Raw genomic sequence first — 55,194 nt, 5'->3', positions numbered from 1 at the left:
ACATATCGCGTCGCCTGGTTTCGCAGCCTTCGGCAGCGGCTACAAAGAGCCGGCCTGCGCACCTTGGCTTTGGCTTTGGCTTTTGATCTTGATCTTCCGGCCCCTTCCCTGCCGGCAGAGCGTAGGCGTTGCGTAGGGGGCAGCTCGGCAAGGATGCCGAGCCAGCCGCTCTGACCGCAGCAACGGATATGTACACAAAAAGATCCCGGTTTTACGACTAGCTTCCCCACCGCTCAAGACCAAACCCTCCCCCCTTCCCCTCAAACCGCGATCACCGAAAATTCCTACAACTCGCGTCCAATTGCATCACCTTGTCCCTCCAAGGCGATGCCCTTAAGGTCTGGGGGTCATTGCAAATTCAGTGACAGGGGTGTGGAAGCCCCTATATCGTTAGGCGCGCAAAGCACCAGCAACCGTCAGGCATGTTTGTAGCCTGCACTTTATGGTGGCTGTGCGCGGGGCACTCTTGAGTGCGCCGGGTGCCTAACGTCCCGGTCTTCCACACCTGCGTACAGCCGCCACCTAATTACGTGGAAGTGATTTTTGGCGACTCCGACTCATACGTTAGGAAGCAGACCAATGAAGAAAATCACACCCGATCCACCCATCGATACAGTGGATAAAAACGTGGAGCACTACATGCCCCTCACCAGCAACGACTACAACATCCCCGCCCTGCTGGTGGACACCCAGGCCCCGCTGGACGCCCTCCACGAAGCCGCCGCCCACCGCATCCGCGCGGCCACCCAGTTGCTGGAAAACATCGCCAGCCACGACAACCTGCAGAGCAACCCGGCCCTGCTCCAGGACTTCGCCCAGCTGTGCGTCATCCCCCTGCGCGACGGCTGCGACCTGCTCGACGTACTGGGCCGGCGCCTGCAGGAACAACTGCTCACCTGACCCCTGATCCGGGCCCGGCGCGCCCCGCCGGGCCCATCAAGCCGCCCTGATCTCCGCCCCCCTGCGCCCCGTAATTGCAAAGCGACATTAGCCCATTTGTGCTAATCGACCCTCCCCCAGCCCGGGGCTATAGTGCCGAGCAACCACCCGCTCTCCTCCAACACCGCCGTTCTGCGGTGTCGGGAGCGGCTGCGCCGTTGAAAACACAACAACACCAAGGAAGATTCATCATGAAACTCCAGTCCAGCCTCCGCCCCTTCGCCCTGATCAGCGCCCTGGCCCTCACCCTGGGCGGTTGCGCCATTGCAAAACCGAGCAACGACGACCTCAAGAACCGCGCCCAGACCACCCTCGGCAAGCCCGTGAGCACGGTCTCGAACGTACGCAGCGACGCGTCCCAGACCTACTTCACCGCCAGCACCAGCAACGGCGAATATGACTGCGTATTGCCCAGCGGCGGCATGGTCGCCTTCGCCACCATGGGCGGCGCAGTAGCGCTCCCCGCCCAGTGCACCAAGCAATAAGCCGGCAGTCCCTGACTACCCAGGTTCGCGGCGACCACCGGCCACTGCGCCATGGCAGGGCTGTGTCGCGCGAACACTGCAACTTCTTCAAAGGTTCTGAACCCATGAACTCCCGCTTATTCATAGTGGCAGGCACAGTCCTGCTCGCCTGCGCCTTGAGTGCCTGCGCGCCGCGCCAGGGACGAACCCTGGACGAATACCCGCCGGTAAAGATCCCCACCGTGCAGTACCCCACCGTCCCCTTCGATATCCAGGCCGCGCGCGCCGCCCTGCAACCCGGCAACGCAACGCTCACCGGCAAGTTCTGCATCGTCGGCAACGACGGCATCGAGAACAGCGGCAATGTGGAGATCTATCTCTACCCGGTCACCCCGCACTTGCAGGCCTGGCATGACTTGCGCAGGTCCCAGCCCGAGGGCGCGCCGGTGAGCATGGCCCCCGAGGCCGTGGCCGTGCACCGGGTGACCCGGACCAACGGCAACGGCATCTTCCAGTTCACGGGGCTGCAACCGGGCCGCTACTTCGTCCAGGGCCAAGACATGGTGTACGGCACCAGCCGCTGGAATGAGTACGTGGGCACCGGCCAGAGCAACACCAACTACGGGCCGGTGACCACCCACTACTACACCGAGCGCAGTTCGATCTCTTCGTACTCAGGCATGCTGGATGACTTCGTCGAACTCGCCAGTGGCGAGAACAAGAAGCTGACCATGACCAACTATCCCCTGCTTATCCCGTGCCGGACCTGGTAGCAGCCCCTTGCGTCACGGCCCTGTGACTGGACGCCAGCGGCGTCTCGCGCAGGGCCCGCAAGGTGCCCCGCAGTTCCACCGGACGCACCGGCTTGGAGAGGATGGCGATGTTGCGGTCGTGCAGGGCGGCGTGGATTCTCTCGAGGTCGTGTCCGGTGATGATCAGCGCCGGCACTTCCCAGCCCCGCTGCTGGCGGATGCTGTCGATGCATTCGATACCCGAGGCACGGGTGCCCAGGTCGTAGTCGGCGACGATAATGTCGCAATCGGTCAGTAGATCCTCCCCGCTCGATTCGGCCTGGACCACACAGCCCCAGCGCTCCAGCAACGCCGAGGTGGCCAGCAGGACGTTACGGTCATCTTCCACCAGACAGACTCGCAACCCGGTCAGCAAGCCGCTCTGCACCGCTTCGTCACGGCTGTGCAAACGCTGCGGCGCGGCCAATACCAAGCCATGCAGGCTGACGGTAGTACCGTGATCGACCCGCGAACGGATCGTCACCTGCAGGTCGGTCATCTGCCCCAGGCGCTTGACGATGGACAGGCCCAGGCCAACGCCTTCGACGTCCTTGTCGCGCACCTGGCGGACCCGGTAGAACTCATCGAAGATCTTTGGCAGATGCTCCTCGGCGATGCCCCGGCCCTGGTCATAAATGACAATGGCCAGGCCCTGGCCACGACGGCGCACACCGATCAGCACCGGCCGTTCTGCGGCGTACTTGAAGCAGTTGGACAGCACGTTCTGCACCATCGTCGCCAACAACCCCGGATCAACCCGCACCCAGTAACTGCAGGGGCGCAAGCGCAGTTCGACCCGCGCCCAGCGCGCCGCTTCGGCGTTCTGGCGCACCAGATCCCGCAGTAACTCCCCCAGGTGCACGGTTTCGTACTTGGGCTGCACGCGTCCGTTGTCCAGGGTGTAAAGGTCGAGGATCGAACGGAACAACTGCGACACGTTGAGCAGCGAACGATCGATATTGTCCACCAGCCGCCGCTCTTCGCCCCCCAGGTTGGCCTCGCGCAGGCAAGCAGTGAACAGGCCGATGGAATGGATCGGCTGGCGCAGGTCGTGGCTGGCCTGGGCCAGGAATCGGGACTTTTCCAGGTTGGCGGCAATCGCCTCTTCCGAAGCCAGACGGGTGCGCTTGAGCAGGATGTGGGCGTACACCGGAATCACCGTGCTGGTGATCATCAGCATCAGCACCATGTAGGGCTGGGCCTGCCAATACGGGGTCAGCAGATAGACCATGAACAGCGCAAACAGCGCCAGCACGGTGGCAATGGCCAGGTAGCGCGAGCCGAAACGCATGCCATTGCCCAGGTTCACCCAGACCATCACCGCATAAATCGGTAGCGCCCCCTCGCCGCCTACCACCAAGCCGTAACAGGTGCCGGTGTAGTCGTAGACCATGCCCAGGATGCGCCGCGCCGGGTAATGCCCGGGCCAGCGGGCAATGGCCATGCGCAGCAGGATCGAACCCAACATGAACAGGGCAATGTAGATCATCACCGGCACATAAGGGTCGACCTGCTGCCCCGGGAGAAAGCCGATCACGGTAAACCAGACCAGGGCGCACCCGGCCACGATAATCCGCAGGGTGGCCTGGTCGAGTTCGCTGTCCTTCTCAACGTTCATGCAATCACCTCCTTGTGCAATCTGTGTTGCCGTGGTCTTTTGCCGCTCGGCAATACCGCGTATCGAACACGACCAGCGGCCAGTTACAACGCCGCGCGTCAAGTTAGCATGCGCGCAGGACTGGATGTTTCAAGGAGTTTCACGACATGACATGCCGGATTATCGTCGCCGACGACCACCCGCTATTCCGCGAGGGCATGCTGCGCACCCTCCAGCGCCTGCTGCCCGACGCCCTGCTCGAAGAGGCTGGCGACCTGGCGGCGGTACTGGCCCTGGCCCTGACCGGCGAGGAGCCGGACTCGCTGATTCTGGACCTGCGTTTCCCCGGATTGACCTCGGTCAGCCTGATTGCCGACCTGCGCCGACAGCTGCCCCGAACCTCGCTCATCGTGGTATCGATGGTGGACAACCAGGACCTGATCGGCGAAGTCATGGCCGCTGGTGCCGACGGTTTTATCGGCAAGAGCATCAGCCCGGAGGAGATCGGCCAGGCTATCCAGGCCATTCGCCAGGGCGAAGTGGTGGTCAAGTACGCACCTTCCGGCTTGCTGCTGCCCCTGGATGCCGGCGCCGAGATCAGCCAGCTAACCACCCGCCAGCAAGAAGTGCTGCGCCTGATCGCCCAGGGCAAGACCAACAAGGAAATTGCCCGGGAGCTGGATATCTCGCCGTTCACCGTTCGCATCCATGTCTCGTCCCTGCTGCACACCCTGAAGGTGCCCTCACGGGCAGCGGCTGCGGTGAAGTTCGCCGGGGCCTGGTAACCCGGGACAGGCTCGCGCACCCATGCCAGAGAGTCGTCTCCGGCGCTGCACCGGCTGTTTGCCCCGGTTGCACCTTTAACGCTGGGAAGCTTGGCGCAAATGAGGCAGCATCGGTCCTGGCACGCCTGTATAAACGCCATGGCATTGGGCGGCACGCCAGGAACAGCGTGCTGGCGCGGCCGCCCCACGCAGGAGAAAAACATCATGAATACGGATGAACGTGATGAACTATTTGATCGGTTGCACCACTGGTTCGGTGACTCGGAAGCCACCAACTGGAACGAATACACCACCGAACAGGTGGCCAAGGGCGTGCTTCACGCCTTTACCCCGGCGCAATGGCAACGGCTCGGCGAGACACTGCTGTCCCGGCCCGAGTACTGGCAGCACCGCTGCGCCGTCTCCCTGGGCGAGTTGCGAACGGCACCGGCCATCGCCTTGTTGAAACGCCTGCTGGCAGACTCGCCTTACCTGGATGTACGGGTCATGGCGGTCTATGAGCTGGACTGGGCGCAAGCTGCCATCGAGCAGCGCTATGCGCCCTGTATCCTGGAAATCATGGACAACCTCAGTGAAGAAGGCATCGAGCCGGAGCTGCACAGCCTGCTGACCAAGGCCGAGTCGGCCACCCTCTGAAAGCCCCAACCCTGGATGCCGGCTCCCCGCCGGCCATCCAGCCCCTTCAGCTGGACACCCGAGACTTCAACATCCAATGCTCGAAGGCCTCGGCGGGCAACGGCCGGCTGATCAGGTAACCCTGGACCGTGTCGCAGCCCCAGCTTTCCAGCAGTTTCAGGCAATGCTCGTACTCCACCCCTTCGGCCACCACCTTGAGCCCCAGCTTGTGACTCATTTCGATGGTTGAGCGCACGATCACCGCATCACCGCTGGTTTCGTCCAGGTTGCGGATAAAGGACTGGTCGATCTTCAACTCCTGCACCGGTAGACGCTGCAACTGGGCCAGGGATGAATAGCCGGTGCCAAAATCATCCACCGACAGACTGATGCCGCAGCCACGCAAGCGCTGCAGCACCGCCAGCGACTGTTCCGGATGGCGCATGATGGCGCTCTCGGTGATCTCGAACACCAGTTGCTCAGCGGCCACCTGATAGCGCTCCAGGCACTGGCTGACCCGGACTTCCAGGCCGTCGTCCTCCAGGTCGCTGGCGGAGATGTTCAGCGACAGGCGCACGGGCAAAGCCCGGCGGTTCCACTCCGCCAACTGCCGAATGCAAGCCTCGATGACCCAGGAGGTCAGGCTGTGCATGCTGCCGGTGCGCTCGGCCAGGGGAATGAACTCCGCTGGCGACACCACGCCAAATACCGGATGCCGCCAGCGCAGCAGGGCTTCGGCCTGGTGCAGGTAATCCCGGCGCAGATCCAGCTTGGGCTGATACAGCAGGAACAGCTCGCCATCGGCGGCGGCGCGACGCAGGTCACGGATCAGGCTGATCTGGCGCTGATGAGCCAGGTCGCGGTCTTGCTGGTAGACCTGCAGGTAACCGGGGTTGAGCGCTGCATCGTGGCGGGCGATCGCGGCACGGCTGATCAGCTCTTCGGCGGACTTGCCGTCGGCGGGATACACCGCCATGCCCATGCAGATCTGGCGCCGTACCTCATCCCCCTGAATCAGCTGGGGTCGGCTCAACAGGTCATGGAGGCGGTCGGCCATGGCAATGGCGCCATCGAGCTCGGTGTTTTCCAGCAGCAGAAGGAACTCGCTGGCGGTGATCCGCGCCGCGGTATCGCCCTGGGACAGCACATCACGCAGCCGCCGGCTCAGTTCACCCATCATCTGCTCCAGCCCTTCATTGCCAAAGCCTTCGTTGATCGCCCGATAGTTGTCGATCCCCAGGTACAGCAACACCACGTTGCGCCGGGCAGCGATGGCCTGGCTCAGGCGCTCGATGGCCAGGGCCCGATTGGGCAGCCCGGTCAGGGGATCATGCAGGGCGTTGTGGGCCAGTTGCCGCTCACGGGTGGCAATGGCGCTCTGCATGGCGTTGAAGGCATCCGCCAGCACACCGAACTCGTCGCTGCGCTTGATGGCCACCGTGGCCTGATAGTTGCCGGCACCGATACGTCGGGCAGCCTGGGCCAGGTCTTCCAGGGGCCGCGAAACCCGCCGAGCCATCAGCAGGGCGAAGACCAGGGAAATCACCAGCGCCACCATGGCGATCCACAGGAACTCCCGGTCCAGTGGCGCAAAGGCTTGCAGTGCCTGTTCCAGGGGGCTCTGCAACAAGACCATGACCCGTGGATCGTGGGCATCCCCGGTATTGGCCAGTTGCAGTGCCTGGTTGAGAAAGCGTTGGCCATGGGTTTCGCTCATCTGCGGCAGGGACTGCCACAACGAGTCACGCAGGACATTGATGATCGGCGACCAGAAGAACTCCGGCTGGGTGCTGAACAACTCTCCGGGGTGCTCGCCGTCAACGGTCAGGAATGAGACTTCCAGGTTGCTCATGGAACGCAGTTCCCGGGCGAACAACTCATCCATGGGAAAGCCCATCACCACCCGGGCAACGGGCAGCGAATCCAGCACTTCACCTTGCACCAACAGATAGGGGCGGCCTTTGATCGCAACGAACAGCATGTGAGTGTCGTGCCGCTGCGCTCGGCGCAACGCCCGGTCATAGGGAAACGGCTGCCCCCTGGCAATGTCCGCCAGCGTACTGGCGATTACCCGTCCCTCGGGACTGAGCACGAACATCTCGCTGGAACGAATACCCCCACGGTACTGCGCCAGGGACGCGAGGATGTCCACCGGCTTGCCGCTGACCACAGCGCGGTGAAACTCCGAATCCACCACCAGCCAGTCGATACCGTATTGCAGATTGCGGCCCCGCAGGTCGAGCAGGCGCTCGAACACGCGAGTGCCGACCTTCAATTGCAATTGCGCCTGCTTCTCCACTGCGTGAGTAGTGGCGGTCTTCACCGCAAAGTACACCGCGCCAATCAGCACCAACAGCAACAGCGCCAGCACCCCGACAATCCTTGCCTGAAAGGTTCGGCGCCACTTCATAGGGCTGCTCTCATCCACTCCGATCGCCCGCCGGGCCGGAAAAGCACCTGCGCGGGTGACGGCCGCCGGGAGCTGAAAAATCCGTTCTTCATACCCATCCCTCTAAGAAGCTGAATGCGCGCGTCAAATAAATGCCGATTTCACTCCGACATTCCGGACACTCAGATTAATCCTCAAACTGTAGAAGATCACGCAATAAAACAGGTGACATCCAAGTCATTTTATTGACATTTGATGTCCGTCAACGCCGTCCAATACGTCCACAGCGTCCACGCCACACGTCTGGACAGAGCCTCAACGGACAGTTGAGGGCCGCTCGGAAAAAAGCTGAAACCAGTTTCCCATTGAAACCCGTCTCGACCTGCCCCATCTAACCTGCATAGCCCATCGCGCAGGAGCCTTCATGAGCGACCAGCAAGCATTTCCCGAAGATCCACGTGAGTACCTCGATCCGGAAAATACCGAACAGCCCAGTGCCCATGGCACCGGCCTGGCCCTGCCCGGGCAGAATCTGCCGGACAAGGTCTACATCATGCCGATTCACAATCGTCCCTTCTTCCCGGCGCAGGTGCTGCCGGTGATTGTCAACGAAGAACCCTGGGCCGAAACCCTGGAGCTGGTAAGCCAATCCGACCACCACTCCCTGGCCCTGTTTTTCATGGATACCCCCCAGGAAGATCCGCGCCACTTCGATACATCCGCGTTGCCGGAGTACGGCACCCTGGTCAAGGTCCACCACGCCAGCCGCGAGAACGGCAAGCTGCAATTCGTCGCCCAGGGCTTGACCCGGGTACGCATCCGCACCTGGCTCAAACACCACCGGCCGCCCTACCTGGTGGAAGTCGAATACCCGCACCAGCCCAGCGAACCCACCGATGAGGTCAAGGCCTACGGCATGGCGCTGATCAACGCGATCAAGGAACTGCTGCCCCTCAATCCGCTGTACAGCGAAGAACTGAAGAACTACCTCAACCGCTTCAGCCCCAACGACCCTTCGCCCCTGACCGACTTCGCCGCCGCCCTCACTTCCGCCACCGGCAACGAGTTGCAGGAGGTGCTGGACTGCGTGCCGATGCTCAAGCGCATGGAGAAAGTCCTGCCGATGCTGCGCAAGGAAGTCGAGGTCGCGCGCCTGCAGAAAGAGATCTCCGCCGAGGTCAACCGCAAGATCGGCGAGCACCAGCGCGAATTCTTCCTCAAGGAACAGCTCAAGGTGATCCAGCAGGAGCTGGGACTGACCAAGGATGACCGCAGCGCCGACCTGGAACAGTTCGAGCAGCGACTGAGCGGCAAGGTCCTGCCGGCCCAGGCGCAGAAACGCATCACCGAGGAAATGAACAAGCTGTCGATCCTCGAAACCGGCTCGCCGGAATACGCCGTGACCCGCAACTACCTGGAATGGGCTACCGCTGTGCCCTGGGGCGTCTACGGCGAGGACAAGCTCGACCTCAAGCACGCGCGCAAAGTGCTCGACCAGCACCACGCCGGGCTCGATGACATCAAGACCCGCATCCTCGAATTCCTCGCGGTGGGCGCCTACAAGGGCGAGATCAGCGGCTCCATCGTACTGCTGGTAGGCCCGCCGGGCGTGGGCAAGACCAGTGTCGGCAAGTCCATTGCCGAATCCCTGGGGCGGCCGTTCTATCGCTTCAGTGTCGGCGGCATGCGCGACGAAGCCGAGATCAAGGGGCACCGCCGTACCTACATCGGCGCCCAGCCGGGCAAGCTGGTGCAGGCCCTCAAGGAAGTGGAGGTGATGAACCCGGTGATCATGCTCGACGAGATCGACAAGATGGGCCAGAGCTACCAGGGCGACCCGGCCTCAGCCCTGCTGGAGACCCTCGATCCGGAGCAGAACGTCGACTTCCTCGACCATTACCTGGACCTGCGCATGGACCTGTCCAAGGTGTTGTTCGTGTGCACCGCCAACACCCTGGACTCGATCCCCGGGCCGCTGCTCGACCGCATGGAAGTGATTCGCCTGTCGGGTTACATCACCGAGGAAAAACTCGCCATCGCCAAGCGCCACCTGTGGCCCAAGCAGTTGACGAAAGCCGGTGTGGCCAAGAGCAGCCTGAGCATCAGCGACAGTGCCCTGCGCGCCGTGATCGACAGTTACGCCCGGGAAGCCGGGGTGCGCCAACTGGAGAAACAACTGGGCAAACTGGTGCGCAAAGCGGTGGTCAAGCTGCTGGACGAGCCGGATGCAAACATCAAGATCGGGCCCAAGGACCTGGAGGCCTCCCTGGGCATGCCGGTGTTCCGCAACGAGCAGGTCCTGAGCGGCACCGGGGTCATCACCGGCCTGGCCTGGACCAGCATGGGCGGCGCGACCCTGCCCATCGAGGCGACGCGGATTCATACCCACAACCGTGGTTTCAAGCTCACCGGTCAGTTGGGGGATGTGATGAAGGAGTCGGCGGAGATCGCCTACAGCTACGTCAGTTCGCACCTCAAGCAGTTCGGCGGCGACAGCAAGTTCTTCGACGAAGCCTTCGTCCACCTGCACGTTCCTGAAGGTGCCACGCCCAAGGATGGCCCGAGTGCCGGGGTGACCATGGCCAGCGCCCTGCTGTCCCTGGCGCGCAACCAGCCGCCGAAAAAAGGCGTGGCCATGACCGGCGAGCTGACCCTCACCGGCCACGTGCTGCCCATTGGCGGGGTGCGGGAGAAAGTCATCGCGGCGCGGCGCCAGAAGATCTTTGAGCTGATCCTGCCGGAGCCCAACCGCGGGCATTTCGAGGAACTGCCGGACTACCTCAAGGAAGGCATCACCGTGCATTTCGCCAAGCGTTTTGCCGACGTGGCCAAGGTACTGTTCTAAATCCCTTCGCCGGCAAGCCGGCTCCTACAGGTTGTCCCTTGTAGGAGCCGGCTTGCCGGCGAACAGGCCATAAGCGCCAACCTCCGTGCCCCGGCCCACACCGCCCATCATCTTCAGTTATGCTCGCCGTTCGTCACGAATGATCGGAGCTTCCTGACCCATGTCCGCACCTCGCCTGCTTGCCCTGCTCAGCCTCGCCCTGCTGGCCGCCTGCGCCAGCCAGCCCAAGCAAAACGTCACCGTGGAAAACCAGAGCCAATGCCCCCTGCAATTGCACAACGGGCAAACCCTGACCCTGACCCTGCCCAGTAATCCCACCACGGGCTATCGCTGGGCAATCCAGGATTCGGCCGGCGGCATCCTGCGCAAGGTCAGCCCCGAGGTCTACAGCAATCCCGAGAACACCGGTCTGGTGGGCAGCGGTGGTCAATCCACCTGGCGTTTCCAGGCGTTCGCCAGCGGCCAGGGCCGACTGCTGCTGACCTATCAGCAACCCTGGGCACCGGAAGAAGCACCGGTAAAAGCCTTCGACTGCTCGATCACGGTCAACTGACATGGGCTGGCTGATTCTTGCGCTAATGGGCGCCGCCACCTTCATCTACGGGATCAGCGTGCACGCCACGTTGCTCTGCCTGTTGGTCAAGCCGCTGCCGGTACTGGCCCTGCTGGGCTGGTTGCACGATGCGCCGCCGGGGGACTATCGCCGCTGGATCGCCATTGGCCTGTTGTTCTCAGTGCTGGGGGACGTGCTGTTGGCCTGGCCTTCGGACCTGTTCGTGTTCGGCCTCGGGGCGTTTCTGGTGGCGCACCTGGCCTACCTCAAGGCCTATCTCTGCGACTGTCGGCGCCTGGCGCTGTTGCCGCTGGTGGTGGCACTGGCCATTGGCGCGGGGCTGTTGAGCATCCTGATTTCCCACGGCCTGGGCCCGCTGCTGATCCCGGTGATCGTCTACGCCCTGACCATCAGCGCCATGCTCTGGCGCGCCCTGGCACGCCTGGGCTCGACAGTGCCTGCGCGCTCGGCGGCCCTGGCCGCGGTGGGCGCCTTGAGCTTTGCCTTCTCCGACAGCCTGATTGGCATCAGCCGCTTCGTGGTGGCCTTCGATGCCGCGCCCTACTTGATCATCATTTTCTACTGGCTGGGCCAGTGGGGTATCGCCGCTTCGGCGTTCAGCCAGAAGCCGCGCTGACCTACCTTCGCCGACAGGCCGGTCCCTACAATCTGTAGGAGCCGGCTTGCCGGCGAACAGCATCACACCTTGCGTCGCCCTTGCGCTCCTGAAGGCCCTGCGGGCCTTATCGCAGCCTGCGGCAGCGGCTACAATGCCGCCCTCTTTTTATCTCCATCGCTGGAAATGCCGTGAGCAAAGAACCCGACCGCCTATTCGCCCAGCCCCTGGCCCAGGTGCCCGACTTCGCCTTTAACGAGGATGTGGTGCGGGTGTTCCCGGACATGATCAAGCGCTCGGTGCCGGGTTACCCGACCATTGTCGAGAACCTCGGGGTGCTGGCCGCGCAGTTCGCTCAGCCCAACAGCGTGCTCTACGACCTGGGCTCATCCCTGGGCGCGGTGACCCAGGCCCTGCGCCGCCATGTGCGCAGCGACGGTTGCCGGGTGATCGCCGTGGACAATTCGGCGGCCATGGTCGAGCGTTGCCGGGAATACCTCAACGGCCAGGATTCGATGTTCCAGGAGTTGCTGCCAGTGCAGGTGATCGAAGGCGATATCCTGGCCCTGGAGTTCCAGCCGGCCTCGGTGGTGGCCTTGAACTTCACCCTGCAGTTCATCGCCCCCGAGCAGCGCCTGGCCCTGCTCGGGCGCATCCGCCAGTCGCTGCTGCCCGGCGGCGCGCTGATCCTCTCGGAGAAGCTGCGCTTCAACGACACCGAGGAACACGCCCTGCTCACCGACCTGCACATCGCCTTCAAACGCGCCAACGGCTACAGCGAACTGGAAATTGCCCAGAAGCGCAGCGCCATCGAAAACGTCATGAAGCCCGACAGCCTCGAAGAACACCGCGAACGCCTGCTGGCCGCCGGGTTCTCGAAAGTCGTGCCGTGGTTCCAGTGTCTTAATTTTGCCTCGTTGATTGCCCTGCCATGATTGATCTGTCTCCCCTCGCTCGCCGTCTGGCGGGCACGCCCCTGGCCAAATGGGCCAACGGCCTGCAAGCCCAGCTCGATGCCAAGATGGAAAAGGGCCATGGCGACCTGGAGCGCTGGCAGAGCGCCCTCGACGCGTTGCCGAAGATGCAGCCCAGCGAAGTCGACCTGATCAACGGCCTGCGCCTGGACACCGACTGCGACGACGCCACCCGGGCGCAGATGCGTACCGCACTGATGGGCCTGTCACCATGGCGCAAGGGCCCGTTCGACCTGTTCGGCGTGCACGTGGATACCGAATGGCGTTCGGACTGGAAGTGGTCGCGGGTCGCACCGCACCTGAACCTTGAAGGCAAACGCATCCTCGATGTCGGCTGCGGCAATGGCTACTACATGTGGCGCATGCTCGGCGCCGGCGCCCATAGCGTGATTGGTGTGGACCCTAACTGGCTGTTCTTCTGCCAGTTCCAGGCGGTGCAGCGCTACCTGTCGGAGCCCTCGGTGTGGCACCTGCCATTCCCCTTCGAAGACCTGCCAGCCAACCTGGAAGGTTTCGACACCGTATTTTCCATGGGGGTGTTCTACCACCGGCGTTCGCCCATCGAGCATCTGCTGGCGCTCAAGGACTGCCTGGTCAAGGGTGGCGAACTGGTGCTGGAAACCCTGGTGGTGGAAGGCGATCAGCATCAGGTGCTGGTACCGGAAGACCGCTACGCGCAGATGCGCAATGTGTGGTTCCTGCCCTCGGTGCCGGCCCTGGAGCTGTGGCTGCGGCGCGCCGGGTTCAGCGACGTGCGCTGCGTGGATGTGAGCGTGACCAGCATCGAGGAGCAGCGCGGCACCGAGTGGATGAAGTACCAGTCCCTCAGCGACTTCCTCGACCCCAATGACCACAGCAAAACCATCGAAGGCCTGCCGGCGCCGATGCGCGCGGTGATTGTCGCCAAAAAATAACGCCGCCTTCCCCCTGTAGGCGCTGGCCGGGCGGCGTTCCGCTTGCCAGCGAAGGCGCCCGCCAGAGCGGCGCAAGGCTCAAGGGCCTGTTCGCCGGCAAGTCGGCTCCTACGGTTTTTGCAGGAGCGAGCTTGCTCGCGAAAACCGCAGACGCGTTTGAGATCAGCGCGCTCGACGCGCCTTGAAGAACTCGCTCAGCACCGTGCCGCACTCTTCGGCCAACACCCCGCCCTCGTACAGCACTCGATGATTGAGAAAGCCCTGGGTGAAGAACTGACCCTGGCTCTGCACGATGCCCGCCTTGGGTTCCAACGCGCCGTACACCACGCGGGCAATGCGCGAATGGACGATCAACCCGGCGCACATGCTGCAAGGCTCCAGGGTCACGTACAGGGTGCTGCCGGGAAGGCGATAGTTGCTGACCGCCTGGGCCGCTGCGCGGATCGCCACCATCTCGGCGTGGGCGCTAGGGTCGCTGCCGCTGATGGGGCAGTTGTAACCGCGGCCGATAATCTCACCATCCAATACCAGCACCGCGCCCACCGGCACTTCCCCCAGGGCTGCGCCTTGGGCGGCCAGGGCCAGGGCTTCGCGCATGAAGTCCTGGTCGCGGCTGCGGTCGATGATCGGCGCCGGGCGTATCTGACGCATCACGCCACCTCGATGGCGGCCATCAGACCGGTTTCCATGTGGTCGATCACGTGGCAGTGGAACATCCAGACCCCAGGGTTATCCGCCACCAGCGCCACGCGGGCACGCTCGTTCTTGCCCAGCAGGTAGGTGTCGGTGAAGTAGGGAGTGATCTTCTTGCGGTTCGAGGCGATGACCTTGAAGCTCATGCCGTGCAAGTGGATCGGGTGTTGGTACTGAGTCATGTTCTTCAATTCGAAAATGTAGCTCTTGCCCTTTTTCAGCGTGGCAATCGGGCGGTCGGCGCAGGTCTTGTCGGTAATGTCCCAGGCCTGGCCGTTGATCTGCCACAGGCTCGGCGGCTGGCCATTGTCCACGTTCACCGAGACCGAGCCAACCCACTCAAAATTGAAGTTGAGCTTCTCGGCGTTGTCGAGATCCGGCTCGGCCACCGGGTTGGCCGGCAGGGCTGGCGGCCACTGGGTCGGCGCATCGTTGTTGGCCACCGAACGCAAGGTGCCCAGGCGCACTGGACCGTTGCGCAGGGACAGTTCTTGCCCCGCCGCCGGCGCCTTGATCGCCAGGCAGATACGCATGCCCGGCCCCAGCCAGTATTCCTTGCCCAAAGGACGCGGCTCGATGGGGTTGCCGTCCAGCGCATAGATCTGCGCTTCGACATCGGGGATGTTGATGCGGTAGGTCAGGGTGTTGTCCAGGTTGAGTAGACGCACCCGAGTAATCTGCCCGGCCGGCAGGTCGATCACCGCCTGGGACACGCCGTTGATGGTGGACAGGCGCCCGGCCGTGCCGCCCCGCGCCGCTTCCCGGGGGATGCTGAAGGAGACGAACGCGCCCTCTTCGTCCACGTGCCAGCTTTTCAGGCTCAGGGTGCGCTCGTACTGGAAGCCGGTGGGTTCGCGCTCTTCGACGATCAGCGGGCCCACCAGGCCGCGGCCCAGTTCTTCGCTGCTGTTCACATGGGGGTGATACCAGTAGCTACCGGCATCCGGTACGCGGAATTTGTAGTCGAAGTATTCGCCGGGCAGCACCGGCAGTTGCGAGACATAAGGCACACCGTCCATTTCCAGGGGCAGGCGGATGCCGTGCCAGTGGATGGTGGTGGCCACGGGCAGGTGGTTGATGAAGCGCACCCGCAGCCACTCGCCCTGGCGTACCCGCAGTTCGGTGCCCGGTGCCGATGGCCCGAAAGCCCAGGCTTCAGTCTTGTGCCCTGGCACCAGTTCCACATCCAGCGGCGCCGCGATCAGCTCGTAGTCGTGGCCCGCTTCAGCGTCGGCCATTTTCCCCAGCCAGTAGCGTGAGGCGCCACCCGCTCCCACGCCCACCACTACCAGACCGGCCAGACCACCGAGTATTTGTCGACGGGTAAAGGACATGGACTCAACTACCTCACGTATCCGCGGCGGGCCCAGGCCCGCAAAAGGCGAATACGATACACCCGCAGTTGAGAAACAGTAAGGCCTGCGCGGCGACCGGACGCAGGCGGGACGGGGAAACGATGGGTGTTTTCGAGGGTGCGCTCGCTGGCAAGCCCGTTGCTCTTGCAGGAGCCGGCTTGCCAGCGAACAAGCCCCTCAGCCCTGCAATCCCAACAGCAGATGCACCACACCACCGGCCAGGGGCATCACTGCCGGCACCCCCGCCACGCGCAGGGCGCTGCTGTCCAGCAACTGCGGATCGTGCAGTTCCAGGCGCAGGCGGGTCAGGGCCAATGGTTGCTGGCTCTTGATGTTGGCGCTGCCACCCAGCGCCGCCAGCATCGCGTCATTCAGAACACTGCCCTTGGCCTGGGGGGCCTTCGGCTGATCAGGGATCAAGTCTGGAGTCAGGGCCTTCCAGAACGCCCGTTGCAATTTCTCGAACATCTTCAGTTCTCCAGAACCAGTGAGTCGGCGGCGACTTGCTGCCGTTGCAGGCATTCACGTACCTGAACCGCGTCTTCCAGATCGATGATCCGCGCTGCCAAGGCCTGGCACTCGCTCAGATCCAACTCCCGCACCCGGGCCTTGATGGCGGGAATCAGCGGCACGCTCACCGACAGCTCGTCTACTCCAAGGCCCAGCAACAGCGGCACCGCCAGGGTCTCGGAGGCCAGTGCACCGCAGACGCCGACCCACTTGCCGTGGGCATGGGCGGCCTGCACCGTGCGCGCGATCAGGCGCAGCACTGACGGATGGAAGCTGTCGGCCTGACTGGCCAGGCGCGGATGATCACGGTCCATGGCCAGGGTGTACTGGGTCAGGTCGTTGGTGCCGATGGAGAAGAAATCCACCTCTGGAGCAAAGCGGTCCGCCATCAAGGCCGCCGAAGGCACCTCGATCATGATGCCCAACTTGGGCCGCTCCGCCAGGCCCAGGGCCTGAACCTCGTCATCGAGCAATTGGCGCGCCTGACGCAGCTCCGCCAGCTGGCTGACCATCGGCAACATGATGTGCAGGCGGGCCTGCCCGGCGCTGGCGAGAATCGCCCGGAACTGCTCCCGCAGCAGTTCGGGACGCTCCAGGCACAGGCGGATGCCCCGCAGGCCGAGAAAGGGGTTGGCTTCGCTGTCCATGGGCACATAGGCCAGAGGCTTGTCGCCGCCCACGTCCAGGGTCCGCACCACCAGATTGCGCGTCGGCCCCAGGGCCTGGGCAATGGCCAGATAGGTTTCGGCCTGCTCCTCGGCGCTCGGGGCGTGGCTGCGGTCCTGGTAGAGGAACTCCGAACGCAACAGGCCGACGCCTTCGCCGCCCAGGCTCATTGCCTGCTCGGCCTCCGCCAGAGAGGCAATGTTGGCCGTGACCTCCAGATGATGACCATCGCGGGTCACCGCCGGTTGCGCCGCCTGGGCCAGGTCCTGACGCTGGCGCAGGCGTTGCTGCTGACGCAGGGCCTCCAGTTGCTGCAGACGCTGAGGGTCCGGGTCCGTATGCAGTTCGCCGCGATCGGCATCCAGCAGAACCCGGGTGCCGTTGGCCAGGGACAGGACCCGGGACGACAGGCCACAGATCGCCGGCAGGCCCAGGGCCCGGGCGAGGATCGCCACGTGGCTGGTGGCGCCGCCGCCAACGGTGGCAAACCCCAGCACCTTGGCCGTGTCCAGGCTGGCGGTCTGCGAGGGGGTCAGTTGTTCGGCAATCAGAATGGCCTGATCCGGCAAGCTCAGGGCATGCTCTTGCACCCCGAGCATCCGCTTGAGCACCCGTTGGCCGACGTCCGCCAGATCCACCGCGCGCTCAGCCAGCAGCGTACTGCCCAGGCCCTTGAACAGCTCGGCGGTGGCCTCGATGGCACGGTTCCAGGCAAAGGCAGCGCTCTTGCCGGTGACGATCAGGGCCTCGGCCTGCTGCAACAGACTCGGATCGTCGAGGAGCTCCTGGTGGGCCCGAAAGATTTCCTGCTGCGCGCCACCCTGGGCATTGTCCCGCAGCTGCTGCAGGTCCCCGACCGCCTCCCCCAAAGCGCGCTCAAGCACTTCGCGCTCTTGCTGCGGGTTCGCCGCCCACTCCTTTATCTGCAGGCGCTGTTCAGCCACCTGCAGCACCTGGCCGACCGCCGAACCCGGTGACGCACAGACTCCCCGCAGAACCGTCTCCAACGACTCATCCCGCGCCGCTAGCGGCGCAAGACTCGGCGCCGCAGCACTGACTTTCTCGCCACAACCTGAGGCCAACAGTTCCACCAGAACCTGGATCGCCTGCTCGGCATCCGCACCTGCGGCACTGACCTGCAAGACATCGCCCTGCACCGTCTGCAAGGCCATGATCGACACCAGGGACTTGGCATTGGCCGAGTCCTGGCGCCGGTGCAGGCAGATGTTCGCGGCAAAGCCCTTGGCGGCCTGGGCCAGCAAAGCCGCCGGGCGCGCATGCAGGCCCTGGGGGTTGCCGAGGATCAGCGGTTTGGAAAACAGCGCCTCAGCTTCAGCGTCCTCGGCCTTGGCACCTTCCTCTGCGGAGGCGGGCTCGATCTGTAACACCGGCTGACCCAGCTCCACCAGCAGACTGTCGGACACCAGCCCCGTCACCGCTTCGCCACTGACCACCAGCATCAGGGTCAACAGGCTGCGGGCATGCAGGGCCAGGTAGTCGGCGTCGAACTCGATCAGCGGCTGGCCAGCCGAGACCTGCTGACCTTCCTCGATCAGGCAGGTGAAGCCCTTGCCCGCCAGGTTCACCGTGTCCAGCCCGATGTGCATCAGCACCTGCTGGCCCTGCTCGCCGGTAATGCTCAGCGCATGGCCGCTGCGCTGCAGGTTGCTGACCACCCCGGACAGCGGCGCGCAGAGGATCTGGGAAGTCGGGTCGATGCACAGCCCGTCACCGATCACCCGGCTGGAAAACACCGGGTCCGGGACCTGATCCAGGGGCAGCAGCACCCCGGACAGGGGCGCGAGCAATTGCAAGGGTTGGGTTATGGCCATGACGTCACCTGCTAATGATTCCTTGAAGTGCCGATGGAGCGCGAGCCCCGACAGCATCGCTTATTTCCACCAGTACTCGACCTGCAAACCGACGTTCGCACCGTGCCGGGCGCTGCCGAACACACCGCTGTCGGACAGCGCGGAACCGGCCGCCAGCTCATTGGCCGCGCGTTTGGCGGCCTCGTTCCAGCTGGCATAGGTGTAGTACAGGCGCACCTCCGGCCGGGCCCAGAAGTCCGGTCCCTTGGGTGACCAGGTGGGCGCGAAGGTAAATTTACTGAGCTTGCGGGTGCCCCCGGGCGCTTCCACCTGATCGTGGCCAAACTCGGTCACCAGCTTGAACTGCTCGGTGATGGCATAGGCCGGACGCACGCCCAGGGAGATCCAGTTCTGGTCCTGGCCGTCGGGGCGAATGTCCTTCTGATAGACCGCCTCGACCTGGCCGCCGAAGCGCGGGGTGACCTGCCAGTCGAAGAACTCCACCAGGCGATAGCTCTTGTTGCCGTCATCCAGGTAGGGATTGCCGGTATAGCCCAGACCGGTACCGGGGCCCTCACCGTATTGCAGGGCCAGTTTGTTCTTGCCGCCGAAAAAATCTTTCTGCACATGCTGGGTGGTGATCGCCCAGCCATTGTGGGCACCACGGCGATCGGGCTTTTCCAGGTAGCTCAGGCCCAACTCCAGCTCGCCGCCGGGGTTGGTCTGGAAACCGGCAACGTTGAAGTCGTGACGGCTCACGGCCTGCTTCTGGTAGAGGTTGTCCTTGCGGGAAAAGGCGTAGCTGTACTTCAGATCGCCGATGCGCACGTCCTCGACCCCGCCGCCGGTGGCGCTCTGGTTCCAGTAGTAGAAGTCGGAAATATGAATGTCGTTACGCTTGTAGTAACGGCGCCCGGCCCACAGCGAGCCGCCATTGAGGCTGGGCAGGTTCGACCACTGGGCGTACATCTGCGGCATGCGCGCCGAGCCATTCTCGCCCTGGAAGCTCAGGTTGCGGTCGTAGCGGTTGTAGAGCGACGCCATGCCGTCGACGCTGAGCACCGAGCCATCTTCCAGGGTGTACAGGTCCTGGCGTAGCTCAAGCTCGGCGTACTGCTCACACTCGTTGCCCAGGCGGTACTTGGACTGCGCGCCGGGCAACTGGAAGCAGGACTGCGAGCCGCTGTTCACCGAGGTCCCCAGGCCGCTGCGCAGGTACCCGGCAAACTCCAGGGCCTGGGCCGGCAAGGGCAAGGCCAGACACAGGCAGGACGCCGCCAGAGCGCGATTTATTGTTGTTTTCATAAGCCACCGCATTATTTTTATTGTGTTGTTTGGATTCATCGGAACCGGCTTGGCGGCGCATGCGCTGGGCCAAAAATGATCGTCTGGCCCAGTTCGCCGACAGCCGGCGCCTACAAGGTCAGGTGCAGGACGAAGGACTCGTAAGGCCGCAGGTGCAAGTGCTGGCTGCGCGGCTCGTGGTCCGGGTAGTTGCTGATCAGCAGGCGCTGTTGCATGCCGGTGCTGATCACCGCTTCCGGCAACTCGACCTCACACGGCAAGCCATAGAAGTTGTTCACCACCAGCAGGCGCTCGCCGTCGCCCTCACGCACATAGGCCCAGATCTGCCCATGCTCGGGCAGCAACTGGCGATAGAGGCCGTGCTGGATCAGCGCCTCATGACGACGCAAAGCAATCAGCCGACGATAGTGATGCAGCACCGAATCCTGGTCATGGAGCTGGGCCTCGACATTGATCTGACTGGCGTTGGCCGGTATCCCGATCCAGGGCTCGGCGCTGCTGAAACCGGCATTGACCCCGGCGTTCCACTGCATCGGCGTGCGCCCGTTGTCCCGGGACTTCTGCTGGATCGCCGCCATGATGGCCTGCGGGTCTTCACCGGCCTCGCGCTTGAGGCGGTGGATGTTCAGGGTCTCGACATCGCGGTACTGCTCGATCCGCTCGAAGTGCGGATTGGTCATGCCCAGCTCTTCGCCCTGATAGACGAAAGGCGTGCCCTGGAGCAGGTGCAGCGCGGTGGCCAGCATCTTCGCCGACACCACCCGGTGCTCACCGTCGTCGCCAAAGCGCGAGACCACCCGCGGCTGGTCGTGGTTACACCAGAACAGCGCATTCCAGCCGCCACCAGCCTGCATGCCGGTTTGCCAGTCGGAGAGGATGCGCTTGAGTTCGAGGAAGTCGAAATCGGCCCGCAGCCACTTCTGCTGGTTGGGGTAGTCCACCTTCAGGTGATGGAAGTTGAAGGTCATCGACAGCTCCTTCGACTCCGGATGGGAATAGCGAATGCAGTGTTCCAGGCGGGTGGAGGACATCTCGCCCACATTCACCAGATCGTGCCCGGCGAACACTTCCCGATGCATTTCCTGCAGGTACTGGTGCACGTTGGGACCGTCGGTATAGAAGCGGCGGCCGTCGCTCTGATCCTCGGGGAAATCCGCCGGTTTGGAGATCAGGTTGATCACGTCGAGGCGGAAGCCGCCGACGCCCTTGTCGCGCCAGAAGCGCATCATCTTGAACACTTCGGCACGCACCTGGGGGTTGTCCCAGTTGAGGTCGGCCTGGGTGTGATCGAACAGGTGCAGGTAGTACTGCCCGGTCTGGGCCTCGTATTCCCAGGCGGAGCCGCCGAACTTGGATTCCCAGTTGTTGGGCTCATCGCGCCAGATGTAGAAATCCCGGTAGGGGTTGTCCAGGCTGCTGCGGGCCTGCTGGAACCAGGCGTGCTCGATGGAGGTGTGGTTGACCACGATATCCAGCATCAGCTTGATCCCGCGCTTGCCGGCTTCGGCGATCAGCAACTCGCAGTCGGCCATGCTGCCGTAGCTGGGATCGATGGCGTAGTAGTCGCTGATGTCATAGCCGTTGTCCCGTTGCGGCGAACGCAGGAACGGGGTCAGCCACAGACAATCGACCCCCAGCCAATGCAGGTAGTCGAGCTTGTCCACCACACCCAGCAGGTCACCGGTGGCCTGGCCTTGGTGGCTGTGAAAACTTTTCGGGTAGATCTGGTAGATCACCGAACGCTGCCAGTCTTGCATGGGGGAATCCTTTGGAAAGTGCGAGGGCATTCGCCGGCGAGCCGGCGCCGACAAGGCCGGTCAGGCCACTCGGTAGCCGGGGCGGATGATCTTCAGGCTCAGGCCGCAGGTCAGGACGAAGGGCACCACCAGGGCGATGACCATACCAATCACGAACGTCGGGATGTACTGGGGAATGATCGAGATGAACCCCGGCAGCCCACCGACGCCGATGGCCGAAGCTTGGACCTTGTTCAGCGAGAGAAAGATGCTGCCCAGGGCCGAGCCGATCAGCGCGGCGTAGAAGGGAAACTTGTAGCGCAGGTTGACGCCGAACATCGCCGGCTCGGTGATGCCGAAGTAGGCGGAAATCGCCGAGGTCGAGGCCATGCTGCGATCACGAGCGTTGCGGCTCATGGTGAACACCGCCAGGGCTGCGCTGCCCTGTGCCAGGTTGGACATGACGATCATCGGCCAGATAAAAGTGCCGCCCTGGGTGGCGATCAGTTGCAGGTCGACGGCCAGGAACATGTGGTGCATGCCGGTGATCACCAGCGGTGCGTAGAGCAGGCCGAAGATGGCGCCCCCGAGCACAGGAGCCAGGTCGAACAGGGTGACCACGCCTTCGGTGATGAGGATTCCCAAGTGCCGGGTCACCGGCCCGATGATCGCCAGGGCCAGTACGCCGGTGACCACGATGGTGGTGATGGGTACCACCAGCAGGGTGATGGCGTTGGGCACCCGGGCGCGCAGCCATTTTTCGATCACGCTCATCACATAGGCCGCCAGCAGGATCGGCAGGATCTGCCCCTGATAGCCGACCTTCTCGATCTGGAACAGACCGAAGATGTCGAAGTACGGCAGGCTCTGGCCGTCCAGCCCAGCCACGGCCTTGCCATAGTTCCAGGCATTGAGCAGGTCCGGGTGGACCAGCATCAGCCCCAGGACAATGCCGAGGATCTCGCTGCCGCCAAAGCGCTTGGCCGCCGACCAGCCCACCAGGGCCGGCAGGAATACGAAGGAGGTGTTGGCCATCAGGTTGATCAGGCTCCAGAGCCCATCCAGCCCCGGGTACGCCTCAAGCAGGGTCTTGCCCTCGATGAACATGCCCTTGGCGCCCAGCAGGTTGTTCACCCCCATCAGCAGGCCGGCGATGATCAGGGCCGGCAGGATGGGCATGAACACATCGGAGAACACCCGCACCAGACGCTGCATGGCGTTGGTCTTTTCCGCGCCCTTCTGCTTCACGTCGGCAATGGTGGAAACCGCGAGGCCCGTCTGCTCACGCAGGGCAGCGTAGACCTTCTCTACCTCGCCAGGGCCGATCACCACCTGGAACAGGCCACCGGTGAAGAACGAACCCTTGACCAGATCGATCTGGTTGAGGGTGGCGCTGTCGACCAGGCTCGGGTCCTTGAGGGCCAGGCGCAGGCGGGTCACGCAATGGGCTGCCTGTTCGAGGTTGTCGGCGCCACCGAGGCTGTGCAGCAACTCGCTGGCGATCGTTGAATAGTCGTGGCTCATGCTTGTTCTTCCACCTGAGATTTTTGTTATTGGCAGCACGCCGAGGGGCAAATTACTCGTCTGTACGAGTTAAATCAACAACTCGTACAGACGAGTTTGAAATTTTCTTCCGGCGTGGCCCTGCCCCATGCTTTTTCCACCCGCTAAAGCATCACCAGGGCGCATGGACAAATGCCCCGTCCAGCCCTTAAGGTGCCTGCCTTGAGCACAGTCCGGCACAGAGCCATCCCATGAGCAAATACAACCAGATCTACAGCGATCTGCTTGCCAGCATCACCACCGAACGTCTTGAGCGTGGCGCCCGCCTGCCTTCGGAAAGCGAACTGATGGACAGCTACCAGGCCAGCCGCGGCACCGTGCGCAAGGCCATCGAACTGCTGCAGGAGCGCGGTTTCGCGCAGAAGATCCACGGCAAGGGCACCTTCGTGCTCTCGCCCAACCCTATTGAGTTCCAGCTGGGCGGCATCGTCAGCTTCCAGGAAACCTATCCACGCCTGGGGGATGACGTCAGCACCGAGGTGGTGGAGTTCAGCCAGTTCCCCCTGCAAGGCGCCCTGCGCAACCATCTGCAGGCGCAAGAAGGCAGCCTGATCACACGGATCAAGCGCGTGCGGCGAATCGACGGCAAGCGGGTGATTCTCGACATCAACCATTTTGTCGCCGAGCTGATTCCGGGGCTGGACCGAGAGATCGCCGAGCATTCGATCTACGCCTACATCGAACAGACCCTGCAACTGAACATCAGCTATGCCCAGCGCACCATCGAGGCCAGCCCGCGGAGCAAGGACGACCAGCAACTGCTCGACCTGGACGGCCAGAGCCATGTGATCGTGGTGAGCAACCAGACCTTTCTCCAGGACGGGCGGCAGTTCGAGTACACCGAATCTCGGCACACCCTGGACAAGTTCTACTTCTCCGACGTGGCCCGGCGCTAAGCCCTACCCCGTCAGCCCAACAGGGCCACCAGCTCACCGCTGAGGGGGCCGATGCGCTTCGACTCCTTGGCGGTGTTCACCTGCTGTGCCACCCGCGCCACCTCGATCACCGGGTGTTTGAGAGGGTAACCGCCCTTGCTGTCCAGCCAGCTCAGGACCTCCGCCAGATGCCACAGCGAGGTGCTGCCCTCATGGATCGCCAGGGGAAAACTGTCGGCGTGGCCGAGCATCAGCTTGCGCATGTTCTGCCGTGACACGCCGACGATCTCGGCGATCTCGCTGAGGCCGACAAAATCCGGGCTGGCCTCCACCAGCCGCGCCTCGGGGATGATCCGCTTGATATCCCCCAGGGCACTGAGCAGCGCCGCTTCGGCACTCTCGGCCTCGCGACTGAACTCCAGGGCCAGGCGCCCGGCCAGACCGATGCCCACCAGAGCGTCGGTGCAGCCCGCCGCACCGAGGCGCTCCACCAGTTGCAGCGGATCGCAGCCCTCCAGCGGCAGCAGATAGTTGAGGGTGAACAGGTATTCCATGGTGCTTACTCCTGACGGGCTGCCGGCGCCTTGGCCCCACGCAGCTGATTCACGGTGCAGTTGTCGATCACCCGGCATAGCGCCCGGGCGTGCTGGGTCGGGTTCTTTGGCGTACGCCAGACACTGGTGATGCAGAACTCGCCGCAGCGGCACACTTCGTTGTTGTACGGGCAGTAGATCCGCCCCCACGCATGGCCACCACCGACCTCGATTCGCCAGCCCTGCCATTCGGCGTAGCGCAGAGCCATTTCAATGTCCTTCTTGGGATGAGTTGCACGAGCCATCCATAGCCTCCAGTATCGCCAGTCATGCAGGGTTGTCAACTGACAACCTTATGCAATCCGATCAAACCCGCGCCACGAACAAGCCGCAGCAAAAACAGCGGGGGGAGACCCAAGGGTAGAGAGAAGCCCGGGGCAGAGCGCCGAACATGTCTTACGTGATATTGCCGGAAGGTGAAAAAGCAGCGTTTCTAAAGGTTCTGCAACACAAATGCCGATGTGTAACGGATTCAATCTCCGCAGAAACGACAATGGCGACCGATCCCCGAAGGTCCCGATCGCCATTGGTTAAAGCCAGTGGATCAAGCGCCGATCACTCGGCCCCGATCATTCCCACTCGATCGTTGCCGGCGGCTTGCTCGACACGTCGTAAGTAACGCGGGAGATGCCTTCGATTTCGTTGATGATCCGGCCGCTGACGGTTTCCAGCAGCTCGTAAGGCAGGTGCGCCCAACGTGCGGTCATGAAGTCGATGGTTTCCACCGCGCGCAGGGCCACGACCCAGGCGTAACGACGGCCATCGCCGACCACGCCGACGGATTTCACTGGCTGGAACACGACGAATGCCTGGCTGACCTTGTGGTACCAGTCGGCCTTGCGCAGTTCTTCGATGAAGATGTGGTCAGCGCGACGCAGCAGGTCGGCGTATTCCTTCTTCACTTCACCCAGGATGCGCACACCCAGGCCCGGACCCGGGAACGGGTGACGGTAGACCATGTCGTACGGCAGGCCCAGCTCCAGGCCCAGACGGCGGACTTCGTCCTTGAACAGCTCGCGCAGCGGTTCAACCAGCTTGAGGTTCATTTCTTCCGGCAGGCCGCCCACGTTGTGGTGCGACTTGATCACGTGGGCCTTGCCGCTTTTCGCGCCAGCCGACTCGATCACGTCCGGGTAGATGGTGCCCTGGGCCAGGTACTTGATGTTTTCCAGCTTGCAGGATTCGGCATCGAACACGTCGATGAAGGTACGGCCGATGATCTTGCGCTTCTTCTCAGGGTCCGACTCGCCGGCCAGGTTGTTGAGGAACTGCTCCTCGGCGTTGGCGCGGATCACCTTGACGCCCATGTTCTCGGCGAACATGGCCATCACTTGCTCGCCTTCGTGCAGGCGCAGCAGGCCGTTGTCGACGAAAACGCAGGTCAGCTGGTCGCCGATGGCCTTGTGCAGCAGGGCCGCGACCACCGAGGAGTCGACACCGCCGGACAGGCCCAGCAGGACGTTGTCGGTGCCGACCTGGGCACGGATCTGGGCAATGGCGTCTTCGGCGATCTTCGACGGGGTCCACAGCGCTTCACAGCCGCAGATGTCGAGGATGAAGCGCGACAGGATGCGGCCGCCCTGCTTGGTGTGGGTCACTTCCGGGTGGAACTGCACGCCGTAGTAGCGCAGGTCATCGTTGAACATGCCGGCAATCGGGCAGCTCGGGGTGCTGGCCAGGATGTGGAAATCCTTTGGCATCTTGGTGACCTTGTCACCGTGGCTCATCCACACGTCGAGACCGAACAGGCCGTCGGCGTCGACGTGGTCTTCGATGCCGTCCAGCAGGCGGCTCTTGCCCACCACATCAACCCGGGCATAACCGAATTCGCGCAGCTCGGAACCTTCGACCTTGCCGCCCATTTGCTCGGCCATGGTCTGCATGCCGTAGCAGATGCCGAAGACCGGAACACCCAGATCGAACACCGCTTGTGGGCAGCGAGGGCTGTTGGCTTCGTGCACGGACTCGGGACCGCCGGCGAGGATGACGCCTTTGGGAGCGAATTCGCGGATCGCTTCGTCGTCCATGTCGAACGGATGCAGTTCGCAGTAGACCCCGATCTCGCGCACGCGGCGGGCGATCAATTGGGTGTACTGGGAACCGAAGTCGAGGATCAGAATGCGGTGGGCGTGAATGTCGAGGGCCATGGTCAGTCTCGTCTAATTTCAGAAACGACACGGGGCTGAAAAACACAGCCCCGGTTACTAAATTCGTCAATCGCCTCCAGGCCTGGGCCTGGAGGCGATCACTATCAACCTACGCGATAGTTTGGCGCTTCCTTGGTGATCTGCACGTCGTGGACGTGGGATTCAGCCATGCCGGCGCCGGTGATGCGGACAAACTCCGGCTTGGTGCGCATTTCTTCGATGTTGGCGCTACCGGTGTAGCCCATGGAAGAACGCAGGCCGCCCATCAGCTGATGGATGATCGCGGTCAGGGAGCCCTTGTACGGCACGCGACCTTCGATCCCTTCCGGCACCAGCTTCTCGGCACCCGCGGAGGAGTCCTGGAAGTAGCGGTCGGAAGAGCCCTGGGCCTGGGACATGGCGCCCAGGGAACCCATGCCACGGTAAGCCTTGTAGGAACGACCCTGGAACAGTTCGATCTCGCCCGGCGCCTCTTCGGTACCAGCGAACATCGAGCCCATCATCACGCAGGACGCACCGGCCACGATGGCCTTGGACAGATCACCGGAGAAACGAATACCGCCGTCGGCGATCAGCGGAACGCCCGTGCCGACCAGTGCCGCTGCAACATTGGCGATCGCGCTGATTTGCGGCACGCCAACACCTGCAACGATGCGGGTGGTGCAAATCGAGCCAGGGCCGATACCGACCTTGACCGCGTCGGCGCCGGCTTCGGCCAGGGCCTTGGCGGCAGCGCCAGTGGCGATGTTGCCGCCGATCACCTGCACTTGCGGGAAGTTCTCTTTGACCCAGCGAACGCGATCGATCACGCCCTTGGAGTGACCGTGGGCGGTGTCGACCACCACCACGTCGACACCGGCGTTGACCAGCGCAGCAACGCGATCGCCCGTGTCTTTGCCGGTACCGACCGCAGCGCCAACACGCAGACGACCTTGATCGTCCTTGCTGGCCAGCGGGTAGGCCTTGGCTTTTTCGATGTCGTTGACGGTCATCATGCCCTTGAGGGCAAAGGCGTCATCTACGATCAGCACGCGTTCGATACGGTGCTTGTGCAGCAGCTCACGGACGGCGGTCTTGTCGGCGCCTTCCTTGACAGTGACCAGGCGCTCTTTAGGCGTCATCACTTCACGGACGCTGGCTTCCAGACGGCTTTCGAAACGCACGTCGCGGGAAGTCACGATGCCCACCAGATCGCCGTTATGCAGCACGGGCACACCGGAGATGTTGTGCATGTTGGTCAGTTCGAGCAGGTCACGCACGGTGGCGTCGGCTTCGATGGTGATGGGGTCTTTGACCACACCGGCTTCGAAACGCTTGACCTTGCGCACTTCGGCAGCTTGCTGCTCGATGGTCATGTTCTTGTGGATGATGCCGATGCCGCCTTCCTGAGCCATGGCGATTGCCAGACGGGCTTCAGTGACGGTGTCCATGGCGGCGGAAACCAGTGGAATATTCAGCTCGATGCCACGGGTCAAACGGGTCTTTAGACTGACTTCATTAGGCAGTACTTCGGAATAACCGGGCACTAAGAGGATGTCGTCGAAGGTGAGGGCTTCTTGGCTGATACGCAGCATCGCGGGGGCTCCCGGGCGGGAAAATGGAAGCGCGCCATTATACTCAGACACCTACCCGGGCTCAATGTAAAACTCTGTCTAATATCACTGGAGTGATAGATGGAGATATCAGCGCGCTACAACTCGACCTTGACCCAACTTATCGGTTGATCCAGCCACTCGGCGAACTCGTCGATAAAACTCTGTTTGAAACCCGCTTCGGCCCAGTTGTTGAAGATAAAGCCCAAGTTGGAAAAGCCGCATTCCTGAAGAAACAGAAAGCCGTTGATGTCATCTTCATGACCGCACTCGGGACAGGTGAAGTTATCGGTTCGCCCCGGCATCCAGTCTTCCAGGCTCTCGAACAGCGCTTCACCCACTTCCTGGCGGCATTCGGCACAGCCGGCTTCTTCGAGAAAGCCCTTGGCCGGGGTATAGATGCAGCGCTTGGTGATGATCTCCAGGCCATTGATCGGCTCGCCGAAGGGCAGCGCCTGCGGCCGCAGCACCACCTCCCGTGCCCCCGGCGCAATCGCATGGCCCATGCGATTGCCGGTGCGCCCGCACGTGCTCAGGGTTTCCTCGACGATGTTCTTGCGCACCAGCCAACGCACAATGGCCCGAGCCCGGGGCTCGTGCACCGGCAGGGTGGAAATTTTCGGGACGAGGATGCTTTGCGAGTTCATGGATAAGCCTGAAACGTGCGGGACAGTACGAACGCTTTCGCCGGCAAGCCGGCCCCCACCATCAATTGTAGGAGCCGGCTTGCCGGCGAACGAATTTAAAGGCCCGCAGCTTAATCCCTGAACCCCGCAGGTCAAGTGCTCAGAAAGCGCCCGATCAAGGCAACACCACTGGCCAGCACCAGCCAGGTCACCAGGCGCACAAAGGCCTCCCGGGACAACCTCATGGTCAAGCGCCGTCCCACCCATAGACCCAACGCCATCGCCGGCAACAAGCACACCGCCAACAGCAACAGCGGCAACTCGGCATAGACCCCGGCCAAGGCAAACAGACTCAAGCGCACCACGGTACTGCAACTGATCAACGCACTTTGAGTAGCCCGTGCCGGGTCCTTGGGCAAACGACTATTCAGGTAAATGGCATATAAAAAGCCGCCACTACCGAACAAGGCGCCAAACATTCCTCCCACTATTCCCATCGGCACCGACCAGCCGGCCGCCAACTGAGCCGGGCGTACCTTCACCCACAAGCTGTAGATGGCATAGGCACTGATAAACAGCCCCATTAATAGAAGCAGCAGATCGGACTTGAGGTTGAGCAGAAAAATCACCCCCAAGGTGCAGCCCAGCGCCATGCAGGGCAGCAGGCGCAACAGCTCCGGCTTGGCCACGTCCTTGCGCGATGGCAGCAGGTTGCCGAAGGCCGCGACAAAGTCGAGCAGCACCAACAGCGGCACGATTTTCGACAACGGCATGAACAGGATCAGGATCGGTCCCGCCACCAGCGCCGTGCCGAAACCGGCGATGCCAAACACGATATACGCCAGCGCGATGCCCAGGCCGATCGCCAACCAACCACCCGGGCCGAAAGACCACTGGTTCAAACCTTCGATTACCACGCTCATCACTGCGACTTCCCCCAAGCGGATCAGCAATGACTTTAGCCAGCGGCGAGCCTTGCGACTAATATCATCAAAGCCTTCAACCCATCGCAAAAAGGCATGCCTTGTGATTTCAACCCGTCAATTGCGCTATTTCGTGGAAATCGCCGAATGCGGCAGCTTCAGCGCTGCGGCAGAACGCCTGTTTGTCGCCCAATCAGCCCTTAGCCGGCAGATCAAGGAACTGGAAAGCCAGCTGCAAACCCCACTTTTCCAACGCACTGCCCGCCAGCCTCGGCTGACCGCCGCCGGTGAAGCCTTCCTGCCCAAGGCACGCAACCTGCTGAGCGAACTGCACAAGGCCGCCGAGCTGGCCACCCAGGTCGGCCAGGGGCAACTGGGCACTCTACGCCTCAGTCACTCAAGCACCGTGCCCATGAGCGGCCGTCTGCTTGGAGGCATCAGCGAGTATCTACAGGCGTGCCCCGGCGCTTCGATGGACATCGTCAAGCTGTCGTCCGAGGCGCAGTTGCAAGAACTCGCCGAAGGCCGGCTGGATGCTGGCCTGCTGCGCCTGCCGGTACTGCGCCAATGCGAGGGAGTGCAAATCGTGCCCTTGTTCAGCGAACCCCTGCTGCTGGCATTGCCGCCGCAGCATCCCCTGGCCCTTGATCCACCGGCCCACGGGGTGGAGCTTGCACAACTGCGCAACGAAGCCTTTATCTCCATCCCCCATCCTCAGCGTGGGGGTTTGAGCTACCTGTCGGCACAGCTGTGCATGAGCCAGGGTTTCTTTCCCAAAGCGGCGCGAGTGATGTCACGCAAGACCACTCAATTGCAGTTGATCCAGGCCGGTTTCGGCGTTGCCCTGCTGCCCGAATCGATGCAGGACATCGCCCCGGCCAGCGTGCGTTTCCTGCCTCTGGCCGATAGCGATTGCCAGAGCACCGTCGCCCTCGCCTATCGGCAAGACCCCACACCGCTGGTGGCGCAGTTTGTCGAACAACTGCGCAATCATTGGCAATCGAATTGCGTTGTTCCATGGAGTGACAGCCCCTTAAACTGCGCCCCATGATTAAAGATCCCTTTGCACGACTCGGCCTGGACCGCGAGGTCCTCACTGTCACCCAGCTCAACGGCCGTGCCCGGGTGCTGCTCGAGGACGTGTTCAGCAATATCTGGGTCGAAGGCGAGATCTCCAACCTCGCTCGCCCGGCTTCCGGCCATGTCTACTTCACCCTCAAGGACAGCGGCGCCCAGGTGCGTTGCGCGCTGTTCCGGCAGAACGCCGCGCGGGTCCGTCAGGCGCTGAAGGATGGCCTGGCGGTCAAGGTCCGGGGCAAGGTTTCGCTGTTCGAGGGGCGCGGCGACTACCAACTGATTCTCGACACCGTGGAACCCGCCGGTGATGGTGCCCTGCGCCTGGCCTTCGATGCACTCAAGGAAAAGCTCAGCGCCGAGGGGCTGTTCAGTGCCGAACGCAAAGTGCCGTTACCGGCCCATCCACAACGCATCGGCATTATCAGCTCCCCCACTGGCGCGGTAATCCGCGACATCATCAGCGTGTTCCGCCGCCGTGCGCCCCAGGTGGCACTGACGCTGATCCCCACTGCCGTGCAAGGTCGCGAGGCCACGGCGCAGATCGTCCGGGCCCTGCAACTGGCCGATGCCCGGGGCTTCGATGCCTTGATCCTGGCTCGGGGCGGCGGCTCTCTGGAAGACCTCTGGTGCTTCAACGAAGAGGCGGTAGCCCGGGCGGTGGATGCCTGCGTGACGCCGATCGTCAGCGCCGTCGGCCATGAAACCGATGTCTCCATCAGCGATTTCGTCGCTGACGTACGGGCCCCCACCCCTTCCGCCGCTGCTGAACTGCTGGCACCCGACGCCAGTGACCTGCAACACCGGGTCGACAGCCTGCATCGCCGCCTGGTGATGCGCATCCGCGACCGGCTGATGCGCGACCGCTTGCGCCTCGACGGTCTGGCCCGACGCCTGCGCCACCCCGGCGAACGCCTGCGCCAGCAGGCACAACGCCTGGACGACCTGGATATGCGCATGCGCAGGGCCTTCGAGCGCAACCTCAATACCCGGCGCGAGCGCCTGATCCGCCTGGAAACCCGCCTCGGCGCCCAGCATCCGGGACGACAACTGGCCCTATTGCGCCAGCGCCTGGACAGCCTCGCCGAACGCCTGCCCCGAGCCATGCGCGAAGGCCTGAAAGCCCGACGCCTGCAGTTGCACAGTCAGATGCAAACCCTGCATGTGGTCAGCCCCCTGGCCACCCTGGGACGCGGCTATAGCATTCTTCTGGACGACCGCGGCCATGCCATCCGCACTGCCGCTCAGACCCGCAATGGCCAGCGCCTCACCGCCCGCCTGGGCGAAGGTGAACTGCAGGTGCGAGTCGAAGACAACCACCTGACGCCTGTCACTCTTTCTCTACTGGACTGATCCATGCCGCGCTTTCTCACTTCCCTGATGTTGCTGTGCCTGGCCTTCAACGCCAACGCCGACAGCTACATCACTCGCCTGTTGAACAAACCCGTGCCTGGTGGCGTCGCGGTAGTGGACCTGGGCAGCGCAGCCCAGGCGCCCAAGGTCAGCTACCAGGGTAAACCCGTGCTGGTGGTGAAGGAGCAGAATAACTGGCTGGCCATTGTCGGTATCCCGTTGACGGTCAAACCAGGCACCCAGCAGATCAGCGCCGGCAACCGCAGCCTGAACTTCGTGGTGGGCAGTAAAAAATACCCCGAGCAGCACATCACCCTGAAGAACCAGCGCCAGGTCAATCCAAACCCGGCAGACCTGAAACGCATCGATGGAGAACTGGCAGAGCAACTCCGTGCCTATCGCAGTTTCAGCCCCAACACCCCGAGCAACCTGCTGCTGGACAAGCCAGTGAACGGGCCGCTGTCGAGCAAGTTCGGGGTGCGCCGGTTCTTCAACGGCGAGGAGCGCAATCCCCACGCCGGCCTGGACTTCGCAGTGCCGGCAGGCACACCGATCAAGACTCCGGCAGCCGGCAAGGTGATCCTGACCGGCAACTACTTTTTCAATGGCAACACGGTGTTCGTCGACCACGGCCAGGGCTTTATCAGCATGTTCTGCCACATGTCGAAGATTGACGTGAAGGTGGGTCAGTCCCTGGCTCGTGGTGCAGTGGTGGGCAAGGTGGGTTCGACCGGACGCGCTACCGGCCCGCACATGCACTGGAATATCAGCCTGAACGATGCCCGGGTCGATCCGGCGATCTTTATCGGGGCGTTTCAGCCCTGATCCCGAGCCCTGATCGCCGGCAGCCGGCTCCCTTGAGAATTGCGCAGCCCATCATGACTGCGCAATCGTTAGTATTCTTTCAAAGAATAGCCGGCATAAAATCTCGATATAGATTCGATTTCGAGTATTCCTCTCAATTTTTTTCGACTGCTTGCCATCTCTCACCTCAGTGGTTAGGGTTGAGCACATGAAAACCTCTCACACCCTCATTCAGCGTCGTCAACACCGGAGCCTCTGCCTCGTCAGCGCACGACTGCCAGGCTGAATCGCGGTGCCTCATCCCCCTGCGTCAACACTGCACTCTTGACTCACCGGTAGGCCGCCTCTTTTCGGCCCGGACCATAAGGATTTCTCCATGACCATGCTCAAAGACCCCTCCTCCAAGTACCGCGCGTTCCCGACCATCAACTTGCCGGACCGCACCTGGCCGTCGAAGACCATCACCCGCGCGCCGATCTGGTGCAGCTCGGACTTGCGTGATGGCAACCAGTCGCTGATCGAGCCGATGGATGCGGTCAAGAAGCTGCGTTTCTGGAAGACCCTGGTGGCCGTTGGCGTGAAAGAGATCGAGGCATCGTTCCCCGCCGCCTCGCAAACCGACTTCGACTTCGTGCGTACCCTGATCGAAGGCGGCCACATCCCGGACGACACCACCATCCAGGTGCTGACCCAGGCCCGTGAAGACCTGATCGCCCGCACCTTCGAATCCTTGCGTGGTGCCAAGAAAGCCATCGTCCACCTGTACAACGCCACCAGCCCTTCGTTCCGCCGCATTGTCTTCAACCAGGACAAGGCCGGTGTGAAAGAAATCGCGGTGAACGCGGCCAAGCTGTTCGTCAAATACGCCGCCCAGCAGCCGGAAACCCAATGGCAGTTCGAATACTCGCCAGAAACCTTCAGCGCCACCGAACTGGAGTTCGCCAAGGAAGTCTGCGACGCCGTGGTGGAAGTCTGGAACGCGACGCCGACCAACAAGGTGATCCTCAACCTGCCGGCCACCGTTGAAGTGGCGACACCCAATATCTATGCCGACCAGATCGAGTGGTTCTGCCGCCACATCAACCGTCGTGACAGCGTGCTCATCAGCCTGCACACCCACAACGACCGTGGCACTGGCGTAGCCGCCACCGAGTTGGGCCTGATGGCGGGCGCCGACCGTGTCGAAGGCTGCCTGTTCGGCAACGGCGAACGTACCGGCAACGTCGATCTGGTCACCGTGGCCTTGAACCTCTACACCCAGGGTGTGAACCCGGAACTGGACTTCTCCGACATCGACGGCGTACGCAAAGTCGTGGAAGAGTGCAACCAGATTGCCGTGCATCCGCGCCATCCTTATGTCGGCGACCTGGTGCACACCGCCTTCTCCGGCTCCCACCAGGACGCGATCCGCAAGGGCTTCGCCCAGCAGAAAGCCGATGGCTTGTGGGAAGTGCCGTACTTGCCGATCGATCCGGCCGACATCGGTCGCAGCTACGAGGCGGTCATCCGCGTCAACAGTCAGTCGGGCAAAGGCGGTATCGCCTACCTGCTGGAACAGGAGTACGGCATCAGCTTGCCGCGTCGCATGCAGATCGAGTTCAGCCAGGTAGTGCAACGTGAAACCGACCGCCTGGGTCTGGAGATGACCGCCCAGCAAATCCACGCGCTGTTGCACAGCGAATACTTGCAGGCCAACACCCCGTACGCGCTGGTCAGCCATCGCCTGCAGGAAGAAAACGGCCACAGCGCCGTGGAAGTGGAAGTGTCGAGCAAGGGCCAGGGCGAAACCAACCTGAGCTGGCGCGGCAAGGGCAATGGCGCCCTGGAAGCCCTGGTGGCCGGCCTGCCGATTCCTGTAGAGATCATGGACTACAACGAACACGCCATTGGTGCGGGCACCAACGCCAAGGCTGCGGCCTACATCGAACTGCGGGTCAACGGTGAGCGTGCGGTCCACGGTGTTGGTATCGACGAAAACATCACCACTGCCAGCTTCAAGGCGCTGTTCAGTGCCCTGAACCGCTCCCTGAGCGAGCAGGAAGCCAAGGCCGCTTAAGCAGCCCTGATAAAAAAGGCCCCGGGGAGTTCTGCTCCTCGGGGCCTTTTTGTATCCGGCCTTGAGCTAACAACTGGCGGTGTGTGCCTCAGGCATGCACATCAACGCTGAACATGGCCTGCAACAAAGCTGCCTGCAACACTTGCAAGGTGCTGTTGGTTACGGCGATCTGGGTCTGGATCTCCATCACTTGCTGGACTTTCTGCTCATCGCTGGCCTGCCCCTTCTCGACACTGGCCAATTGCGCCTGTTGCTGTGCCAGGATCTTCTGGGTCTGTTCGATCTGCTTCTGCAGCTGCTTGACCGGATCGCCTCCGCCTTTCACCGCATCGATACTGGCATCCGCAGAGTTGACTCGCAGCTCCTGGTCTTCGGCGTCCTTGTTTTCAGCCACCGGCGCCAGCGGGCTGGTGCTGGTGTCTTCGGCTTCCCCCATCTTGGCTTTCGGCGCGGACAGCGGGTAAGGATTGACGACATTGGCATTGATGGTGGTCATGAGTGATTCCTCCTGAATGCCCGTCCTATCGGCTTTCATCCCTGAAGCTTGATATCGGCAACCTGTAAAAAAGTGTGCTGCCGCGCCCCAATCCTTCTAGGTGAACATGAAGGTATCGGCGTCGAGATTCGCGGGAAAGCGTGCTCGATAGGCCGCCAACTCGCTGGCGTTCAAACGTACCTGGAACACCCCATCCGCCTCACCGGCACTGAGCAGGGTCTCGCCCTGGTAGTCCAACACCTGGCTGTCACCGGTATACGCAAAGCCCTTGCCGTCGGTACCTACCCGGTTCACCGCAGCGACATAGCACAGGTTTTCAATGGCCCGGGCCGGCAACAAGCGGTTCCAGTGCAGCCGCCGAGCCCCGGGCCAGTTGGCGGTGTACAGCAACAGATCAGTGTCCTGGGCATCGCGGCTCCACACCGGAAAACGCAGGTCGTAGCAGATCAGCGGACGAATCCGCCACCCCTTGAGTTCGAACTGTACCTGGCGCTCACCTGGGGTGAAGTGATTGTGCTCGCCGGCCATGCGGAACAGGTGGCGCTTGTCGTAATGCCAGACGTCACCGTCGGGACGCGCCCACAACAGGCGGTTGCGATGGCTGCCGTCCGCCGCCTGGATGATCACGCTACCAGTGATCACCGCATCGAGCTTCTTCGCCTGACAGCGCAGCCACTTGCTGGTGGGGCCGTTCTCCGCCTCCGCCAAGGTGCTGGATTCCATGGAGAATCCGGTGGTGAACATTTCCGGGAGGATGATCAGATCCGCACCGCGGGCCTGCTCCAGCAACTGCTCGAAATGCTCGAAGTTGGCCTGGCGGTCATGCCAGGCCAGGGTGGTCTGGATCAACGCCAGATTCAGATCGGGTAACGCACTCAGATCACGCATAGTTTCTCCGCTGCCTGACGCAGCGTCTCCTCGCGCTTGGCAAAACACAGACGTACCAGACGCTGCCCCTGGGGCGCCTGCTGATAGAACACCGACACCGGAATGGCTGCCACGCCGTGTTCGCGGGTCATCCAGGTTGCCATGTCGACGTCATTCAAGTCTGGACGAATCTGCGAATAGTCCACCAGTTGAAAGTAGGTGCCGGCCACCCGGGTAAAGCTGAAGCGCGAAGGGCTCAGCAAGTCGCAGAACAGATCACGCTTGGCCTGGTAGAAGGCCGGTAGCTGCTCGACATGTTCCGGGCATTCGGCCATGAAGTCCGCCAGAGCGTACTGCAAAGGGGTCACGCCGCAGAAGCTGACATATTGATGCACCTTGCGCAGCTCGGCGCTCAAGGCCGGTGGCGCTACGACATAACCGGTCTTCCAGCCGGTCACGTGGTAGGTCTTGCCGAAGGAGCTGACGACGAAAGCCCGCGGATACAGCTCCTCGTGGGCCAAAACGCTGACATGGGGCACACCGTCAAACACCAGGTGCTCATAGACCTCATCGCTGACCAGGTAGATGTCGCGATCACGGATCAACGCTGCCAACTGGTCCAGTTCGGCACGGCTGATCAAGGCTCCACTGGGGTTGTGCGGCGTGTTCAGAATGATCATCCGCGTACGCGGGCTCAGGGCTTCGCCAAGTTTCTGCCAGTCGATGGCAAAGTCATCAAGGCCCAGTTGCACATGCACGCAACGGCCGCCGGCCAGTTCCACTGCCGGCTCATAACTGTCGTAACAGGGATCGAAAACGATGACCTCGTCACCGCGCTGAATCACCGCCTGGATGGCACAGAAAATGGCCTGGGTGGCGCCCGGGGTGATGGTCACTTCGCTGTCGGCATTGACCTCGACGCCATAGCTGCGAGCGATTTTCGCCGCCACCTGTTGGCGCAAGGCCGGCAATCCGGTCATGGGTGCGTATTGGTTGTGGCCATTGGCGATATGCCGTCCAACCGCGTCACGCAAGGCTTGGGGACCCTCGAAATCAGGGAAGCCCTGGGACAGATTGAGCGCTCCGGTTTCAACCGCGAGCTGGGACATCTGCGTGAAGATGGTGGTGCCGACATTCGGCAGCTTACTGGTGATCATGAGGATTCCCTGCTGAACACCCGGCTCTACGACGGCGCGGGAGGTCCCGAGAATAGCCCAAACACCGGGCATGAAAAAGGGCGCATAAAGCGCCCTCTTACCCACACAAATCCCGGTCGCTCAGCGCTTGTCGCGGCGCTTCTTGTCGGCCTTCTTGTGGTGCGACATCAAACGACGCTTCTTGTTGACCTGGCGGTCGGTCAGCGTGTTCTTGTTGCCCTCGTACGGGTTCTCGCCACCCTTGAACTCGATGCGAATTGGCGTGCCCACCAACTTCAGTACACGACGGTAGGTGTTTTCCAGGTAACGCACGTAGGACTTGGGCACCTTCTCCACCTGGTTGCCGTGGATCACGATCAGCGGCGGGTTGGCACCACCCAAGTGGGCGTAGCGCAGCTTGATCCGACGGTTGTTGACCATGGGCGGCGCGTGCTCGCCAACGGCGTCTTCGAGAATCTGCGTCAGGCGGCTGGTCGGCCAGCGGGTCACCGCCGACTTGAAGGAGTTCTGCACCGACTGGTAGAGGTTGCCCACGCCGGTTCCGTGCAAGGCCGAGATGAAGTGGATATCGGCGAAGTCGACGAAGAACAACCGGCGCTGCAGCTCGGTCTTCACATAGTCGCGCTCGCTTGGCTGCATGCCGTCCCACTTGTTCAGGGCGATCACCAGGGCCCGACCGGCTTCCAGGGCAAAGCCCAGCAGGTTCAAGTCGTGGTCCACCACCCCTTCCCGGGCGTCCATGACGAAGATCACCACGTTGGCGTCTTTGATCGCTTGCAGGGTTTTGACCACCGAGAACTTTTCAACTTCCTCGTGGATCTTGCCGCGCTTGCGCACACCGGCGGTGTCGATCAGCGTGTACTTCTCGTCGTTACGCTCGAACGGGATGTAGATACTGTCGCGGGTGGTGCCGGGCTGGTCGTAGACGATGACCCGGTCTTCACCGAGCATGCGGTTGACCAGCGTGGATTTACCCACGTTGGGGCGGCCGATGATGGCGATCTTGATCCCGTCTTTCTCGCTCGGACCAGGAATGCGCTTGGCTTCCTCGCCTTCGGCGACGATCTCTTCCTCGCCTTCTTCCGGCTCGTCGGCGTCATCCTTGGGGAACTCGCTCAGGGCGATTTCCAGCATCTGGGTGATGCCGCGGCCATGAGCACCAGCGATTGGAATCGCATCGCCCATACCCAGTGGCGCGAACTCGGCGCGGGCCATGTCCGGGTCGATGTTGTCGACCTTGTTGGCGATCACGTAGGAGGTCTTGTTACGTTTGCGCAGGTGTTCGCCAATCATCTGGTCGGCCGCGGTAAACCCGGCCTTGGCGTCCACCAGGAACAACACCACATCAGCTTCTTCGATGGCCAGCAGCGACTGCTCGGCCATCTTTTCATCCATGCCATGTTCGTCACCGGAAATACCACCGGTGTCGATCAGAATATAGGTACGCCCTTGCCACTTGGCCTCACCGTATTGGCGATCACGGGTCAGACCGGACAGGTCGCCAACAATGGCGTCGCGAGTCCGAGTCAGGCGGTTGAACAAGGTGGACTTGCCGACGTTAGGTCGGCCCACCAGGGCGATTACGGGAACCATGCGGCTCTCCACTGCGTTAATTGCGAAAATACAAAAGCCGCTGCGAGGCAGCGGCTGGTGCTCGGGGCAGCACCTTGAAGTGCTGCGAACCTTGTCGAGACAAGGCCGCTTGGGGAATCAACCCCAAGCATAGTCAAACCATTACTTGATGGTCAGGGCTTCCAGTTTGCCGCTGTTGCCATACACATAAATCATGTCGCCCACCACCAGCGGACGAGCGCGCAAGCCGTCGCTATCGATGCGGGTACGGCCGACGAAACGACCGTCCACCTGACTCAGCAGGTGCAGGTAACCTTCCAGGTCGCCCACCGCTACGTAGCTGGAGAAGACTTCCGGGGCCGACAGTTGACGACGGGCCAGGGAGTCGTTGCTCCAGAGGGCCGTAGTCGAACGCTCGTCCACGCCTTCCACGGTGCCCGACGACAGGCTGACATAGACGCTGCCAAAACCTTGCGCCACACCGGCATAGCTGGAAGCGTCACGCTGCCACAGCGGGCGACCGCTCTCCAGGTCCAGGGCAACCACACGTCCCTGATAGCTGGCGACGTACAGGGTACCGCCGGACAGCAGCAAGCCGCCGTCGATGTCCACTACCCGATCCAGCTCGGAACGGCCTTGTGGAATAGCGACACGCTGCTCCCACACCGGCACGCCGTTGCGGATATCCAGCGCCACCACCTTGCCAGTGGAGAGACCGGCCAGGGCCAGACGGTTAGTGGCCAACGGCGCACTGGTGCCCCGCAGGGTCAGTACCGCTGGAGTGCTGTCGTAGAGCCAGAGCTGGTTGCCGGTGCTGGCATCGAGGCCAATCACCCGGTCATCCTGAGTCTGGACCACGACCACGTCACCGTTGGTCGCCGGTGGAGCCAGCACTTCACTGGTGACCCGGGAGCGCCACTTCTCTTCACCGCTGGAAGCATCCAGGGCAACCACTTCGCCTTTCAGAGTGCCGATCATGACCAGGCCGTAACCCACGCCGACGGCGCCGGAAACAGGCAGTTCGAGATCTTTCTTCCATTTGACGTCGCCGTTCATGCGATCCATGGAAACCACAACGCCAGTGACGTCGGCGGCATAGATGGTGTCACCATCGATCGCCGGCACCAGCATGTTGTAGGTTTCGCCCTGACCGTCACCGATCGAACGGCTCCACTGCTTCTGCAGGACCACTTCTTCTTTGAAGTCGACCAGTTCAGCCGGCGGCAGTTCTTTCTTGCTATTGCTGCTGCAACCCGCGGCCAACAAGGCCAGAGCCAGCAATGCTGCATGTTTCCAACGGATCACGTCATGCATCCCCTTTGGCCAGGTCGTCCAGCTTGATTTGTAAGCCACCGACCGCCGCCTCATCCGAGAGCGCCGCCTTGGCTTTTTGGTATGCCGCATGGGCTTCATCCACACGGCCCAACTGGACCAGCAGATCACCCTTGAGTTCTTCGCGGGTCGCCAGGAACGCCTTGTCGGCATCACCCTCGAGCAGCTTCAAGGCCTCGTCAGCCTTGTTCTGCGCCGCCAGCACCTGGGCCAGACGCTGGCGCGCCACTTCACCCAGAGCCGGGCTCGCCGGCTTGTCGAGCACTGCTTTGAGCTGCGCCGCTGCGTCGTCCAGCTTGCCGGTGTCCACGGCTACCTTGGCCACGAACAGGTTGCCGTATTGCGCGTAGGCAGTACCGCCGAACTCGCTGTTGAGCTTGCCGGCCAGGTCTGCAACCCGGGCGGCGTCAGGCTTGCCATCTGGCGTCAGGGTGGTTTCCAGCAGTTGCTGATAGAGCACCGAAGCACCTTGCGACTGATTGTTCTGATACTTGTGCCAGGCCTGCCAGCCGAACACGATAACCAAGGCCAACAGGCCGCCAGTCACCAGGGGTTTGCCGTTGCGCTGCCACCAGTCTTTCAATTCCGCCAGCTGTTCATCTTCGGTACTCGACACCCCAATACTCCTTATTCGCTAAATCGGCTGTTTGACAGCTTCAACCCTGCACGATGCAGGTGGCCAGGTGCGCGGCGAGCGCATCCCAGGCAATGCTTTGTTGTTCACCCTGGCCACGCAGGGGTTTGAAACCTACCACTTGCTGGGCCAGTTCGTCGTCACCAAGGATCAGCGCGTACAACGCACCGCTCTTGTCGGCCTTCTTGAATTGGCTCTTGAAGCTGCCGGCACCGGCATTGATCTGCAGACGCAGGTTCGGCAATTGGTCTCGAACGCGCTCACTCAGCGCCAGTGCGGCCAGTTCGGCAGCCTCGCCGAAGGCGCAGAGGTAAACGTCGACCTGACGCGAGATTTCTTGCGGGATCTGCTCCAGGGTTTCCAGCAGCAGCACCAGACGTTCGATCCCCATGGCGAAGCCAACACCCGGTGTAGGTTTGCCACCCATTTGCTCGACCAGTCCGTCGTAACGGCCGCCGGCACACACAGTGCCCTGGGCGCCGAGTTTGTCGGTGACCCATTCGAAAACGGTCTTGCTGTAGTAATCCAGCCCGCGCACCAGCTTCGGGTTGATCACATAAGGGATACCCGCGGCGTCCAGACGGGCCTTGAGCCCCTCGAAGTGCACACGGGACTCTTCGTCCAGGTAGTCGGCCAGCTTGGGCGCGTCCACCAGTACGGCTTGAGTGTCCGGATTCTTGGTATCGAGCACGCGCAGCGGATTGGTCTTCAGGCGACGCTGGCTGTCTTCGTCCAGCTTGTCCATGCGCGCCGACAGGAACGCCACCAGCGCATCGCGATAACGTGCGCGAGCCTCAGCAGTGCCCAGGCTGTTCAGTTCGAGCTTGACCGCATCACGAATGCCCAGCTCGCCCCACAGGCGCCAGGTCAGCACGATCAGCTCAGCATCAATGTCCGGGCCGTCGAGGTTGAAAACCTCGCAACCGATCTGGTGGAACTGGCGATAACGGCCTTTCTGCGGGCGCTCGTGACGGAACATCGGGCCGATGTACCAGAGCTTCTGCACCTGGCCACCGCCAGTGATGCCGTGCTCGAGTACAGCGCGGACGCACGCCGCAGTGCCTTCCGGACGCAGGGTCAGGGAATCACCGTTGCGGTCTTCGAAGGTGTACATCTCTTTTTCGACGATGTCGGTCACTTCACCGATGGAGCGCTTGAACAGCTCGGTGAATTCGACGATAGGCATGCGGATCTGCTTGTAGCCGTAGTTATCCAGCAGACGCGCCACAGTGCCCTCGAAATAACGCCAAAGGGGCGTCTGCTCGGGCAGGATGTCATTCATGCCACGAATGGCTTGCAGAGACTTGCTCACAAAAAATCCTTAAATACGTTCGGTTAGCCGCGAGCGATAAGCGCTGCGTCGGCTTCGACCTTTTCGGCCGCCTTCTGCCGGATCAGCTTTTCAAGCTCGTCCACCAGATTGTCATTGGTCAGTTTCTGTGCAGGCTTGCCGTCGATGTAGATCAGATTCGGCGTACCACCGGTCAGGCCGATATGCGCCTCTTTGGCTTCACCCGGACCGTTGACCACACAACCGATCACTGCGACATCCAACGGCACCAGCAAGTCTTCCAGGCGCCCTTCCAGTTCGTTCATGGTTTTCACCACATCGAAATTCTGCCGCGAGCAGCTCGGGCAAGCGATGAAGTTGATGCCACGGGAACGCAGGTGCAGGGACTTGAGAATGTCGTAGCCGACCTTCACTTCCTCGACCGGGTCGGCCGCCAACGAGATGCGAATGGTATCGCCAATGCCTTCGGCCAGCAGCATACCGAGGCCGACGGCGGATTTCACCGTGCCTGAACGCAATCCGCCGGCTTCGGTGATCCCCAGGTGCAGAGGCTGGATGATTTCCTTGGCCAGCAAGCGATAGGCTTCGACGGCCATAAACACGTCGGACGCCTTCACGCTGACCTTGAAGTCCTGGAAATTCAGGCGTTCAAGGTGCTCGACGTGGCGCAGTGCCGACTCAACCAGCGCTGCTGGAGTCGGTTCGCCATACTTTTTCTGCAGATCTTTTTCCAGGGAGCCGGCGTTGACCCCGATACGGATCGGAATCCCGCGGTCACGGGCGGCATCCACCACCGCACGCACCCGATCTTCGCGACCGATGTTGCCGGGGTTGATCCGCAGGCAATCGACACCCAGCTCGGCTACGCGCAGGGCGATCTTGTAGTCGAAGTGAATGTCGGCCACCAGCGGCACCTTGACCTGCTGCTTGATGCGACCGAACGCCTCGGCGGCGTCCATGTCCGGCACCGAGACCCGCACGATGTCGACACCGGCAGCTTCAAGGCGGTTGATCTGGGCGACGGTTGCGGCCACGTCGTTGGTGTCGCTGTTGGTCATGCTCTGCACCGCAATCGGGGCATCGCCACCGACCGGTACCGAGCCGACCCAGATCTTGCGGGACTCGCGACGTTTGATTGGAGATTCGCCGTGCATGACTTATTGACCTAACTTCAGGCGAGCGGTCTCGCCACTGGTGAACGGGGCGATATCCACCGCCTGACCGTTGTAAGAAATTTGTGCGCCACGGGCATACCCCAGACGTACGGCAAAAGGCGGCTTGCCGCTAACATCGACCGTTTCACCCTTGCGCTTCAGGGCACTGAGCAAAATCTTGCCGTTGCCATCGATGACCTGGGCCCAGCAATCGGCACTGAACTGGATCTGCACCTGGCCCGCCCCGGCACCCGGAGAGGTAGGCGCCGCTGCAGTGGCAGGATTCGCTGGCGTAGCGGGTACGACAGCCGGAACCGGCGCCTGAACTGCAGGTGCGCTGACAACGGGCGCAACGGTCGGGGCGGTATGCGCAGGAGCGGTTGGGGCCGCAGGAGTCGCAACCGGAGCCGGCGTTGCAGGCGTCACTGGATTGGCAGGCGCCTCAGCAGCAGCCAGGCTCTGAGTTTGCGCGGCGTTGTCCTGGGCTTCGCTCTGACCTTCGGCGACGGCCTGGTCTTCCGGCTCGTCGATTGGATGGATCTGCGTGGTGCCGTCGGCACCCTCAACCTCAACGTGCTCGGGACTCAAGGAGATCGGCTCCTTGCCGCGCAAGGAGGACTGATCCTGCCACCAGATGAAACCGCCACCCACCACGGCCACCAACAGCAGCAAGCTGACGATGCGCAGGATGGTGTGGGAAACCCGTACCGGCTCTTCGATACGACCCAGAGCGTGAACGCTGCTGCCTTGGGAGTCGGTACCGGTGTATTGATCGAATTCCTGTACCAGGATGGCCTGGTCCATGCCCAGCAATTTGGCGTAGGCACGGATATAGCCGCGAGCAAAGGTATGCCCTGGCAGTTTGTCGAACGCGCCGGCTTCCAGATTGCTCAGGGAGCTCACGGTGAGGTTGAGCTTGTGGGCCACTTCAGCCAGCGACCAACCATTGCTTTCGCGGGCCTGACGCAGGGTCTCACCGGGGTTTACGCGAGTCACTGCTTGAACTTCGGGATGCGCCGCTTTCATCATTGCTCCGACAGGTATTGCTGATATTCCGGCGTACCGGGATAAAGTCGTTTTAGTTGCAGGCCGTAACTGGCGGCCTTGTCGCGATCTTCGAACACCGTTGCCAGCCGAACGCCGAGCAATAGACTACGTGCATTTTGCTCGCCGAGCAGGCTAAAACGATCGTAATAGTCGCGCGCGGGCACATAATGCCTGTCTTCGTAAGACAACTCAGCCATTTCCAGCAATGCGCGGGGCTGTTGGTGATTCAGGCGCAGGGCTTTTTCCAGTTGCAGTTGGGCCAGCTCACGCTGGCCCAGCTTGGAAGCGGTCATGCCGAGGTTTTCGAACACCCGGGAACGCTCGGGGTACAGAGTATCAGCAGCGGCCTGCTCGAAGCGCTGATAAGCCTCTTTGTAACGTTTTTCTTCGAACAGGAAGCTGCCGTAGTTGTTGAGGATACGCGCACTGTCCGGACGGGCCGCCAGGGCTTGGCGAAAGTGCTCATCGGCCAGCGCAGGTTCCATCTCGGCCTGGAACACCAGCGCCAGGGCGGCGTTGGCATCAGCATCGGCAGGCGCCAGCTCCAGGGCCTTTTTCAACGGCACCTTGGCCCTTTCGCTCATGCCCTGCTGCAAATACCCCAGGCCCAACTGTACGTAGGCCTCGCGCGCCTCATCACGGCCCTTGCTGGTGTTCATCGGACTGGAATCACCCGACAGAACACAGCCAGCACAGAGACTGGCAACAAGCAGGAGCAGCGCGAAGCGCAGGGTCATGGAGATCCTCTCTCAGGTACGGGTCGCGGCGCTTTGCGGCATATCGGCGTCGGCGCTCAGCTCACGCACGGCGATATAACGTTCGCTACGGCGGGTGCGATCCAGCACCTGCCCGACCAACTGACCGCAGGCGGCATCGATGTCTTCACCGCGAGTCGTGCGCACGGTGACATTGAAGCCGGCATGATGCAGTTGGTCCTGGAAACGACGAATGGCGTTGTTGCTCGGACGCTCGTAACCGGAATGAGGGAACGGGTTGAACGGGATCAGGTTGATCTTGCAAGGAATGTCCTTGAGCAACTCGATCATCTCAACCGCGTGTTCCAGCTTGTCGTTGACGTCCTTGAGCAGGGTGTACTCGATGGTCAGCACGCGCTTCTCGCCCAAGGAGGACATGTAGCGCTGGCAGGACTCCAGGAGCATCTTCAGCGGGTACTTCTTGTTGATTGGCACCAGCTGGTTGCGCAGCGCATCGTTGGGTGCGTGCAGGGACAACGCCAGGGACACGTCGATGTGCTTGGCCAGCTCATCGATCATCGGCACCACGCCGGAGGTGGACAGGGTCACACGGCGCTTGGAAATGCCGTAGCCCAGGTCGTCCATCATCAGGTGCATGGCGGCGATGACGTTGTCGAAGTTCAGCAGCGGCTCACCCATGCCCATCATCACCACGTTGGTGATGGCACGGTCGACGGTTGCCGGGACGCTGCCAAAGGATTTGTTGGCAATCCACACCTGGCCGATGACTTCGGCGGCGGTGAGGTTGCTATTGAAGCCTTGCTTGCCGGTGGAGCAGAAACTGCAATCCAGGGCACAGCCTGCCTGGGACGAAACGCACAGAGTGCCGCGCTTGCCCTGGGGAATGTACACGGTCTCGACGCAGCTGCCGGACGCCACGCGCACCACCCATTTGCGGGTGCCGTCGCTGGAGATGTCCTCGCTGACCACTTCCGGACCGCGAATCTCGGCAACGGCCTTGAGCTTCTCGCGCAAGGCCTTGCCGACATTCGTCATGGCGTCGAAATCATCGACGCCAAAGTGGTGAATCCATTTCATTACCTGACCGGCACGGAAACGCTTCTCCCCGATTGAGTCGAAGAATTTCTCCATTTCCGGTTGAGTCAACCCCAACAGGTTAGTTTTGCCGATCGATGTAGTCATGGTCTCACCCCTCACTCGCCAGCCTTACTCAGCGAGCGGTTACTTCAGTAGCTGCGAAGAAGTAAGCGATTTCGCGAGCAGCGGCAGCTTCGGAGTCCGAACCGTGAACGGCGTTGGCGTCGATGGACTCGGCGAAGTCAGCACGGATGGTGCCGGCAGCAGCTTCTTTAGGGTTGGTAGCGCCCATCAGCTCACGGTTGCGAGCAATGGCGTTTTCGCCTTCCAGAACCTGAACAACAACTGGACCGGAAGTCATGAAGGCAACCAGTTCGCCGAAGAAACCACGCTCGCTGTGCTCAGCGTAGAAGCCTTCAGCTTCAGCTTTGGACAGTTGCTTCATTTTCGAAGCTACAACGCGCAGGCCGGCTTCTTCAAAACGGGAAACGATCTTGCCGATAACGTTTTTTGCAACAGCGTCAGGCTTGATGATGGAGAAAGTACGTTGAACAGCCATGGTGTAACTCCAGAAACGGTGATTAAAGCGAAAAATTAAACCCGCGAATTATACGCGGGTTTATAGGGATTGCCTAACTGCGTAGCCCGCGGATTCAGTCCGCTTCGTCGATCCAGGCGGCCTGAATTGCTTCAAGAACCTTCTCGCCTCCGCGAGCCGGATCGTCGCTGAACTCTGGCAGTGCCAGAACCCATTGGTGCAAGTCGACAAAGTTCACATAACGCGGATCCACATCCGGCTTGGAATCAGCCAGCTGGATCGCGATTTCCAGTACATCAACCCACTTCAGACTCATGACGACTCCTTGAATCAGTGCGGCGCTTCGGCGGCATGGTTGAGTGAGTACTTGGGAATTTCAACGGTCAGGTCTTCATCACCAACGATGGCCTGGCACGACAGGCGTGACTGTGCTTCCAGGCCCCAGGCCTTGTCCAGCAAGTCTTCTTCCAGCTCGTCGGCTTCGTTCAGCGAGTCAAACCCTTCACGAATGATGCAGTGGCAGGTAGTGCAGGCGCAGACGCCGCCGCAGGCGCTCTCGATCTCGATGTGGTTGTCGTGGGCCACGTCGAGCACCGAAACACCAGGCTCGACCTCGACAACCAGACCGTCCGGGCAGAACACGGCGTGTGGCAGAAAAATGATCTGCGGCATCAGTTATTCCTCGATTTCATTCAGGTTGCGCCCCGCCAACGCGGCTTTCACCGTCGAATCCAGGCGGCGGGCAGCAAAGGCATCGGTCACTTGCGACAGACGCTTGGTCTGCTGCTCGATGGCGTAACCATCGGTACCACGCATCAATTCACTCAGTTCCTGCATCTGCTGCTCGATGACCATGCGCTCTTCAGCGTCCAGCAGACGATCACCATCGGCGTCCAGGGCGCCCTGCACAGCCTCGATCAGGCGCTGAGCATCAACCTGCTGCTCACGCAGCACGCGGGCCACCTTGTCGTCACCGGCGTACTGGAAGGAGTCCTTGAGCATCTTGGCGATTTCGCCGTCGGTCAGGCCGTAGGACGGCTTGACCTGAATGCTGGCTTCAACCCCCGAACCCAGCTCTCGGGCAGAGACACTGAGCAGGCCATCGGCGTCGACCTGGAAGGTCACGCGAATCTTCGCCGCACCGGCCACCATCGGTGGGATGCCACGCAGCTCGAAGCGCGCCAGGGAGCGGCAGTCACTGATCAGCTCGCGCTCGCCCTGCAGCACATGAATCATCATGGCCGTCTGGCCATCCTTGTAGGTGGTGAAGTCCTGAGCACGGGCAACCGGGATGGTGGTGTTACGCGGAATCACCTTCTCCATCAACCCGCCCATGGTTTCCAACCCCAAAGACAGCGGAATCACGTCCAGCAGCAGCAATTCGCCGCCTTCACGCTTGTTGCCGGCCAGGGTATCGGCCTGGATCGCGGCACCAATGGCCACCACTTGATCCGGATCGATCTCGGTCAACGGCTGGCGACCGAACATTTCAGCCACCGCTTCACGCACACGCGGCACGCGGGTCGAACCGCCCACCATGACCACTGCCTGCACTTCGTCCAGCTCGACATTGGAGTCGCGAACGGCACGACGGCAGGCCTTGAGGCTGCGGGCAACCATAGGCTCGATCAGGGCGTCGAAGGCCTCGCGAGTCAGGGCGGCGCGCCAATCGCCATGCACCACTTCCACGGATGCAGCACTGGTCAGGGCTTCCTTGGCCGCACAGGCGGTTTGCAACAGATTGCGCTGGGTGCCTGGGTCCAGGTCGGCGGACAGGCCCGCGCCCTCGATGATCCAGCCGGCAATGGCGTGATCGAAGTCGTCGCCACCCAGGGCGGTATCGCCACCAGTAGCCAGCACTTCGAAGACGCCGCCAGTCAGGCGCAGGATGGAAATATCGAAGGTACCGCCGCCCAGGTCATAGATCGCCACCACACCCTCGGCGTGCTGGTCCAGACCGTAAGCCACGGCAGCTGCGGTCGGCTCGTTGAGCAGGCGCAGCACATTCAGGCCAGCCAACTTGGCCGCATCCTTGGTGGCTTGACGCTGGGCATCATCGAAATAGGCCGGAACGGTAATCACCGCACCTACCAACTCGCCCCCCAGGGCCGCCTCAGCACGCTGACGCAAGACCTTGAGCACTTCAGCCGATACCTCCACCGGGCTTTTCGGCCCCTGGATGGTCTCGATGAACGGCATATGCGACTCACCATCAACGAAGCGATAAGGCAGTTGCTCACCCAATTGCTTGACGTCGGACAGGCCGCGCCCCATCAGGCGCTTGACCGAGAGCACGGTGTTCAGGGGATCGCTGGACGCAGCCAGGCGGGCGGATTCACCCACTTCGACGCGGTCGGCGTGATAACGCACGGCCGACGGCAGAATCACCTGACCCTGCGCGTCAGCCAGAGGCTCGGAAAGACCACTGCGCAAGGCAGCAACCAGCGAATTGGTGGTACCCAAGTCGATCCCCACAGCCAGACGACGCTGGTGCGGTTGAGGACTTTGGCCGGGTTCGGCGATCTGCAGTAGGGCCATGCTTATCTGGACTTATCTGTATATCAGGCGTGCGACCGGAGCGGCACTGGGTTAATCGTCGAGGCGCTCTTCTAACTGGCGCACTTCGTAGGTGAGCTTGTCGAGGAACTGCATGCGCCGCATCAGGCGTTCGGCCTGCTCGCGTTGCGCTGCATCATCCCAACAGGCTGCGAAGCTTTCGTTCAGTTCATCCTGTGCAGTCTTGAGTCGACGCTTGAATGCTGCCACTCCAGCCAAGTCGGCGCTGTCCTGCAAGTCTTCGAGTTCTTCGCGCCACTGCATCTGCTGCAGAAGAAACTCCGGATCATGCACCGTGACTTCCAGCGGCAACTCACCGCCATTCAAGGCCAGAAGATAACGAGCACGCTTTGGCGGACTCTTGAGGGTCTGGTAAGCCTCGTTGAGGCTCGCCGACTGCTCCAGGGCCAGACGTTGCTCGCGCTCGGAAGCATCGGCAAAACGGTCGGGATGAACCCCACGCGCCAACTCACGGTAGCGCGCAGCCAACTGCTCGAGATCCAGACGGAAGCTCGGTTGCAGTTCAAATAAAGCGAAATGACAAGGAGTACCCACAAGAAGCCTCAGATGTTGAAGCTTTCGCCGCAGCCACATTCACCGCGCACGTTGGGGTTGTTGAACTTGAAGCCTTCGTTCAACCCTTCCTTGACGAAATCAAGCTCGGTGCCGTCCAGATAGGTCAGGCTCTTCGGGTCGATGATCACTTTCTCGCCGTGACTTTCGAACACCTGATCGTCCTCGCCGATCTCGTCGACGAACTCCAGCACATAGGCAAGGCCGGAACAGCCTGTGGTGCGAACACCCAGACGAATCCCATCACCCTTGCCGCGCCCATTGAGGGAGCGTCGCACGTGTTGAGCAGCCGCTTCTGTCATGCTGATAGCCATCGTGACTCCTTACTTGTCGCCAAATCTGTGAAAGCCGATCGATCAGATCAGGCCTTTCTTCTGCTTGTAGTCGCGAACGGCGGCCTTGATGGCGTCTTCGGCGAGCACCGAGCAGTGGATCTTCACTGGAGGCAGGGCCAGCTCTTCAGCCAGCTGGGTGTTCTTGATGGTTTCGGCTTCATCCAGCGTCTTGCCCTTCATCCACTCAGTGGCCAGGGAGCTGGAAGCAATGGCGGAACCGCAGCCGTAAGTCTTGAACTTGGCGTCTTCAATGATGCCCTGCTCGTTGACCTTGATCTGCAGGCGCATCACGTCGCCGCAGGCTGGAGCGCCGACCATGCCGGTGCCGACATCCGGATCTTCCGCGTTCATCTTGCCGACGTTGCGCGGGTTCTCGTAGTGGTCGATGACCTTTTCGCTGTAAGCCATGATTCTTAATCCTCACTCATCAGAGAGTCGCTCTTGGGTTCTGCAAATCGCCGTTATCGGGACGCTCTACAGAACCCTGTGCGGCGACTTATATTCAGTGCGCCGCCCACTCGATCTTCGAGATATCGACGCCATCTTTGTACATGTCCCACAGCGGCGACAGAGCGCGCAGCTTGGTAACGGCTTCGCAGACTTTCTGCGCCGCGTAATCGATTTCTTCTTCGGTGGTGAAGCGGCCGAAGGTGAAGCGGATCGAGCTGTGAGCCAACTCGTCGTTACGACCCAGGGCACGCAGCACGTACGAAGGCTCGAGCGAAGCCGAAGTACAGGCCGAACCGGAAGACACTGCCAGATCCTTAAGGGCCATGATCAGCGACTCGCCTTCAACGTAGTTGAAGCTCAGGTTCAGGTTGTGCGGTACACGAGCCGTCATGCTGCCGTTGATGTACAGCTCTTCCAGGTGTTCAACCTGCTTGTAGAAGCGATCGCTCAGGGCCTTGATGCGAGCATTTTCGGCGACCATGTCTTCCTTGGCGACGCGGAAGGCTTCGCCCATGCCGACGATCTGGTGAGTGGCCAGGGTGCCGGAACGCATGCCGCGCTCGTGACCGCCGCCGTGCATGGTGGCCTCCAGGCGCACGCGAGGCTTGCGGCTGACGTACAGCGCGCCAATGCCTTTAGGGCCGTAGGTCTTGTGGGCAGAGAAGGACATCAGGTCGACTTTCAGGGCCTGCAGGTCGATTTCGACCTTGCCGGTGGACTGAGCACCGTCGACGTGGAACAGAATACCTTTGGAGCGGGTCAACTCGCCGATGGCGGCAATGTCGTTGATGGTGCCGATTTCGTTGTTCACATGCATGATCGAAACCAGGATGGTGTCGTCACGCAGGGCCGCTTCAACCATGGCCGGAGTGATCAAGCCATCTTCGCCCGGCTCGATGTAAGTCACTTCAAAGCCTTCACGCTCGAGTTGGCGCATGGTGTCCAGGACAGCCTTGTGCTCGATTTTCGAGGTGATCAGGTGCTTGCCCTTGGTGTGATAGAAATGCGCGACACCCTTGATTGCCAGGTTGTCGGACTCGGTTGCACCGGAGGTCCAGACGATTTCACGCGGATCAGCGTTAACCAGGTCGGCCACTTGGCGACGGGCATTCTCCACCGACTCTTCGGCCTTCCAGCCGAACACGTGAGAGCGGGACGCCGGGTTACCGAAGTTTCCGTCGACCAGCAGGCATTCACTCATTTTTTGCGCAACACGCGGATCGACCGGCGTGGTCGCTGAGTAATCAAGGTAAATCGGCAATTTCATGGACTCTCTCCTAAATCAGGCTGGCTGGCGTGCCGCTAGCTCTTTGGCTGTCATTCGACGGCGGACGCTTCAATCTTGTCCAGGCGCGGCGCCTTACCATTACAACGGCGCTGGTCCTGACGCTGGGCTACTTCTTGTACCTCACGGCGAGTAACAAGATCAGCCAAGCTGATACCGCTCAGAAATTCGTGAATCTGCAGGCTCAAGTCGCACCACAGGTGATGGGTCAGGCAGGTGTCGCCGGCATGGCAATCACCCAGCCCCTGGCATTTGGTTGCATCGACCGATTCATTCACCGCATCGATCACCTGAGCCACCTGAATCCCCTGCATGTCACGGGACAGCTGGTAGCCGCCACCAGGACCACGGACGCTGGACACCAGGTTACTGCGGCGCAGTTTGGCGAAAAGCTGTTCGAGGTAGGACAGGGAGATGCCTTGGCGCTCAGAGATATCGGCCAGGGAGACCGGGCCATGTTGCGCGTGCAACGCCAGATCAAGCATGGCGGTCACGGCGTATCGGCCTTTAGTAGTCAGTCGCATGGACAAGTACCACGGAGTTTCGGAATGGACGCGAGTATGCAATACCCGAGTAATCGAGTCAACTATAAGACCAACTACTTTAGTCGGGTTTACCCGCAAAAGAGCGCGCGAATCATAGCAAAGTCTGCGACGTAATGGCACAGCAGGATGGCAACACCTGACCTACGGGTCACTCAAAGGGTATTAGGGCCTTTCGCTAGCAAGCAGGCCCCACAAAAGGGGCCGGTTTTGCGCCATCAGCCGACCTGACTGCCGTCCTTGCCTTTGACTTCAGCGAAGTCTTCTTCACGCAATTGAGGCAGATCCTTGGCACAGTAATCACTGCCCAGATCCTTCAGCGCGCCACACATATCCTCCAGACGACCATCGACTGCCTGCAGGTGATCCAGCAACTGCCCGATAGCACGAGCCACCGGATCCGGCATGTCCTCGCCGACACCGTAGGCATCGAAACCGAGTTTTTCCGCCATGGCCTTGCGCTTGGCCGCCTGCTCGTCGCTGGACTTCATGATGATCCGCCCAGGAATGCCCACCACCGTCGCTCCGGCCGGCACCGCCTTGGTCACCACCGCATTGGAACCGACCTTGGCCCCCGCCCCCACAATGAAGGGACCCAGCACCTTGGCGCCCGCCCCCACCACCACGCCGTCTTCCAGGGTCGGATGGCGCTTGCCCTTGTTCCAGCTAGTGCCACCCAGCGTCACCCCTTGATAGAGGGTCACGTCATCACCGATCTCGGCGGTCTCGCCAATGACAATGCCCATGCCATGGTCAATAAAGAAGCGACGGCCGACTTTGGCTCCCGGATGAATTTCGATCCCGGTCATCCAACGACCGAAGTTCGACACCAGCCGCGCCAGCCATTTCCAACCCATGCCCCACAAGGCGCCGGACAAACGATGAATCCAGATCGCGTGCATGCCTGGGTAGCAGGTCAACACCTCGAAGGCATTGCGCGCCGCCGGGTCACGATGAAACACGCTTTGGATATCTTCACGCAGACGCTCGAACATCACTGATCCTTCCGCTTTTGTAGCTCTCCACGGGCCGCTTTCTGGGTTTCCGTGAGAATGCCACGCAATATATTCATTTCCGCCCGGCTGACCGAGCTGCGACCGTATAACCGACGCAGGCGTGCCATCAAGTGCCGCGGCTTTTCCGGATCGAGGAAGTCGATGGCCACCAGCGTCTGCTGCAGATGCTCGTAGAACCGCTCCAACTCATCCATGGTCGCCAGCTCTTCACTGCGCGGCGAAGCCACTTCATCCTTCTCTACCTTGGTTGGCCGGCCTTGGGCCGCCAGCCAGGACATGCGCACTTCATAAGTCAGCACCTGCACCGCCGTGGCCAGGTTCAGCGAGCTGAACTCCGGGTCCGACGGAATATGCACGTGGAAATGACATCGCTGCAGCTCTTCATTGGTCAGGCCGGAATCTTCACGACCGAACACCAGGGCGATCTGCGCACCCTGCCCGGCTTCCTCTACCACCTTGAGACCGGACTCACGCGGATCAAGCAAGGGCCAGGGAATGCGCCGGTCGCGAGCACTGGTGCCAAACACCAGCGTGCAACCCGCCAATGCCTCCTCAAGGGTGGCAACTACCTGGGCATTGGCCAGGATATCGGTGGCACCGGAAGCACGCGCATCCGCCTCGTGAGACGGAAATACCCGGGGCTCCACCAGCACCAGCCGCGACAAGCCCATGTTCTTCATGGCACGCGCAGCCCCGCCGATATTGCCCGGATGACTGGTATTGACCAGGACGACACGAATGTTCTGCAGCAAGGGATGCGCTCTCGGACACGATAAGGGGGAGCAAATCTTACCGAACAGGCAAGACTCCCGCCTCAAAAATAACCACCCGACAGATTCCAGCGCTCCATAAAGGCGCCCAGCAACCGGCACAAACACTCGCCACCGGAGAACGCCACACAGCGGATCAATGCAATCAAAGCGAACACCAGCCTTCATCTGCAAAAGTTTTCTGCTAGAATGCTCGGCTTTCTTTAACAACCTTAGGTGACCTATCCATGCAGCCAATGCTGAATATCGCGCTGCGCGCCGCCCGCAGCGCCAGTGAATTGATTTTCCGCTCCATCGAGCGCCTGGATACCATCAAGGTCGACGAAAAAGACGCCAAAGACTACGTATCCGAAGTTGATCGCGCTGCCGAGCAGAAGATCATCGACGCGCTGCGCAAGGCCTACCCGACCCACGCCATCCTCGGCGAAGAAACCGGCCTGCACGCTGGCAGCGGCGAAGGCGAAGACTATCTGTGGATCATCGACCCACTGGACGGCACCACCAACTTCCTGCGCGGCATCCCGCACTTTGCCGTGAGCATCGCCTGCAAATACCGTGGTCGCCTGGAACACGCCGTGGTCCTGGACCCGGTTCGCCAGGAAGAATTCACCGCCAGCCGTGG

At 61.8% G+C, this 55,194-nt stretch carries 53 protein-coding genes (1 of these 53 cut by a window edge); 16 read left to right on the top strand and 37 right to left on the bottom strand.

What is annotated here, in order from left to right; genetic code table 11:
- Positions 1-579 precede the first annotated feature (579 nt).
- From PQT43_RS22525 to PQT43_RS22515, 3 genes are all read left to right on the top strand, one after another.
- A complete protein-coding gene (locus PQT43_RS22525; RefSeq protein WP_102880781.1) occupies positions 580-900 on the top strand; it encodes a hypothetical protein in 321 nt (106 codons plus the stop codon).
- 230 nt (positions 901-1,130) lie between these two features.
- Positions 1,131-1,424: a hypothetical protein gene (locus PQT43_RS22520; RefSeq protein WP_123394043.1), complete on the top strand. Its 294-nt coding sequence runs from the start codon at positions 1,131-1,133 to the stop codon at positions 1,422-1,424.
- 104 nt (positions 1,425-1,528) lie between these two features.
- Complete coding sequence (locus PQT43_RS22515) at positions 1,529-2,176, top strand: carboxypeptidase-like regulatory domain-containing protein (RefSeq protein ID WP_267268831.1); 648 nt, start codon at positions 1,529-1,531, stop codon at positions 2,174-2,176.
- On the opposite strand, the gene PQT43_RS22510 is transcribed toward PQT43_RS22515, so the two are convergent.
- Positions 2,154-3,812, bottom strand: coding sequence for an ATP-binding response regulator (locus tag PQT43_RS22510; RefSeq protein WP_267268832.1), 1,659 nt, complete (start codon positions 3,810-3,812; stop codon positions 2,154-2,156). The genes PQT43_RS22515 and PQT43_RS22510 overlap by 23 nt on opposite strands.
- Before the next feature lie 146 nt (positions 3,813-3,958).
- On the opposite strand from PQT43_RS22510, the gene PQT43_RS22505 reads away from it, so the two are divergent.
- Positions 3,959-4,576: a LuxR C-terminal-related transcriptional regulator gene (locus PQT43_RS22505; RefSeq protein WP_102860431.1), complete on the top strand. Its 618-nt coding sequence runs from the start codon at positions 3,959-3,961 to the stop codon at positions 4,574-4,576.
- A gap of 204 nt (positions 4,577-4,780) precedes the next feature.
- Positions 4,781-5,212 (top strand): hypothetical protein, encoded by a 432-nt coding sequence (locus tag PQT43_RS22500; RefSeq protein WP_102880785.1) that lies wholly within the window; start codon positions 4,781-4,783, stop codon positions 5,210-5,212.
- Positions 5,213-5,258: 46 nt separating this feature from the next.
- On the opposite strand, the gene PQT43_RS22495 is transcribed toward PQT43_RS22500, so the two are convergent.
- Positions 5,259-7,601, bottom strand: coding sequence for a putative bifunctional diguanylate cyclase/phosphodiesterase (locus PQT43_RS22495; protein WP_268562003.1), 2,343 nt, complete (start codon positions 7,599-7,601; stop codon positions 5,259-5,261).
- A gap of 403 nt (positions 7,602-8,004) precedes the next feature.
- Here PQT43_RS22495 and lon point away from each other — a divergent pair, with 403 nt between their 5' ends.
- From lon to cmoB, 5 genes are all read left to right on the top strand, one after another.
- Positions 8,005-10,425 (top strand): endopeptidase La, encoded by a 2,421-nt coding sequence (gene lon, locus PQT43_RS22490; protein WP_102880787.1) that lies wholly within the window; start codon positions 8,005-8,007, stop codon positions 10,423-10,425.
- 160 nt (positions 10,426-10,585) lie between these two features.
- Positions 10,586-10,978, top strand: coding sequence for a protease inhibitor I42 family protein (locus PQT43_RS22485; protein ID WP_102860427.1), 393 nt, complete (start codon positions 10,586-10,588; stop codon positions 10,976-10,978).
- A gap of 1 nt (position 10,979) precedes the next feature.
- Positions 10,980-11,615: a lysoplasmalogenase gene (locus PQT43_RS22480; RefSeq protein WP_110597121.1), complete on the top strand. Its 636-nt coding sequence runs from the start codon at positions 10,980-10,982 to the stop codon at positions 11,613-11,615.
- A gap of 170 nt (positions 11,616-11,785) precedes the next feature.
- Positions 11,786-12,529 (top strand): carboxy-S-adenosyl-L-methionine synthase CmoA, encoded by a 744-nt coding sequence (gene cmoA / locus PQT43_RS22475; RefSeq protein ID WP_102880789.1) that lies wholly within the window; start codon positions 11,786-11,788, stop codon positions 12,527-12,529.
- A complete protein-coding gene (gene cmoB / locus PQT43_RS22470) occupies positions 12,526-13,482 on the top strand; it encodes a tRNA 5-methoxyuridine(34)/uridine 5-oxyacetic acid(34) synthase CmoB (protein WP_272754593.1) in 957 nt (318 codons plus the stop codon). The genes cmoA and cmoB overlap by 4 nt, the downstream gene beginning before the upstream one ends.
- Positions 13,483-13,644: 162 nt before the next feature.
- On the opposite strand, the gene tadA is transcribed toward cmoB, so the two are convergent.
- From tadA to treP, 7 genes are all read right to left on the bottom strand, one after another.
- On the bottom strand, positions 13,645-14,133 hold the full coding sequence (gene tadA, locus PQT43_RS22465) for a tRNA adenosine(34) deaminase TadA (protein ID WP_110597123.1): 489 nt from the start codon (positions 14,131-14,133) through the stop codon (positions 13,645-13,647).
- Positions 14,133-15,509, bottom strand: a complete 1,377-nt coding sequence (locus PQT43_RS22460) for a multicopper oxidase family protein (RefSeq protein ID WP_102880792.1) — start codon at positions 15,507-15,509, stop codon at positions 14,133-14,135. The genes tadA and PQT43_RS22460 overlap by 1 nt, the downstream gene beginning before the upstream one ends.
- A 198-nt stretch (positions 15,510-15,707) precedes the next feature.
- Positions 15,708-15,998: a PTS transporter subunit EIIB gene (locus PQT43_RS22455; protein WP_102880793.1), complete on the bottom strand. Its 291-nt coding sequence runs from the start codon at positions 15,996-15,998 to the stop codon at positions 15,708-15,710.
- A 2-nt stretch (positions 15,999-16,000) separates the two neighbouring features.
- Positions 16,001-18,538 (bottom strand): phosphoenolpyruvate--protein phosphotransferase, encoded by a 2,538-nt coding sequence (gene ptsP / locus PQT43_RS22450; RefSeq protein ID WP_272754590.1) that lies wholly within the window; start codon positions 18,536-18,538, stop codon positions 16,001-16,003.
- 60 nt (positions 18,539-18,598) lie between these two features.
- The gene (locus tag PQT43_RS22445) at positions 18,599-19,822 is read right to left on the bottom strand and encodes a maltoporin (RefSeq protein ID WP_213665895.1); all 1,224 of its coding nucleotides are present in this window, start codon (positions 19,820-19,822) and stop codon (positions 18,599-18,601) included.
- Positions 19,823-19,932: 110 nt separating this feature from the next.
- A complete protein-coding gene (gene treC, locus PQT43_RS22440) occupies positions 19,933-21,579 on the bottom strand; it encodes an alpha,alpha-phosphotrehalase (protein WP_272754589.1) in 1,647 nt (548 codons plus the stop codon).
- Between the two features lie 60 nt (positions 21,580-21,639).
- Entirely contained in the window at positions 21,640-23,082 is a 1,443-nt protein-coding gene (gene treP / locus PQT43_RS22435) for a PTS system trehalose-specific EIIBC component (protein ID WP_102880797.1), read from the bottom strand.
- A 230-nt stretch (positions 23,083-23,312) separates the two neighbouring features.
- On the opposite strand from treP, the gene treR reads away from it, so the two are divergent.
- The gene (gene treR / locus PQT43_RS22430) at positions 23,313-24,017 is read left to right on the top strand and encodes a trehalose operon repressor (protein WP_110597127.1); all 705 of its coding nucleotides are present in this window, start codon (positions 23,313-23,315) and stop codon (positions 24,015-24,017) included.
- Between the two features lie 11 nt (positions 24,018-24,028).
- Here the strand turns inward: treR and PQT43_RS22425 are convergent, their stop codons facing one another.
- The 6 genes from PQT43_RS22425 to PQT43_RS22400 form a co-directional block, all read right to left on the bottom strand.
- A complete protein-coding gene (locus tag PQT43_RS22425; protein WP_267268837.1) occupies positions 24,029-24,550 on the bottom strand; it encodes a helix-turn-helix transcriptional regulator in 522 nt (173 codons plus the stop codon).
- Between the two features lie 5 nt (positions 24,551-24,555).
- Positions 24,556-24,834, bottom strand: coding sequence for a hypothetical protein (locus PQT43_RS22420; RefSeq protein ID WP_102880799.1), 279 nt, complete (start codon positions 24,832-24,834; stop codon positions 24,556-24,558).
- Positions 24,835-25,158: 324 nt separating this feature from the next.
- Positions 25,159-26,736, bottom strand: a complete 1,578-nt coding sequence (guaA, locus tag PQT43_RS22415; RefSeq protein ID WP_102860414.1) for a glutamine-hydrolyzing GMP synthase — start codon at positions 26,734-26,736, stop codon at positions 25,159-25,161.
- Positions 26,737-26,840: 104 nt separating this feature from the next.
- Complete coding sequence (gene guaB, locus PQT43_RS22410) at positions 26,841-28,310, bottom strand: IMP dehydrogenase (protein ID WP_102860413.1); 1,470 nt, start codon at positions 28,308-28,310, stop codon at positions 26,841-26,843.
- Positions 28,311-28,426: 116 nt separating this feature from the next.
- Positions 28,427-28,975 (bottom strand): sugar ABC transporter ATPase, encoded by a 549-nt coding sequence (locus PQT43_RS22405; protein WP_102880800.1) that lies wholly within the window; start codon positions 28,973-28,975, stop codon positions 28,427-28,429.
- Between the two features lie 131 nt (positions 28,976-29,106).
- Positions 29,107-29,877: a sulfite exporter TauE/SafE family protein gene (locus PQT43_RS22400; protein ID WP_102880996.1), complete on the bottom strand. Its 771-nt coding sequence runs from the start codon at positions 29,875-29,877 to the stop codon at positions 29,107-29,109.
- Between the two features lie 103 nt (positions 29,878-29,980).
- Between PQT43_RS22400 and PQT43_RS22395 the strand changes: the two genes are divergently transcribed.
- From PQT43_RS22395 to leuA, 4 genes are all read left to right on the top strand, one after another.
- The gene (locus PQT43_RS22395) at positions 29,981-30,928 is read left to right on the top strand and encodes a LysR family transcriptional regulator (protein ID WP_272754588.1); all 948 of its coding nucleotides are present in this window, start codon (positions 29,981-29,983) and stop codon (positions 30,926-30,928) included.
- Positions 30,925-32,304 carry an exodeoxyribonuclease VII large subunit gene (gene xseA, locus PQT43_RS22390; protein ID WP_102860409.1) on the top strand — a complete coding sequence of 460 codons (1,380 nt, stop codon included), beginning with the start codon at positions 30,925-30,927 and terminating at the stop codon, positions 32,302-32,304. Before PQT43_RS22395 ends, xseA begins: the two co-directional genes overlap by 4 nt.
- Positions 32,305-32,307: 3 nt before the next feature.
- Positions 32,308-33,129 (top strand): M23 family metallopeptidase, encoded by an 822-nt coding sequence (locus PQT43_RS22385; protein ID WP_272754587.1) that lies wholly within the window; start codon positions 32,308-32,310, stop codon positions 33,127-33,129.
- Positions 33,130-33,484: 355 nt separating this feature from the next.
- Positions 33,485-35,164: a 2-isopropylmalate synthase gene (gene leuA, locus PQT43_RS22380; RefSeq protein WP_102880803.1), complete on the top strand. Its 1,680-nt coding sequence runs from the start codon at positions 33,485-33,487 to the stop codon at positions 35,162-35,164.
- Positions 35,165-35,252: 88 nt separating this feature from the next.
- Here leuA and PQT43_RS22375 read toward each other — a convergent pair whose 3' ends face one another.
- From PQT43_RS22375 to trmJ, 22 genes are all read right to left on the bottom strand, one after another.
- The gene (locus tag PQT43_RS22375; RefSeq protein ID WP_102860406.1) at positions 35,253-35,660 is read right to left on the bottom strand and encodes a hypothetical protein; all 408 of its coding nucleotides are present in this window, start codon (positions 35,658-35,660) and stop codon (positions 35,253-35,255) included.
- A gap of 96 nt (positions 35,661-35,756) precedes the next feature.
- A complete protein-coding gene (locus tag PQT43_RS22370; RefSeq protein WP_272754586.1) occupies positions 35,757-36,548 on the bottom strand; it encodes an amidohydrolase in 792 nt (263 codons plus the stop codon).
- Positions 36,536-37,684 (bottom strand): pyridoxal phosphate-dependent aminotransferase, encoded by a 1,149-nt coding sequence (locus tag PQT43_RS22365; RefSeq protein ID WP_272754585.1) that lies wholly within the window; start codon positions 37,682-37,684, stop codon positions 36,536-36,538. Before PQT43_RS22365 ends, PQT43_RS22370 begins: the two co-directional genes overlap by 13 nt.
- 120 nt (positions 37,685-37,804) lie before the next feature.
- A complete protein-coding gene (gene der, locus PQT43_RS22360) occupies positions 37,805-39,277 on the bottom strand; it encodes a ribosome biogenesis GTPase Der (RefSeq protein WP_011063203.1) in 1,473 nt (490 codons plus the stop codon).
- Between the two features lie 141 nt (positions 39,278-39,418).
- The gene (bamB, locus tag PQT43_RS22355; RefSeq protein WP_102860403.1) at positions 39,419-40,570 is read right to left on the bottom strand and encodes an outer membrane protein assembly factor BamB; all 1,152 of its coding nucleotides are present in this window, start codon (positions 40,568-40,570) and stop codon (positions 39,419-39,421) included.
- Positions 40,563-41,204 (bottom strand): tetratricopeptide repeat protein, encoded by a 642-nt coding sequence (locus tag PQT43_RS22350; RefSeq protein ID WP_102860402.1) that lies wholly within the window; start codon positions 41,202-41,204, stop codon positions 40,563-40,565. Before PQT43_RS22350 ends, bamB begins: the two co-directional genes overlap by 8 nt.
- Positions 41,205-41,244: 40 nt before the next feature.
- A complete protein-coding gene (gene hisS, locus PQT43_RS22345) occupies positions 41,245-42,534 on the bottom strand; it encodes a histidine--tRNA ligase (protein WP_102860401.1) in 1,290 nt (429 codons plus the stop codon).
- Between the two features lie 23 nt (positions 42,535-42,557).
- Positions 42,558-43,667, bottom strand: a complete 1,110-nt coding sequence (gene ispG / locus PQT43_RS22340) for a flavodoxin-dependent (E)-4-hydroxy-3-methylbut-2-enyl-diphosphate synthase (protein WP_016968333.1) — start codon at positions 43,665-43,667, stop codon at positions 42,558-42,560.
- 3 nt (positions 43,668-43,670) lie between these two features.
- Positions 43,671-44,693, bottom strand: coding sequence for a RodZ domain-containing protein (locus PQT43_RS22335; RefSeq protein ID WP_272754584.1), 1,023 nt, complete (start codon positions 44,691-44,693; stop codon positions 43,671-43,673).
- Positions 44,693-45,451 carry a type IV pilus biogenesis/stability protein PilW gene (pilW, locus tag PQT43_RS22330; protein ID WP_102860399.1) on the bottom strand — a complete coding sequence of 253 codons (759 nt, stop codon included), beginning with the start codon at positions 45,449-45,451 and terminating at the stop codon, positions 44,693-44,695. Before pilW ends, PQT43_RS22335 begins: the two co-directional genes overlap by 1 nt.
- Positions 45,452-45,463: 12 nt before the next feature.
- On the bottom strand, positions 45,464-46,612 hold the full coding sequence (rlmN, locus tag PQT43_RS22325; protein ID WP_102860398.1) for a 23S rRNA (adenine(2503)-C(2))-methyltransferase RlmN: 1,149 nt from the start codon (positions 46,610-46,612) through the stop codon (positions 45,464-45,466).
- Between the two features lie 28 nt (positions 46,613-46,640).
- A complete protein-coding gene (ndk, locus tag PQT43_RS22320; protein ID WP_025129556.1) occupies positions 46,641-47,066 on the bottom strand; it encodes a nucleoside-diphosphate kinase in 426 nt (141 codons plus the stop codon).
- A 94-nt stretch (positions 47,067-47,160) separates the two neighbouring features.
- Entirely contained in the window at positions 47,161-47,361 is a 201-nt protein-coding gene (iscX, locus tag PQT43_RS22315) for a Fe-S cluster assembly protein IscX (RefSeq protein WP_102860397.1), read from the bottom strand.
- 14 nt (positions 47,362-47,375) lie between these two features.
- Entirely contained in the window at positions 47,376-47,717 is a 342-nt protein-coding gene (gene fdx, locus PQT43_RS22310; RefSeq protein WP_025129554.1) for an ISC system 2Fe-2S type ferredoxin, read from the bottom strand.
- A 3-nt stretch (positions 47,718-47,720) separates the two neighbouring features.
- A complete protein-coding gene (hscA, locus tag PQT43_RS22305; protein WP_253084914.1) occupies positions 47,721-49,583 on the bottom strand; it encodes a Fe-S protein assembly chaperone HscA in 1,863 nt (620 codons plus the stop codon).
- 51 nt (positions 49,584-49,634) lie between these two features.
- Positions 49,635-50,156 (bottom strand): co-chaperone HscB, encoded by a 522-nt coding sequence (hscB, locus tag PQT43_RS22300; RefSeq protein WP_011063215.1) that lies wholly within the window; start codon positions 50,154-50,156, stop codon positions 49,635-49,637.
- 8 nt (positions 50,157-50,164) lie between these two features.
- On the bottom strand, positions 50,165-50,488 hold the full coding sequence (gene iscA / locus PQT43_RS22295) for an iron-sulfur cluster assembly protein IscA (RefSeq protein ID WP_007929524.1): 324 nt from the start codon (positions 50,486-50,488) through the stop codon (positions 50,165-50,167).
- Positions 50,489-50,530: 42 nt separating this feature from the next.
- A complete protein-coding gene (gene iscU / locus PQT43_RS22290; protein WP_007929523.1) occupies positions 50,531-50,917 on the bottom strand; it encodes a Fe-S cluster assembly scaffold IscU in 387 nt (128 codons plus the stop codon).
- 94 nt (positions 50,918-51,011) lie between these two features.
- Entirely contained in the window at positions 51,012-52,226 is a 1,215-nt protein-coding gene (locus PQT43_RS22285; protein ID WP_102860394.1) for an IscS subfamily cysteine desulfurase, read from the bottom strand.
- A 50-nt stretch (positions 52,227-52,276) separates the two neighbouring features.
- Positions 52,277-52,768: a Fe-S cluster assembly transcriptional regulator IscR gene (gene iscR, locus PQT43_RS22280; protein WP_011063217.1), complete on the bottom strand. Its 492-nt coding sequence runs from the start codon at positions 52,766-52,768 to the stop codon at positions 52,277-52,279.
- Between the two features lie 236 nt (positions 52,769-53,004).
- A complete protein-coding gene (gene cysE / locus PQT43_RS22275) occupies positions 53,005-53,781 on the bottom strand; it encodes a serine O-acetyltransferase (RefSeq protein WP_272754583.1) in 777 nt (258 codons plus the stop codon).
- The gene (gene trmJ / locus PQT43_RS22270) at positions 53,781-54,554 is read right to left on the bottom strand and encodes a tRNA (cytosine(32)/uridine(32)-2'-O)-methyltransferase TrmJ (protein ID WP_267268842.1); all 774 of its coding nucleotides are present in this window, start codon (positions 54,552-54,554) and stop codon (positions 53,781-53,783) included. The genes cysE and trmJ overlap by 1 nt, the downstream gene beginning before the upstream one ends.
- 245 nt (positions 54,555-54,799) lie before the next feature.
- Between trmJ and suhB the strand changes: the two genes are divergently transcribed.
- Positions 54,800-55,194 carry the start of a type III secretion system regulator SuhB gene (suhB, locus tag PQT43_RS22265; RefSeq protein WP_011063220.1) on the top strand. The gene runs 421 nt beyond the window's last position, so 395 of the gene's 816 nt are visible here — the first part of the coding sequence; its start codon is at positions 54,800-54,802; the stop codon falls past the right edge of the window.

The organism is Pseudomonas sp. BLCC-B112 (assembly GCF_028550695.1).
GTDB lineage: Bacteria > Pseudomonadota > Gammaproteobacteria > Pseudomonadales > Pseudomonadaceae > Aquipseudomonas > Aquipseudomonas danubii.
The sequence above is the reverse complement of the archived record's forward strand: the minus strand, read 5'-3'. Positions and strand labels throughout refer to the sequence as shown.

Excerpts from the sequence above, each read along its gene's own strand:
- PQT43_RS22370 (WP_272754586.1), bottom strand. The coding sequence starts at position 36,548 with ATGCGTGATCTGAGTGCGTTACCCGATCTGAATCTGGCGTTGATCCAG.
- iscX (WP_102860397.1), bottom strand. The coding sequence starts at position 47,361 with ATGAGTCTGAAGTGGGTTGATGTACTGGAAATCGCGATCCAGCTGGCT.
- treC (WP_272754589.1), bottom strand. The coding sequence starts at position 21,579 with ATGCAAGACTGGCAGCGTTCGGTGATCTACCAGATCTACCCGAAAAGT.
- guaA (WP_102860414.1), bottom strand. The coding sequence starts at position 26,736 with ATGGCCCTCGACATTCACGCCCACCGCATTCTGATCCTCGACTTCGGT.
- cmoB (WP_272754593.1), top strand. The coding sequence starts at position 12,526 with ATGATTGATCTGTCTCCCCTCGCTCGCCGTCTGGCGGGCACGCCCCTG.
- PQT43_RS22335 (WP_272754584.1), bottom strand. The coding sequence starts at position 44,693 with ATGAAAGCGGCGCATCCCGAAGTTCAAGCAGTGACTCGCGTAAACCCC.
- cysE (WP_272754583.1), bottom strand. The coding sequence starts at position 53,781 with ATGTTCGAGCGTCTGCGTGAAGATATCCAAAGCGTGTTTCATCGTGAC.
- PQT43_RS22365 (WP_272754585.1), bottom strand. The coding sequence starts at position 37,684 with ATGATCACCAGTAAGCTGCCGAATGTCGGCACCACCATCTTCACGCAG.
- PQT43_RS22495 (WP_268562003.1), bottom strand. The coding sequence starts at position 7,601 with ATGAAGTGGCGCCGAACCTTTCAGGCAAGGATTGTCGGGGTGCTGGCG.
- PQT43_RS22445 (WP_213665895.1), bottom strand. The coding sequence starts at position 19,822 with ATGAAAACAACAATAAATCGCGCTCTGGCGGCGTCCTGCCTGTGTCTG.
- treP (WP_102880797.1), bottom strand. The coding sequence starts at position 23,082 with ATGAGCCACGACTATTCAACGATCGCCAGCGAGTTGCTGCACAGCCTC.
- bamB (WP_102860403.1), bottom strand. The coding sequence starts at position 40,570 with ATGCATGACGTGATCCGTTGGAAACATGCAGCATTGCTGGCTCTGGCC.
- ndk (WP_025129556.1), bottom strand. The coding sequence starts at position 47,066 with ATGGCTGTTCAACGTACTTTCTCCATCATCAAGCCTGACGCTGTTGCA.
- der (WP_011063203.1), bottom strand. The coding sequence starts at position 39,277 with ATGGTTCCCGTAATCGCCCTGGTGGGCCGACCTAACGTCGGCAAGTCC.
- PQT43_RS22510 (WP_267268832.1), bottom strand. The coding sequence starts at position 3,812 with ATGAACGTTGAGAAGGACAGCGAACTCGACCAGGCCACCCTGCGGATT.
- PQT43_RS22460 (WP_102880792.1), bottom strand. The coding sequence starts at position 15,509 with ATGTCCTTTACCCGTCGACAAATACTCGGTGGTCTGGCCGGTCTGGTA.
- PQT43_RS22525 (WP_102880781.1), top strand. The coding sequence starts at position 580 with ATGAAGAAAATCACACCCGATCCACCCATCGATACAGTGGATAAAAAC.
- PQT43_RS22485 (WP_102860427.1), top strand. The coding sequence starts at position 10,586 with ATGTCCGCACCTCGCCTGCTTGCCCTGCTCAGCCTCGCCCTGCTGGCC.
- PQT43_RS22375 (WP_102860406.1), bottom strand. The coding sequence starts at position 35,660 with ATGACCACCATCAATGCCAATGTCGTCAATCCTTACCCGCTGTCCGCG.
- lon (WP_102880787.1), top strand. The coding sequence starts at position 8,005 with ATGAGCGACCAGCAAGCATTTCCCGAAGATCCACGTGAGTACCTCGAT.
- PQT43_RS22425 (WP_267268837.1), bottom strand. The coding sequence starts at position 24,550 with ATGGAATACCTGTTCACCCTCAACTATCTGCTGCCGCTGGAGGGCTGC.
- PQT43_RS22480 (WP_110597121.1), top strand. The coding sequence starts at position 10,980 with ATGGGCTGGCTGATTCTTGCGCTAATGGGCGCCGCCACCTTCATCTAC.
- rlmN (WP_102860398.1), bottom strand. The coding sequence starts at position 46,612 with ATGACTACATCGATCGGCAAAACTAACCTGTTGGGGTTGACTCAACCG.
- iscR (WP_011063217.1), bottom strand. The coding sequence starts at position 52,768 with ATGCGACTGACTACTAAAGGCCGATACGCCGTGACCGCCATGCTTGAT.
- tadA (WP_110597123.1), bottom strand. The coding sequence starts at position 14,133 with ATGCGTCAGATACGCCCGGCGCCGATCATCGACCGCAGCCGCGACCAG.
- fdx (WP_025129554.1), bottom strand. The coding sequence starts at position 47,717 with ATGCCGCAGATCATTTTTCTGCCACACGCCGTGTTCTGCCCGGACGGT.
- ispG (WP_016968333.1), bottom strand. The coding sequence starts at position 43,667 with ATGCACGGCGAATCTCCAATCAAACGTCGCGAGTCCCGCAAGATCTGG.
- PQT43_RS22420 (WP_102880799.1), bottom strand. The coding sequence starts at position 24,834 with ATGGCTCGTGCAACTCATCCCAAGAAGGACATTGAAATGGCTCTGCGC.
- PQT43_RS22285 (WP_102860394.1), bottom strand. The coding sequence starts at position 52,226 with ATGAAATTGCCGATTTACCTTGATTACTCAGCGACCACGCCGGTCGAT.
- iscU (WP_007929523.1), bottom strand. The coding sequence starts at position 50,917 with ATGGCTTACAGCGAAAAGGTCATCGACCACTACGAGAACCCGCGCAAC.
- PQT43_RS22520 (WP_123394043.1), top strand. The coding sequence starts at position 1,131 with ATGAAACTCCAGTCCAGCCTCCGCCCCTTCGCCCTGATCAGCGCCCTG.
- treR (WP_110597127.1), top strand. The coding sequence starts at position 23,313 with ATGAGCAAATACAACCAGATCTACAGCGATCTGCTTGCCAGCATCACC.
- leuA (WP_102880803.1), top strand. The coding sequence starts at position 33,485 with ATGACCATGCTCAAAGACCCCTCCTCCAAGTACCGCGCGTTCCCGACC.
- PQT43_RS22455 (WP_102880793.1), bottom strand. The coding sequence starts at position 15,998 with ATGTTCGAGAAATTGCAACGGGCGTTCTGGAAGGCCCTGACTCCAGAC.
- iscA (WP_007929524.1), bottom strand. The coding sequence starts at position 50,488 with ATGGCTATCAGCATGACAGAAGCGGCTGCTCAACACGTGCGACGCTCC.
- PQT43_RS22385 (WP_272754587.1), top strand. The coding sequence starts at position 32,308 with ATGCCGCGCTTTCTCACTTCCCTGATGTTGCTGTGCCTGGCCTTCAAC.
- guaB (WP_102860413.1), bottom strand. The coding sequence starts at position 28,310 with ATGCTGCGTATCAGCCAAGAAGCCCTCACCTTCGACGACATCCTCTTA.
- PQT43_RS22505 (WP_102860431.1), top strand. The coding sequence starts at position 3,959 with ATGACATGCCGGATTATCGTCGCCGACGACCACCCGCTATTCCGCGAG.
- xseA (WP_102860409.1), top strand. The coding sequence starts at position 30,925 with ATGATTAAAGATCCCTTTGCACGACTCGGCCTGGACCGCGAGGTCCTC.
- hscA (WP_253084914.1), bottom strand. The coding sequence starts at position 49,583 with ATGGCCCTACTGCAGATCGCCGAACCCGGCCAAAGTCCTCAACCGCAC.
- ptsP (WP_272754590.1), bottom strand. The coding sequence starts at position 18,538 with ATGGCCATAACCCAACCCTTGCAATTGCTCGCGCCCCTGTCCGGGGTG.
- PQT43_RS22500 (WP_102880785.1), top strand. The coding sequence starts at position 4,781 with ATGAATACGGATGAACGTGATGAACTATTTGATCGGTTGCACCACTGG.
- PQT43_RS22405 (WP_102880800.1), bottom strand. The coding sequence starts at position 28,975 with ATGAACTCGCAAAGCATCCTCGTCCCGAAAATTTCCACCCTGCCGGTG.
- pilW (WP_102860399.1), bottom strand. The coding sequence starts at position 45,451 with ATGACCCTGCGCTTCGCGCTGCTCCTGCTTGTTGCCAGTCTCTGTGCT.
- PQT43_RS22515 (WP_267268831.1), top strand. The coding sequence starts at position 1,529 with ATGAACTCCCGCTTATTCATAGTGGCAGGCACAGTCCTGCTCGCCTGC.
- PQT43_RS22400 (WP_102880996.1), bottom strand. The coding sequence starts at position 29,877 with ATGAGCGTGGTAATCGAAGGTTTGAACCAGTGGTCTTTCGGCCCGGGT.